Here is a 55,689-nt window from a genome sequence, read left to right on the forward strand (position 1 = left end):
CCTGCCGCTCTATATCGACGACACGCCGGGCCTGACGATCGCGGCGATGCGCACGCGTGCGCGCCGCCTGAAGCGCCAGAAGGGCATCGGCTTCGTCGTGGTCGATTACCTCCAGCTCCTGTCGGGCTCGGGGCGTAGCTCAGAAGCCAACCGCGTGCAGGAAATCTCGGAGATCTCGCGCGGGCTCAAGCAGCTCGCCAAGGAACTGGACGTGCCGGTGCTGGCGCTCTCACAGCTCAGCCGTGGTGTCGAGCAGCGCGAGAACAAGCGACCGCTGCTCTCCGACCTTCGTGAATCGGGCTCGATCGAGCAGGACGCGGATATGGTCTGGTTCGTTTTCCGTCCGGACTATTATCACGAGATGCTCAAGCCCGACGACGACCATCCCGATATCGGCATGTGGCGCGAGGAGATGGAGCGCATCTACGGCACCGCCGAGCTTATCGTGGCCAAGCAGCGTCACGGTGCGACGGGTGCGGTGAAGATGATGTTCGACCGCAAGTCGACGCGTTTTACCGACGCGCCGATGGACAATGCCTATACCGCCGAAATGCGCGGCTAGGCCGCCGCGCCCTAGTCTTCCAGCATCACCGGGTCTGCGAGGCCCTGGCCGATGGTGGCGCGGCACAGGTCGCTTTCCACGCTCGTGACCGGATAGGCGCAATAGTCGGCGGCATAGAAGGCGCTTGGGCGATGGTTGCCCGAGATGCCGATGCCGCCGAAGGGCGCCGTCGAGGGCGCGCCGTTGGTCGGCTTGTTCCAGTTGATGACACCGGCGCGGCCCTCGGCCCAGAAACGCTCATATTCTTCCGGATGCTTGGTGAGGATCGAGGCGGCCAGTCCGAAACGGGTGTTGTTCGCCTCGGCGATGGCGGCATCGAGATCGGGCACGCGCACCAGCTGCAGCACGGGGCCGAAGATTTCCTCGTCGAGCCGGTCGCGGGCCTTGGTCACATCGACGATGGCGGGGCCGAGCAGCGGCTTGTTCTCGTCGAGGCGCTTCAATTGGCGGATCGCCTTGCCGCCCTTGGCGAGAAGCGCGATATATTGCGCCTGGATGAAATCGGCGGCGTCATTGTCGATGACGGGGCCCATGAAGGGCTCGGGCTTGGCGAAAGGTTCATCGAGGATGATCCGGTCGACGAGCTTCAGCACTTTCTCGAGGAGTTTTTCCTCCTTGCCTTCCTGGACGATCAGGCGGCGCGCGCAGGTGCAGCGCTGGCCCGCCGAGAGGAAGGCCGACTGGACGATGATCGCGGCGGCGGCATCGAGGTCGGCGACGTCCCAGGCGATGAGCGGGTTGTTGCCGCCCGCCTCGATCGCGAGGATCTTCTGGGGCTTGTCGGCAAAGGCGCGATGCAGGAGGCGTCCGGCCTTGGCCGAACCGGTGAAGAGGAGGCCGTCGATATCGTCCGACGCGGCGATCGCCTTGCCCACATCGGGGCCGCCCTGCACGCAAGCAACGAGGCGCTCGTCGATGCCCGCGTCGTGAAAGCACTTGGCGAGCAGTTCGCCGACCGCGGGGGTCTTTTCCGACGGCTTGAAGACGACTGCATTTCCCGCCAGCAGCGCGGGCACGATGTGTCCGTTGGGCAGGTGCGCGGGGAAATTGTAGGGGCCGAGCACGGCAAGCACGCCATGCGGCTTGTGGCGCACGGCGATCTTGGTGTTCATCGCGCCTTCGGTCTTGCGCGTCGGCGTGCGCTCGTTGTGGGCGTTGATCGAGATGTCGACCTTGCCGACGACGGCGCCGACCTCGGTCTTGGCCTCCCAATGGGGCTTGCCGGTTTCCATCGAGATGAGCTTGGCCAGCTCGTCCTCGCGCTCGCGCACGATGTTGGCGAAGCGGCGCAGTGCCTCGGTTCGGTAGGCGAGCGGCTGGCGCGCCCATTCGGGCTGGGCCTCGCGGGCCTTTGCGATCGCCTCGGCGGGATCGCCTTCCTCGCCGGACCAGATTTCCTCGCCGCTGTGGGGCGCAAAGCTCTTCATGACCATGGCTCGCTGGCTCGCAGGGCAGGGCCGTGGGGTCAAGCCCCTGCTGTTTCGATCGGTGCCGACATGGCCTCGCCCATGCGACGGATGGCGGTGATCTTGGCCTCGAACGGCTTCCAGTCGTCGCGCGCGTCGATCGCCGACCACCGCGCCTCGACCTCCTCGATATGCATCGAGCAGGGGGCATCGTCGGACCAATAGGGGTGGGCGAGGGCGGCGTGGTTCTCGCGCCCTTCGAGGCGGTCCGCGAGGGTGCGGAATTCGGGGCTGTCGTAGCGCTCGTCGTCGCGCCGGCGCCCGCCGCGCCAGTCGAAGAAGACGCGGTCGATGGTCACGCTTTCGGTAGCCAGCGCGGCAACCAGCGCCTCGGCCAGCTTGCGGTCGTCATCGGCATGGCCGGGGCGAATACCGAGGCGGGCAAGGAGCAGGGCGACCAGCTGCTCGTCGAAGCGGCGACCCCAGTCGGACAGGATGGGGTTCAGCTTGCGCTCGGAGGTGACGAGGCCGAGGCAGCCGCCGAGCTGGGCCAGGTCCCACTGGATCGCCTCGGGCTGGCGCGCGAAACTGTAGAGCCCCTCGCCATCGAAATAGGCGGCGGTGAAGCGCGGGTTCCAATAAGGCGCGAAGCGCCACGGCCCATAGTCGAAGCTCTCGCCCGTGATCGCGATATTGTCGCTATTGAGCACGCCGTGGACGAAGCCCGACGACATGTAGGAGGCCGCAAGCCGCGCGGTCCTGTCGGCAACAAGGTCGAAGAGCCGGTTGGCAGCGTCCTTGTCATTCTCCGGCGGCTTCTCGCCATAGAGATGCTCGAGGCAATAGCGGGTGAGGGCAACGATCGCCGGCTTGTCGCGGTGGAAGGCGAAGCGCTGGAAGGTGCCGATGCGGATGTGGCCGTGCCCGAGGCGGGTGAGCACCGCGGAGCGGGTCGGGGAGGGCTCGTCCGAGCGCCATAGCGATTCGCCTGTCTCGAACAATGCGAAGCTCTTCGAGGTCTCGACCCCCAGCGCCTCGAGCATCTCGGTCGCGAACACTTCTCGCACGCCGCCTTTGAGGGTGAGCCGTCCGTCGCCCTGTCGACTGTAGGGGGTTTGGCCCGACCCCTTGGTGCCGAGATCGAGGAGGCGGCCTTTATCGTCGCGCAGTTGGGCGAAGAGGAAACCGCGCCCGTCGCCGAGGTCGGGATTGTAGGTGCGGAATTGGTGACCGTGATAGCGCAGCGCCAGCGGGGCCTCGAGATTGCCGGGCAGCGGCTCGAACCGCGCGAAATGCCTTTCCCATGCGGGCCGCATGTAGGCGCCGAGGCCGACGCGCTTGGCCCAGCCATGGTTGGCGAAGCGCAACTTGGCTTCGGGGAACATGGCGGGGGCGACTTCGTCGTAAAAGTCGGGGCCGAGCTCGAGGATGCGCGGATCGGGATTATAGGCTGGCGATTTGACCATGGCTCGGCGATAGAGAAGGCGACGAGAAGGGGAAAGCGTGTTGGCTCAAAAAGGTCCGAAATATCGGGATCGCTACTGGAACAGCCCCGAGGGCCTAAAACTCCATTATCGCGACTATGACGGTCCGCTCGAAGGGCCGCCTATCCTGTGCCTGCCGGGGCTCACGCGCAATGCGCGCGATTTCGAGCCGGTGGCGGAGGCCTTTGCGGGCAAGCACCGCGTGATCGCGGTCGATTTTCGCGGGCGCGGCCTGTCGGACCATGATCCCGACCCCACGCGCTATCAACCGGCCACCTATGTCGCCGACGTGCTCAAGCTGCTCGACCAGCTGGGGATCGCCGACGCGGTGTTCGTGGGGACATCGCTCGGCGGGATCGTCACCATGCTGCTCGCCAGCGAGGAGCCCGAGCGGATCGCCTCGGCACTGCTCAACGACATCGGTCCCGAGCTCGTCGAAAGCGGCCTCGACCGCATCCGCGACTATGTCGGCAAGGGCGTGGAGGCGCGCGACTGGGAGGAGGCGGCCGGGCTCTATGCCAAGGGGATGGGCGACATCTATCCGCGCTGGACAAGGGACGATTGGGAGCGCTTTGCCCGCCGCGTCATGCACGAGGGCGGCGCGAAAGGCCTCACCAGCAATTACGACCGGCGCGTGGCGGATAATGTGGTGGCAGGATCGACCTCGGCTCCAATGGACGCCTGGCACCTGCTCGACGATCTCAAGGACAAGCCGGTGACGATCCTGCGTGGCGAGAATAGCGACCTCTTCTCCGACGCGGTCGCGCAGCGGATGCTCGACCATCTGGGCGAGGCCGAGCTGGTGACCATCCCCGATGTCGGCCATGCGCCGAGTTTCGACGAGCCCGAATCGATCGCTGCGCTGGCGGCGCTGATCGAGCGCACGCCGGACTAATCGTTAGCGGGTGAGGCGCTCGAGCTTGGCGAGGGCGGCTTCGTCGCTTTCTTCGGGGCTGATGGTCGACTGGAAATTGCCGTCGCGGTCGATGAGGAAGACGTTGGCGGTGTGGTTGACGTCGTAATTTCCGTCTTCGCTATCCTCGCGGATGGCGGCAACGCCGAACTGCTCCATCACCTTGTCGAGTTGCGGCTGGCTGCCGGTCAGGCCGATCACGTCGGTCGCGAACAGGTCCGCATAGCGGCCGACCTCTTCCGGGCCGTCACGCTCTGGGTCGACACTGATGAAGATGATGGCAAAGGCGTCCTCGTCGCCCAGTTGCTTGCGGTAACGGACGAGGTCGGCGAGCGTTGCGGGACAAATGTCGGGGCAGCTGGTGAAGCCGAAGAAGATGGCCTGCGGGCGCCCGGCGAGCTGTTCGCTCGAAAAAGCCTCGCCGTCGCTGCCGACAAGGGTGAAGGGACCACCGATGGTGACGGTGGCGTCGGGATCGGGGCGGCTGGTCGGTTCGGGCAGGGCGTCACGCTGCGCGGTGAAGGCGATAACGGCGAAGACGATCACGCCGAGCGCGACCAGCACCCAGAGGATCTTGCGCAAGCCTCGCATCAGCGCGCTCCTGCTTCGACGACCGAGACGGCGATCACGCGCTCGCCGCTACGCTCGAAGCCGAGGGTGAGATCGAACTGTTCGCCCGCCACGAGCGGGGTCTCGAGGCCCATCAGCATCACATGGTCGCCCTGCGGCTGGAGAAGGGTGGTTTCGCCCGCGGGTATGGCGAGGCCGTCATCGAGCGATGTCATGCTCGCCATGCCGTCCTCGAAGGAGGTACGGTGAAGGCTGGCCATGCCGCGTTCGGTCGCAACCGAGACGAGCCGGTCGTCGCCCGTGCCGTTGTTGGCGATTTCCATATAGGCCGCGCCATTAGGCTGGCCCGCCGCGGTCGCGCGCGCCCAGGCATCGTCGATCGCGATGTCGGGGGCGGGGTTGGAGCAGGCGGCGAGGGCGAGGCCGGCAAGGGCGGACAACAGGAGCTTGTTCATCGAGGCGAGCCTCTAGCAGCGCATGCGGCGCCACTCAATCATCACCGTAGCGGACCTTTTGACGTCTCGCCCTAATCCTGCCCGCATGGCAACTTAAGTGGTCATCACCCATTCACCCGCCTTCGACCAATTTCGCCCGCCGATGCTCAAGCCTGCCCCGAGACCACCGCACCTGCACGAGGCCGACCGCGCCCTCATGCGAGCGATGATCATGCGCGCGCTGGGCTCGCTCAAGATCAACGTGGCCGCGCTGGCGCTGGCGGCGGCCGTGGCGATGTCGGTCCATTACGGTCCCACGCTCGGGCTTGCGATCGTGGCGAGAGTGGCCGCGCTGCTCACCATCTACCTGTTCGGCATCAAGCTACGGCAGGCCCTCGACGAAGATGCGGATTACGCCAAGCCGCTGGCACGCTGGTCGCGCAGTGCCGCGCTGGCAGGGTTCAGCTGGTCGCTCCTCTTGTGGGCAGTGCCGCCGTCCGAGGTCGGTTCGCTCGGCGCGCAGGGGCTGTTCTCGATCGTGCTGCTGGGCGTGGCGAGCGCGATCAACACGGTGATCGGCGAGCGCCGCGCTGTGCTCTATTTCACGATTCCCTTCGGTTTGAGCGCGGGGGCCTATTTCGTCTCGCTTGCGCCGGTGGCGGGCTGGCTTCCGCTGCTCATCGCCGCGCTGGGCTTCGTGATCATCCTCCTGTTCGCGCTCAACATCGACAAACAGCAGCAGCATCTCGCCTCGATCTTCGCGGAAAATGCGATGCTCGCCCATTCGCTGCACCGTGCCAATGTCGAACTGTCGGACGCTCTCGCCATTGCCGACCGGCTGGCGCACTACGATCAGTTGACGGGTCTCAGGAACCGGCGCTGCTTCGAACAGGAAGCGCGTCGGCTGTCGGGTGAGGAGGGGGCGCGCCGCGACATCCTCCTGCTCGATGTCGACCATTTCAAATCATTGAACGACCGCCACGGCCACGCCTGCGGCGACACGGTGCTGCGTCGTTTCGGGCAAGCGCTCGACCTCTATGCACGCGACCATGGCGATGCGCTGGTGGCGCGGATCGGCGGCGAGGAGTTCGTCGTCGTGCTGACCGGCGCGAAGGATGATCGCGAGGCGCTCGGCTGGGCCGAGGAACTGCGTGCGCGGATCGGGCACATGTCGCCGACCTGCGACGAAGGCACGTCGCTCAGGATCAGCGCGTCGATCGGGCTGACCCGTTGGCGCGAGGGCGAGAAGGTGCAGGTGGCAATGCGCCGCGCCGACAAGCTGCTCTATGCCGCCAAGGAAGCGGGACGGGCGCGGACTTGCGATGATTTCAGCCACGCGCGCGGTCGCGGCTGACACGAATCGAGACGACGGGCGTTCGGGCCTTGAGGAAAAGTGGAGGTCCGAGCCGGAATCGAACCGGCGTACACGGATTTGCAGTCCGCTGCGTCACCACTCCGCCATCGGACCTCTCGTGGTGTGGCGCTGCATTGGCGGAAGCGCCCTCCGCTTGTCAACGCTGATCTTTCGACGAAGGGCGGCGCGCGCGACTTGGCCTTTGCGCCCATTGCGACTAGAGAGCGGGAAGGCTATAGCTGTATTAGGAAGATGAGACAGTGAGTGCGACCGTGATCGACCGCGACGAGATGGACATTGCCCGCAAGGCAATGATCGACAGCCAGCTGCGCCCCAATGGCGTGACCGACAAGGCGCTGCTCGAGGCGATGGCGGATGTGCGCCGCGAACATTATCTGCCCGAGGGCAAGCGCTCGGTGGCCTATCGCGACCGCGCGATCGCGCTCGAGGACGGTCGCAATGCGATCGCGCCGACGCCGCTCGCGCTGATGATCGACCGCGCCGCGCCCCAGACGGGCGAAAAGGCACTCGTGGTCGGGCCGGTCGCGGCATATGCCGCCGCGCTGCTCACCGAGATGGGGCTGGACGCCGTCGCGCTCGAGAGCAAGCCGGGCGAGGAGCCCGCGGGCGACGGCGTGATCCTCAAGACCGGTACGCTGACCGACGGCGTGGCCGATCTGGCGCCCTATGACCTCATCCTCCTCGTGGGAGCGATCGAGGAGCTGGGCGAGGCGCTGACCGCGCAGCTCGCCGACAACGGCCGTGTGGCGGCTCCGGTGATCGATGGCGGCGTGAGCCGTCTCGCCATCGGGCGCAAGGTCGACGGCGCCGTGGCGTTCCGCAATTTCGCCGATGCACAGGTCGCGCCGCTTGCGCTATTTTCCAAGGCGCGCACGTTCGAATTCTGAGCTTTTTGACGAGCCGACGAGACAAAAGAGGGGGTAGCATGCGCATTTCGACTGGATGGCTGATCGGCGGGGCGCTGATCGCGCTTGCCGCACCGGCGGCGGCACAGGCGCAGGACCGCGAGACGCTGACCGAGGCGCTGGTCGATGCCTATCGCACAAACCCCACGCTGACCGCCCAGCGCGAGGCGCTTCGCGCCACCGACGCCGGTGTGGCGCTTGCGCGTTCGGGCGGGCGCCCGACACTGAGCGCAATCGCGGGTCTCGACCGCGAGCTGTCGCGCCGCGGTGCGCTCGGCTCGGAAGCGCAGGACTTCAACATCTCGGTCGGAGCCGACCTCAGCCTGCCGCTCTTCCAGGGCGGGCGCGTGAAGAACGACATTCGCGGCGCCAAGGCGCGGGTCGATGCCGGTCGGGCCACGCTGCGCGCGGTCGAAGGCGATGTCTTCACGCAGGCAGTGGCGGCCTATCTCGACGTCATCCGGACCCGTTCGGTGGTCCAGCTCAACCAGAACCAGGTCGAGGTGCTCACCACCAACCTCGAAGCCACGCAGGACCGGTTCGAGATCGGTGACCTTACCCGCACCGACGTGGCGCAGTCCGAAGCCCGCCAGCAGCTGGCGCAATCGCGCCTCGCGGGTGCGGAAGGGCAGCTCGCCGCGGCCGAGGAGACCTATCGGCAGGTGATCGGCGACGAGCCGGGCGTCCTGGCGCCACCCCCGCCGCTGCCGCCGCTGCCCGACACGCCCGAGGAGGCGGTGCAGATCGCGCTCGTCGCAAATGCCGATTTCGAGGCTGCACAGGCGCAGGCGCTCGCTGCCGGATTTGACGTGCGCGTGGCGCGTGCCTCGCGGCTGCCGACCGTTTCGGCGGTGGGCTCGGGCACTTATGTGAACGCGCTGGGCAATGCTGGCGAGGATGTGTTGGGCAACGCCTTTCCCAATGACGGGTCGGTGACCAGTGTCGGTCTGACCTCGCGCATCCCCATCTACCAGGGTGGTGCGCCGGCCGCGCGGGTGTCGCAGGCGCGCGCCTTCGAAGCGCAGCGCTACGAACAGCTTGTCGCGGTGGAACGCGCGGTGGTCGCGGAGACCCGCTCGGCCTTTGCGGCCTATGAAGCGGCGCAGCGTGCGATCGAGGCGAACAAGGTCGCGGTCGCGGCCAACGAGCTGGCGCTCGAGGGAGCGCGGCTGGAAAATTCGATCGGCACCCGTTCGGTGCTGTTCGTGCTCGATGCCGAACAGGAGCTGCTGAACGCGCAGGTCGATCTCGTGACCGCCGAGCGCGATGCCTATGTCGCAGGCTTCCGCCTCCTCAATGCGATGGGGCAGGCCGAAGCGGAGGATCTCGAGCTCGACGGCGGGGCGCTCTACGACCCCGTCGGCGCCTATCGCGAGGTCGCCGGCGAGTGGTTCGACTGGTCCGAACGGCGCTATGACGGGCCGGTCGCGACCAGCACGGTCACCGACGCCGAGCGCCCGCAAGGCGTGACAGACGGTCAATAATCGGTAAAGAGGGCGGTTATGGCAGGACCTAACGAGCCCTCGATGGAAGACATTCTCGCCTCGATCAAGAAAGTGATCGCGGAGGAGGAGCCGCCGCGCGAGCCGCAGGAGCGCGGGGCGCGCAAGGTGTCGCGCGCGCCCGAACCAGCGCCGATCGAAGACGAGGACGACGTTCTCGAGCTCGGTAGTGCGGTGGAGAGCGCCGGTACGGGGCACGAGCCCGAAGCCCTGCCCGCCGATGTCGCGAGCCTGATGGCCGAGGACGTCGCCGGCAGCACGCGCTCGCGGCTCGAGGAGCTGGCCAATGTGGCGGCGACCGCGCCGGCCGGTTCCAACGTCAATCCGCTCGAGGAGGTGGTGCGCGACATGCTCCGCCCGCTCCTCAAGCAGTGGCTCGACGAGCGGCTGCCGGGCATCGTCGATGAACATGTCCGCCGCGAGATCAGCCGGATTACCGGACGCAAGCTCTAGCGGCTTTCCCTTGCGCAAATGCGGCGCTGCGCTAGCTTCGCGCGCATGAAAACGACTCTCGCGCTGACCGCGCTCGCCACCGTCCTTGCCGCCCCCGCCATTGCCGAGGCGCGGCCGATGTCCGCCACCGACCTCGTCAAGCTGCATCGCGTCGGCGGCCCGTCGGTGTCGCCCGACGGGCGGATCGCGATCATTCCCGTGTCGGTCGCCAAGGATGATCTGTCGGGCCGCACGACGCATTATGCCTTTCACGGCATTGCCAGTGACGTCACCGTCCCGGCCTTCTGGCTGAGCCTTTCCGACTACAGGCCGCGCGGCGTGCGCTTCGGCGGTGACGGGATGCTGTGGTTCGTCTCGGCAAAGTCGGGGTCGGACCAGGTCTATCGCATGGCGTGGGACGAGACCGAGCCGATGGCGGTGACCGCGCTTGCCGGCGGTTCGATTGACGATTTCCTACTCTCGCCCGATGCCAGCAAGATGGTTCTGCTCGCCACGCGCGACCTCGAATGCGAGGATTTTGTCTGCGCCAATGTCGAGGCCGAAGAGCAGGTCGGCAATGCGCTCGAATATGACGAGATCTTCGTGCGCCATTGGGACACGTGGGGCACGCCCGGCCAGAAAGGGCAGCTCTATGGTTTCCAGCTGGTCGACGGGAAGGCCGTGGGGTCGGGCGCACCGATCAGCGCGGCGCTCACCGGCAACACGCCCTATCGCCCCTTCGGTGGCTCGGAACAGGTGTCTGTTTCGGATGAGGGCATCGTCTATTTCGCGCAGCGCGCGGGCGGCTCGGCCGAGCCGACCACGACCAATCTCGATATCTATGCCGCGCCGATCGATGCGAGTGCGGCGCCGGTCAACCTGACCGAGGCCAACAAGGCCTATGACGCGCAGCCGACGCTGTCGCCCGATGGCCGGTTCCTGGCCTATGTGGCGATGGAGCGACCCGACTATGAAAGCGACCGGCTGCGGCTGATGGTGCGCGACCTCGAGAATGGGGAAACCCGTGAAGTAACTCCCGGTTGGGACGTAAGTGTCGGGTCGATCGCCTGGGCGCCCGAAGGCGACAGTCTCTATGTCACCGTCGGCGAGGTGATGGAGCGTCCGATCTACCGCGTCGACCTTGCGAGCGGCGAGCGCGAGCGGCTGACGGGCGAGGGCAGCACCGGTGGCGTGACGCCACTGCCCGGCGGCGACGTCCTGTTCACGATGAACAGCCTTGCCGCGCCCAGCGAGGTCTATCTTCTCGACAGGGGCAGGATCGAACAGCGCACCCACTTCAACCGCGACATGCTGGCGCAGTTCGACACGGTATCATGGGAAAAGTTCAACTTCAGCGGGGCCGACGGCGATACCGTCTGGGGCTTCTCCCTCAAGCCCGACAATGTCGAGGGGGACCTGCCCATCGCCTTCGTGGTACATGGCGGGCCGCAGGGCAGCTTCGGCAACAGCTGGTCGACGCGCTGGAACCCGCGGGCGCTGTCGAACGGCAGATATGCGGTGGTCTCGATCGATTTCCACGGGTCGACCGGCTACGGACAGGACTTTGTCGATAGCATCAACAAGGACTGGGGCGGCAAGCCGCTTGAGGATCTCAAGCTCGGGCTCGACCATGCGCTCGAGCAGGACGACCAGCTGGCGGGCAACCGTATCTGCGCGCTCGGCGCGAGCTACGGCGGCTATATGATGAACTGGATCGAGGGCAATTGGAGCGACCGTTTCGACTGCCTGATCAATCACAACGGCCTGTTCGACATGCGCGGCTTCTATTATTCGACCGAGGAACTGTGGTTCCCGCGCTGGGACATGGGTGGCAGCTATGCCGAGGCGAGCGAGACCTACGAGCGTTGGAACCCCGTTAATTACGTCGACAACTGGAAGACGCCGATGATGGTCGTGCTCGGCCTTCAGGACTTCCGCGTGCCTTATGCGCAGGGCCTCGGCGCCTTCACCGCGCTGCAGGAACGCGATGTGCCGTCCAAGCTCATCGTCTTCCCCGACGAGAACCACTGGGTGCTCGACGGCAAGAATTCGATCCGCTGGCACGAGGAAGTGCATGACTGGATGGACCGCTGGACCGCGCCGGGGGTCGGGCAGGCGGAGTAACGCCTCGTCACTTGGCGCTTGATGGGGAGGGCGGCTGGCTTTAGTCGCTCTTCCCCATGACCGAGCTCGCCAAGACCTTCGAACCGGCCGCCATCGAGGCCAAGTGGTACCAGCATTGGGAAGAGGGCGGCCTGTTCCGTCCCGAGCGGCCCGAGGCCGAACCCTTTACGATCGTGATCCCGCCACCCAACGTGACGGGCGTGCTGCACATCGGCCATGCGCTCGATGACACGTTGCAGGACATCCTCGTGCGCAAGGCGCGCATGGAGGGCAAGGACGCACTGTGGGTGGTCGGCATGGACCATGCGGGCATCGCCACGCAGATGGTGGTCGAACGCCAGCTCGACGGCGAGGGCAAGAAGCGCACCGACATGGGGCGCGAGGCTTTCCTCGAGCGCGTCTGGCAGTGGAAGGAAGAAAGCGGCGGCCAGATCACGAAACAGCTTCGCCGCCTCGGCGCGAGCTGCGACTGGTCGAACGAGCGTTTTACCATGGACGAGGGCTTCTCGAAGGCGGTGACGCATGTCTTCGTCGAGCTGTTCAAGCGAAAGCTCCTTTATCGCGACAAGCGGCTGGTGAACTGGGATCCCAAGTTCGAGACGGCGATCTCGGACCTCGAGGTCGAGCAGAAGGAACAGGCAGGCCACTTCTGGCACCTCAGCTATCCGCTCGCCGACGGGTCGGGCTCGATCGAGGTCGCGACGACGCGTCCCGAGACGATGCTCGCCGACATGGCGGTGGCGGTGCATCCCGAGGATGCGCGCTACGAGGACATGGTCGGCAAGATGGTCAAGCTGCCGATCACCGGCCGCGAGATCCCCATCGTCACCGACGAGCATGCCGATCCGGAGCTCGGGTCGGGCGCGGTGAAGATCACCCCGGGTCACGACTTCAACGATTTCGAGGTGGGCAAGCGCGCGGGCATCGCGCCTGCCGACATGCTCAACATGCTGACGAGCAAGGCGGCGGTGTGCCAGACGGCCGACGGGCTGGTGCCCGAAACGCTCGTGGGTCTCGACCGCTTCGATGCGCGCAAGCGGGTCGTCGAGATGCTCGAGGCCGAAGGCGCGCTCATCCGCGTCGAGGATCGCACCATCCAGGCTCCCTATGGCGACCGCTCGGGGGTGATCATCGAGCCGTGGCTGACCGACCAGTGGTATGTCGATGCCGAGACGCTGTCGAAACCGGCGTTGGAAGCGGTGAAGAGCGGTGACATCGACGTCGTGCCGGAGACGTGGAAGAAAACCTGGTACAACTGGCTCGAGAATATCCAGCCGTGGTGCGTGTCGCGCCAGCTGTGGTGGGGGCACCGGATCCCCGCCTGGTATGACGATGCGGGCAATGCCTATGTCGCGCTGACCGAGGAAGAAGCGCAGGCCGAGGCGGGCGAGGGCGTCCAGCTGCGGCAGGACGAGGACGTGCTCGACACGTGGTTCTCCTCCGCGCTGTGGCCGTTCGCGACGCTCGGCTGGCCCGAGGATACGGAGACGCTCAAGCGGCACTATCCGAACGACGTGCTCATCTCCGGCTTCGACATCATCTTCTTCTGGGATGCCCGCATGGCGATGCAGGGCTTCGAGTTCATGGGCGAAAAGCCGTGGAAGCGGCTCTATCTTCATGGGCTGGTGCGCGACAAGCAGGGCGCCAAGATGTCCAAGTCGAAGGGCAATGTCGTCGACCCGCTGACCATCGTCGACAAATATGGCGCCGACGCGCTGCGCTTCACCCTGACCGCGATGGAAAGCCAGGGGCGCGACATCAAATTGGATGAGAAGCGCGTCGAGGGCTATCGCAACTTCGCGACCAAGCTGTGGAATGCCGCGCGCTTCCTGCAGGGCAATGGCATTGGCGCCTCGGACAGCATCGCCGCGCCCGCCGCGACCAAGCCGGTCAACCGCTGGATCATCGGTGAGGTCGTCGGCACGCTCGCCAAGCTCGAAAAGGCGTTCGACGAACTGCGCTTCGATGGCATGGCAGATGCCATCTATCACTTCGCCTGGGGCACCTTCTGCGACTGGTATGTCGAGCTCATCAAGGGCGAGATGGACGAGGAGACGAAGGCGGTCGCGGGCTGGGCCTTCGACCAGATCCTCGTGATGCTGCACCCGTTCATGCCCTTCATCACCGAAGAACTCTGGCATAGCATGGCTGATCCCGCCCACCCCCGTCCCTACGACCTCATCCTCGCCAAGTGGCCGCAGCCTGAGGCCGGGGTGGATGCCGAGGCGAAGCGCTCGATCGACTGGACGGTGGCGCTGATCACCGAGGTTCGCGCGCTGCGTGCCGAGCTCAATATTCCCTGGTCCTCGCGGCTGACGCTGCACCCGCTCGATGGCGGGGCGACCGAGGCGGGCGACGCGCTCGACCGGATGGGCAAGGCCGAATGGGGCGCCGAGATGAAGACCGCGCCCGAAGGGTCGGCACAGATCGTGGTGGCGGGGCATAGCTATGCCGTGCCGCTCGCCGATGCGATCGACTTGGACGCCGAGCGGGCACGTCTCGCCAAGGCGGCCGAAGCGGCGGAGAAGGAAGTGAAGAGCCTCGAGGGGCGTCTCAATAATCCGAATTTCGTCGAGCGGGCCAAGCCCGAGGCCGTGGCCAAGGCGCGCGAGGATCATGCCGCACGTGCCGAGGAAGCGAGCCGCCTGCGCGCCGCGTTGGAGCGGTTGGGGTGAGCTATCCCGCAACCCGGATGCGCCGTCGGCGGCAAGCCCCGTGGATGCGCGAGATGCTGCGCGAACATCGGTTGCACCCCTCGGACTTCATCTGGCCGCTGTTCGTCTGTGAGGGACAGGGCGAGGAGCAACCGATCGGCAGCCTTCGCGGTGTGGCGCGCTGGTCGATCGACCTGCTGGTCGAACGGGCCAAGGAAGCGGCGGATGCGGGCATTCCCGCCATCGCGCTCTTCCCGAATACCGCCGACAAGCTGCGCAGCGAGACGGCGGACGAGGCGCTCAATCCCGATAACCTGATCTGTCGTGCGACGCGGGCGATCCGCGAGGCGGGCGTGGAGATCGGGATCATGACCGACGTCGCGCTCGACCCTTATACGAGCCACGGGCATGACGGGCTCATCGACGGCGAGGGCCGCGTGTTGAACGACGCCACGGTCGAGATCCTCGCCCGTCAGGCGCTGGTGCAGGCGGACGCGGGAGCGGACATCGTCGCGCCTTCGGACATGATGGACGGGCGCGTGGGTGCGATCCGCGAGGCGCTCGAGGATGCAGGGCACCACGACACGGCAATCATGGCCTATGCCGCCAAATATGCGAGCGCACTCTACGGCCCGTTCCGTGAGGCGGTCGGCTCGGGCGGTCGGCTGAAGGGCGACAAGCGCGGCTACCAGATGGATCCGGCGAACGGTCGCGAGGCGCTCGACGAGATCGACCTCGACCTCGGCGAGGGCGCGGACTTCGTCATGGTGAAGCCCGGCATGCTCTACCTCGACGTGATCGCGCGGATCGCCGACCAATATGATGCCCCGCTGTTCGCCTATATGACGAGCGGCGAATATGCGATGATCGAGGAAGCCGCCGCCGCCGGCGCGGGAAATCGCGAGGCGATGCTGATGGAAGCGCTGACCGCCTTCAAGCGCGCGGGCTGTACCGGCATTTTGAGCTATCACGCGCTCGAGGTCGCGCGTAAGCTCTGAATATGACGGGGGACAAGTATAAGCGCGACATGGGGACGTTCGGCGTCCTCTTCATCGTCGTCAACGGACTGATCGGCGCGGGCATCTTTGGCCTGCCCGAGCTTCTGCACGAGGCAGTTGGCGCCTTCGCTCCATGGCTGCTGCTGATCGGCGGACTGCTCGTGATGAGCATCGTCCTGTGCTTTGCGGAACTGACTAAGCTGACCGACCGGTCGGGTGGGCCGCAGCGCTTCGTCACCGATGCTTTCGGGCGCTTCATCGGCTTCGAGGTCGGCTGGACCTTCTATGCCGCGCGCATGCTCAGCCAGGCCGCCAACAGCGCGGTGCTGATCGCTTATGCCGCCGCCATCTGGCCAGTGCTGGGCGAGGGGGTGCCGCGGGCGGTGGCGGTGCTGGCAGTGCTCGGCGGGCTCACTGTTATCAACATCGTCGGCATTCGGCGCGTGGTCGCAGTGCTCGGCGCGATGACGCTGCTCAAGCTGGCGCCGCTCATCCTGCTGACGCTGGTTGCGCTTGTGGCCGGTGCGGCGCCGGGCGAGGTGAGCCTGCCCGAGATCGGCGCGGTCGAAGGGATTGCGCTGGCGACCCTCTATGCCTTCGTCGGCTTCGAGAACGCCACGATCCCGGCGGGCGAGACGAAGGAGCCGCGCCGCGCGATGCCGCGGGCGCTGCTCGTCGGCCTGCCGGTGGTGACGCTGATCTACTTCGCGCTGCAATGGGCCTATAGCGCCTCGCCGATCGCGGGGACGGGGCCCGAGGCACCGGTGGTCGAGCTGGCGCGGCTGCATTGGGGCGATGTCGGCGCGCTGCTTATTGCCGCGACGGTCGTGATGAGCGTGCTGGCCAACATGACGGCGGGGCACACCTCGGCCAGCCGGATGACGCCGGCGATGGCCGATGACGGCCTGCTGCCCGGCTGGTTCGGGCGGGTGTCGCGCTGGGGCACGCCCGCCAATTCGATCGCCTTCTTCGGGCTGGGCTCGGCGGCCTTCGCGCTGACCGGCAGCTTCGCGGGGCTGGCGGCGATCTCGACGCTGGCGCGGCTGCTAGCCTATATCGGCTCGATCCTCGCGCTGCCGAGATTGCGGCGGGGCGAGGGCCTGGCCGCGCTCAATCCGGTCATCGTCCTGGCAGCGCCGGTCGCGCTGGCGCTCAGCCTCTGGGCGATTTTCCAGACCAACGCACTGATGTGGCAGACGCTGGCGGGCTTCGCGGTGGCAGGGGCGCTTCTTTACCTGCTGGCAGGACGACGCTGATGGCATTCCGACACGAGACAGAACGGCTCATCCTTCGCGACTGGGAGGAAGAGGATTGCCGTGCCTTTTACGATGTAATGAACACGCCCGCGGTCATGCGTTGGCTGGGCGGTCCGCAGCCCTATGAGGATTGGGAGGCGGGCTTCCGCCGCCTGCAGGGCTATGTCCGCGACTATGGTCATTGCTTCTGGCTTGTCGAGCGCAAGGAGGATGGCGAACTGCTCGGCTTTTGCGGGCTGAAACGCGTGAATTACGAGGGCGCGCCCAACCAGGGGATGCCCGAAGTGGGCTGGCGACTTCGCGAGAGCGCGTGGGGCAAGGGCTATGCAAAGGAGGCAGCGATTGCCTCGCTAAACCTCGCCTTCGATCATTTCGGCTATGAGGTGGTCACGGCGCTGACCATGACCGGCAACGAGCCGAGCTGGCGACTGATGGAGCGGCTCGGCATGACCGAAGATCCGGACCTTGCCTATCACGACGGCAAATATAGCGATCAATACGGCCCGGCGCGGCAGTGGCTCATCACTGCCGAAGAATGGCGCGAGAGGCGCGCTGAATTCTAGTCGAGGCGGGCCTCGAGCCCGGTGATGCGCGCGCCCTGTTCGCTGTCGAGCGCGATGGCTCGCGCCAACAGGGAGTTCACGGCATCGCGGTCACGCGGGCTAGCCCAATCGTCCTCGGCGATCTGTCCGGTGGAGAGTTCGGCGGCGTCACCGATGACGCGCGCGACCTGTTCGCGTGCGCGCACGAGCAGGCCCATTTCCTCCTGCGCGGCAACCCAGCTCTCGCTGCCCTCGGCACCCGCGGTCGAGACGGCGGCAGCAGCGATCGGATATTGCGCATCGAAGGCAGCGCGGCCTTCTTCGAGCCGGGCGGCGAGCATCGCGATCTCTCCGGCAACGGTCAGCGTGCCGGGGGCGGGATCGGGCGAGCCCACGGGGAGGCGCGGGTCGATCGCTTCTGCAGGACGCGGGTCGAGGGCGGGAATGTCGCCGTCGGCACGGCAGGCCGTCAGCAAAAAGAGAGCGAAAAGGGCGATGCGCATGACGTCGGACTAGCTAGCGCAACCAAGCGAGGCAATCTTTTCCGCTTTTTCTCGAAAAGGGCAAAAAAGGTGTTGAAAGGGTCGGTCTCCCTCTCTATTGCCCCCCTCAACCCAAGCGCCCGTAGCTCAGCTGGATAGAGTACCTGACTACGAATCAGGTGGTCGGAGGTTCGAATCCTTCCGGGCGCGCCACTTATAGAGAAGGCCGCTTTCCCCATCGGGAGAGCGGCCTTTTTCTTGTCCGGTCGATGGTCAAGAGGTCAGGCGAAATGGGCCTGCATCTGTTCGACACGGTCGTTGAAGCGTGCAGCGAGCATCTCGTGTCGCTCGCGCGCCGCATTGGTCACCGCACGGGCGGCCATGAGCCGCTCCTGTGCGGCGCGGCGCTGGTAAAAACGAAGATTTGATTCGGTCTGCAGCATATCGTCCCCCGCCATGTCCCCGTATCTCCCCTTGGTGATTGGCCCGGGAGATGGTGCGACAGAATGGTAAAGCGGAGGTGAATTGCAAGGCGCGGCGCCGTGGCGCCTGATTTAGATCAAGAAATCAGGCGGTTCTTCTGCATTTGTTCTCCATTTGCGTAAAAAACTCACGCGACCGGAGTTCGTTTCGATGGCGAATCAGTGCCGGTTGGCGGCAATCGGCGCTGCGACTCGGGCGCGGCGATCGGTCGCGCGGCGGCGATGGCGGCGGCGCAGCGCGGGGCTGCGGTGCAGGCGCGCGGGCGAGCGCCACGGGCCCTGCCGGATCGCGGGAGGGGCGGGGCGGACCGCATCGAACAGCTTGGCTCCCGCAAGGAAGACAACGCCGAGGCAGGCGAGGAAGAGGAAGGTACCGAGCGCGCCCGGGAACTGCTGCGCGTAGGCCTGTCCCCGCATCACGGCGCCAAGTGCGATCGCATAGGTGATCAGCGCCGCCTCGAAGCGGGTCTTGATGGTGAACAGGCGGGCGAGCTTCTTCAGCATGGGCATAGGTTAAGCAAACGCCGTGCCAACCCAGCCGTTCCGCCAAAAAGTTCTTAACCCTTATGCTTTCCTGTCAGTTAATCCGACAGGTCGCGCGACAGGTCGAGTAGGTCGAGCATGGCCGCGCGCGCCTGGCGCACGGTGTTGACGAGCGTCTCGCTCTGCAGTTCGCGCCCGTCGATGGTCTCGGGCCAGCGCGTGGCTACGACCTTGGCCATCGCATCGAGCTTGTCGTGATCGACGAGGAAGCGCGGGTCCACGGTGTCGGGATCGCAGGCGACGCGCAGGCGCAGGCAGGCGGGACCGCCGCCATTGGCCATCGACTGGCGCACATCGACCACCTCGACGCGGCGGATCGGGCCGTTGGAGGCGAGGTGCGCCTGGAGCCACTTCCACACGCTTGGCGTGTCGCGGCATTCGGTGGGGACGACCAGTGTCTGCTCGCCCGTGGGCAGCGTCAGGAGCTGGGCATTGAAGAGATAGGAGCTGATCGCGTCGGCGAGCGGCACGTCGGCGTCGGCGACCTCGACATATTCGAGACCCGCGAAGCGGTCGCGGATGCGCGACAGCGTATCGTCCTTGTCGGCGAATGCCTTCTCGTGAGCGAAGAGGGTGCGCTCGTTGGCGACCGCGACGACGTCATTGTGGAAGGCACCGGCGGCGATGGCTTTCTCGGACTGCTGGACGAACAGCGTGCGCTCGGGGTCCAGCTTGTGAAGGCGGGCGATTGCACGGCTCGCCTCGATATGCTGGCGCGCGGGGTAGGGGCCGCCCGAGACGCCGTAGACGAAGATCTCAAGGCCCGTGTCGGCATGGCTGTCGGCGAGGCGCATGAAATTGGCCGCGCCCTCGTCACCGAAGGCGGGCGGCACGGGATCGTGTACCGCGAAAGCGTCATGCGCGAAGGCAAGCCGCAGCTGCGCGAGCGTATCGGGCCATTCGTGGCTCCGGTGCGGCATGGTCTTGAGGTTGGCGACCGTGAGGTGACAGCGGCCGTCTTCGGTGTCGGGCGCGGGGCTGACCGTCGCGGCATTGGCGGCCCACATGGACGAAGCCGACATGGCGTTGGCGGCAAGTGCGTGTGTCGTCGTCATGAAGTCGGCGCCGAGGTCGGCGAGCCAGCCGCCATTGGGACGGGGCAGCGGCATGAAGACGCCCTGGACTAGGCCAAGCTCGAGATTGGCGCGCATCTTCTCGATGCCCTGGAGCGCGGCTTCGCGGGGGCGCGACACATGGCCCGCATTTTTCGTCGAAGCGAGATTGCCGAGGCTCAGGCCCGCATAATTGTGGCTAGGGCCGATGAGGCCGTCGAAGTTGATCTCGCGCATGGTCATCGGCGGCTTACCGCAAGTACGCGGTCTCCCGGTTCGACATCGAGGGCGGCCATCGCGTCGGTATCGAGGCGCAGTTCCTCGCCTTCGAAGGCGCCGCGTGCATGGCAGCAGCGGAACGACTTGAGGCGGCCGCAGGCGACCAGCATCTGCTCGCCATGATCCTCGAGCGGATTGCCTACGACATACCAGTCGCTCTCGCGGATCGACGTGACGTTGTCGGTCTGGCCGACCATGGTGGGGCCGCCGTCGAAAATGTCGACATAATGTTCGAAGGTGAGGCCTTCCTTCTCGAGCATGCGCATCGCGGCGCGGCCCGAGGGGTGGGGCTGGCCGATGACGGCCCGCGCGGGCTCGGGGAGGAGGTTCACGTAGATCGGCGTCTTGGGAAAGAGGTCGGCGATGAACTGGGTGCCGTGGATGGCGTTGAAGCCGTCGGCCTCTGGGAAGGACATGCCGAAGAAACGACCGCCGATCGCGTCCCAGAAGTGCGAGTGACCGCCTTCGTCGATCACGCCGCGAAGCTCGGCGAGGATCTTGTCGCCGAAGCGGGGGCGGTGCTGCTTGATGAAGAGGTAGCGCGAGCGGGCGAGGAGGAGGCCGAGGCCGCCGGCGCGTGCCGCGGGGTGGAGAAACAGTCCGCCGACTTCGCTGGCGCCTTCGAGATCGGTGCAGAGCGACAGGAGCTGGTTGCGGAAGATGCGATCCAGCTCGGTCGATTTCTGCGTGATGGTCGACAGGCGGTAGCTGTAGAAGGGCTGCTCGGTGCCGACCTTGCCGAAGACCTGGCAGGTGCCGCGGATGGCGCCGGTGCCGACTTCCTCGAGCATGAAGATGTATAGGTCATCGGACGGGCTCTCGCCCTCGCGCTCGAAGCTGGCGTCGGAGCGCTCGAGGCGCGAGCCCAGCGTGTCGCGATCGGCGGGTAGGTTGGTGAAGCCCCCGCCGGTCAGTTTCGACAGGTCGTAGAGCGCGTCGAGATCGTCGACGCTGGCAGCACGCAGGACGTAGGTCATGAGGTTATCAGTCTCGCAATCGAAAGGGCCGAGAGCGCGGCGCGTTCGCCGATACTCTCGACAATGAGGAATTCGTCGGGGCTGTGGATGGCGCCGCCGCGCACGCCCATCGTGTCTACCACGGGCACGCCGGTGGCAGCGATATTGTTGCCGTCGCACACGCCGCCGGTGGCCTTCCATCCGATCTCGAGGTCGAGGTCGGCGCCGGCCTTTTTGACGAGGCCGAACAGTTCTTCCATCGGCGGGGTCATCGGCTTGGGCGGGCGACCGAAGCCGCCGTGGACGTGGAAAGTGACCTCATGGGCCTGCGCGATCGCCTCGACATGGCGGGCGACGAGTTGCTCGGCGCGGGCCTGGTCCTCGAGGGTCGTGCAGCGGAAGTTGACGCGCAGGATGGCGAGGTCCGGAACGACATTGTTGGGACCGCCGCCGTCGATCTTGGCGGGGTTTACCGTCAGCGTGTCGTCCATCTCGGCCTTGAGGCGCAGCGCGAGGTCGGCGGCGGCGACGAGCGCGTTGCGGCCGTCGCGCGGGTTGCGGCCGGCGTGGGCCGACTTGCCGTGGAGGGTGATGGAATAGTTGCCCGAACCGGCGCGGGCGCCTGCGAGCGTGCCATCGGGCAGCGCGGAAGGTTCGTAGGTGAAAGCGGCGCGCTTGCCCGCGGCGGCTGCCCGCAAAAGCGGTTGCGAGGAGGGCGACCCGATTTCCTCGTCCGAATTGATGACGACCTCATAGCCGAAGCGCTCGGCGAGGGGGCTGGCCTCGAGCGCTTTCAGCGCGGCGAGCATGACGGCGATGCCGCCCTTCATGTCGGTGATGCCGGGGCCGTTGAGGATCTTGCCGTCCTCGAGCCATTTCAGCTCCTGGAAGGGGTGATCGACGGGGAAGACCGTGTCCATGTGGCCGGTAAAAAGCAGCTGGACGGGAGCATCGGGGCGGACCGTCAGGTGGAGGTGTTTGCCGTGATCGAGGGCGATTTCCCTACCGGAGGCGTCGACGGCGGTGACGGGGGCGGGCTCGACCATCTCGATGTCGCCGGGAAGGGCGGCGAAGGCGGTAGCCAGTTCGCCCGCGACCTTGGCCAGGCCTTCGAGATTGCGGCTGCCCGAATTGATCCGGCCCCACGTTTTCGTCTGCGCGAACGCCTCGTCATGGCCCGCGCGGGCGGCCTCGACGATGGCCAGTTCCTGTTTCGACATGCTCCCCATGGCGAGCCTCCTAGCGCGGGCCGATCCAACCCGCAAATCCCGCGAGGATGTCGCGGTACATGTCGCGCTTGAACGGCACGATGAGGTCGGGAAGAAGGTGTGGCTCGGCCCACTGCCAATGCGAGAATTCGGGGTGCTCGGTCTCGATGTTCACATGGGCATCTTCGCCGGTGAAGCGCATGAGATACCAGTGCTGGCGCTGGCCGATCCAGCGGCCGCCCCACAGCTTGCCGCGCAGCCCTTCGGGCAGGTCGTAACGCAGCTCGAGGCGGGGGCTGCCCTCGATACGGTGGACGAGGTCGGAGGATACGCCGGTCTCCTCCTCGAGCTCGCGCAGCGCGCCCTGCCAGCTGTCCTCGCCCGGATCCACGCCGCCCTGCGGCATCTGCCACGCCTCGTCGACATTATCGAGGCGGCGACCGATCCAGACATGGCCGTGTCCGTTGAGGAGCATGACACCCGCGCCGAAACGGTATCGGTCGTCGTCGTGGCTCATGCTATTCTCTCCCGTCAAAACACTGGATAAGCGGTGCCCGTATCCTTAAGGGCTGCCCTACAGGCAATGATGGACGAGTGACAATGGTATCAGCGACCCACGAACTGACCCCCGCCGAGGCAGCCGAAGCGGACAAGGCGGAAGCCGTCGTCGTGCGCTTCGCCGGCGACAGCGGCGACGGGATGCAGCTCACTGGCGGGCAGTTCACGCTGTCGACCGCGTTGGCGGGCAACGACCTTGCCACCTTCCCCGATTTTCCCGCCGAAATCCGCGCCCCGCAGGGCACGACCTTCGGCGTTTCGGCCTTCCAGATCAACTTCGGTTCGGCGGCGATCGAGACGGCGGGCGATGCGCCCGACGTGCTGGTCGCGATGAACCCGGCGGCATTGAAGGTAAATGTCGCGGCCTTGAAGGAGGGCGGGCTGATCATCGCCGATACGGGCGAGTTTTCGGCGCGCAACCTTGCCAAGGCAGGTTACGAGGAAAACCCGCTCGAGAATGACAGCCTGGCCAAATACAAGGTGCTGGCCTTCGACATTTCGGCGCGCACGCTGGAGTCGGTGAAGGAGTTCGGCCTCTCGAACAAGGAAGCGCTGCGTTCCAAGAACATGTGGACGCTCGGCCTTGCGCTGTGGATGTTCGACCGCGACCGCCAGCCGGTGATCGACTGGCTCAAGCAGAAGTTCGCCAAGAAGCCCGAGATCGCCGAGGCGAATATCGCCGCGCTCAACGCCGGCCACGTCTATGGCGAAACCGCCGAGATCGGCGGGCAGGTGCGCCAGCATCATGTCGATCCGGCACCCGCCGAGCCGGGGCTCTATCGCACCGTAACGGGCGCCGAGAGCCTGTCGGTCGGTCTCGTCGCGGGCGCGCAGCTTGCCGGACTGTCGATGTTTTTCGGCTCCTATCCGATTACGCCGGCCTCGCCGATCCTGCACCACCTGTCGCGCCTGAAGCAGTTCGGGATCACGACCTTCCAGGCCGAAGACGAGATCGCGGCCATCTGTTCGGCCATCGGCGCGAGCTATGCGGGTAGCCTCGGGGTGACCTCCTCGTCGGGGCCCGGCATCGCATTGAAGGGCGAGGCGATCGGCCTTGCGGTCATTACCGAGCTGCCGCTGGTCATCGTCAATTCACAGCGCGGCGGTCCTTCGACCGGCCTGCCGACCAAGACCGAGCAGTCGGACCTCTATCAGGCGGTCTATGGCCGCAACGGCGATGCGCCGATCCCCGTGGTCGCCGCGCGCTCGCCCGCCGATGCCTATGAATGCGCCATCGAGGCGGTGCGGATCGCGGTGCAGTACATGACCCCCGTGATGCTACTGACCGACGGCTATATCGCCAATGCCGCCGAGCCGTGGAAGGTGCCGGACGCGAGCGAACACGAGTCGTTCGCGGTCTCCTTCGCCAAGGAAGGCGCGCAGCCCTACGAGCGCGACGAGAAGGGCGCGCGTCCGTGGATCAAGCCGGGAACGCCGGGGCTCGAGCATCGCATCGGCGGGATCGAGAAGGCGCCGGTGACGGGGCACATCTCTTACGCGCCCGAGCACCATGCGCAGATGACCGAAGAGCGTTTCGCCAAGGTGCGCAATGTCGCCGAGACGATCCCCGAGCAGGACGTCTGCCTCGGCGAGACGTCGGGCAAGCTGGCGATCGTCGGCTGGGGCTCGACCTTCGGGCCGATCCACCAAGCGGTGCGCAGGTCGCGCAAGAAGGGCATGGATGTGAGCCATATCCACATCCGCCACATCGCGCCCTTCCCGAAGAACCTCGGCGAGCTCCTCAAGGGCTATGACAAGATCATCGTGCCCGAGATGAATGCAGGGCAGTTGAAGACCATGCTGCGCGACCAGTTCCTCGTCGACGCGCGGCCGATGAACAAGATCGCGGGCCAACCTTTCATGATCGCCGAGATCGAGGCCGCGATTGCCGAGGCGCTGGCATGACACAGCCCGAGGACATGAAGCCGATGAACGCCTGGCCGCTCATCATCATGCTTCTTGTGGTGGGTTATATCGTGGGCGCCGTGAACGGCTGGTGGTAAGAACGGAAATCAAGATGAACGAACAGACCAAACTCACCGCCAAGGACTGGGCGTCCGAACAGGAAGTGCGCTGGTGCCCGGGTTGTGGCGACTATGCGATCCTGAAAGCCGTGCAGCGCACGCTGCCCGAACTCGGCTCGGACCCCGCCAACACCGTCTTCGTCTCGGGCATCGGCTGCTCCAGCCGCTTTCCCTATTATATGGCGAGCTACGGCTTCCACACGATCCACGGGCGCGCCTGTGCGGTGGCAACGGGCGTGAAGCTCGCCAACCCCGAGCTCGATGTGTGGATCATCACGGGTGACGGCGATGCGCTGAGCATCGGCGGCAATCACACGATGCACCTGTTGCGTCGCAACCTCGATTGCCAGCTGCTCCTCTTCAACAACGAAATCTATGGCCTCACCAAGGGGCAATATTCGCCGACCAGCCGGATCGGCACGCGCAGCCCCTCGACGCCTTTCGGCTCGGTCGACCGGCCCGCGCTGCCCGCCAGCTTCGCGCTCGGCGCCGGCGCGCGCTTCGTGGCGCGCGGCATCGACGTGAACAAGAAGCTGCCCGACGTCCTCAAGGCCGCGCACGCGCACAAGGGCGCCGCGTTTGTCGAGATCTACCAGAATTGCATCGTCTATAACGATGACGTCTTCGCCCCCTTCACCGACCGCAAGGTCGCAGGTGAGAAGCAGCTGTGGCTCGAGAAGGGCGAGAAGATGCTGTTCGCGGGCGGCGAGAAGGGCATTGCCTTCGATGCCGACACCAAGACGCTCAAGGTGGTCGCGGGCGACAGCGAGGAGGTGCTGGTCCACGATCCGGCCAATCGTGCGCTGGCGCTGCTGCTCGCCGAGATGCCCGCCGATATCTTCCCCGTCGCGCTCGGCGTGCTCTACGAGGACCCTGCGCCGACCTATGAAAGCGCGGTCGTCGAGCAGAACAAAGCAGTCGCCGAAGGGAAGACCGCGGACCTGCAGGCGCTGCTCAACCAGGGCCAGACGTGGCAGGTGACGAAGGAACCCCGCGTCGAATAGCCCCGTTGCGCTAGGCAATGGACAATATCACGCACAGCCTCGCTGGCGCGCTGCTCGGCCAGATGGGGCTGAAGCGGCTGACCCCGCGCGCCATGCCGACGCTGATCATCGCGGCGAACCTGCCAGATATCGACGCGGTGGCGGTGCTGATGGGCCCCGAGCATCTCGCCATCAGGCGCGGGATCACGCACGGGCCGATCGCCATGCTCGTGCTGCCCCTGCTGCTGACGCTGGCGGTATGGGCGTGGGATCGTTGGCGACCGGGCAAGGAGCGGGTGAAGCCCTTCTGGCTGTTCGTCTGCGCGCTGGCGGGGACATTGTCGCATCCCGCCCTCGACTGGCTCAATGTCTACGGGATCCGTTGGCTGGAGCCCTTTTCAGAGCGCTGGTTCTATGGCGATACGCTCTTCATCATCGACCTGTGGGTCTGGGCGATCCTCGCTTTCGGTGTCTGGGTGTCGCGCTCTATCGAGAAGCGCGGCGGGCAGCTGTTTCATCGCCCTGCCTGGCTGATGTTCATCCTCGTATCGCTCTATGTCGCCGGAAACGGCTGGATCACGGGGCAGGCCGAACGGCAGGGGCGCGAGCTTGTCGGCAAGCAGTGGCGGATCGAGCCCGGCAGTGCGGTGGCCGCGCCGGTGCCGATCAAGTTCTGGAGGCGCGAGATCATCTGGCGAGGCGGCGGGCTCTACGGCTTTGGCGACTATCGCTGGCCGACGGGCGTGCTCTTGTCGGGGCGGCCGCAATTCGTCGGTCTCGATCATCCGCTGCTCGAAGCCGCGCGCGGGCGTAGCGATGTCGAAGCCTATCTCTTCTGGTCGCGCATGCCGGTGGTGATCGAGCGCGACGGGCGCGTCCTGCTCGCCGACCAGCGTTTCCTCGACCCCCGCGTGTCCGACAGTTTCACCATCGACCTCGGAGCCGCAGAATGAGCAAGGCACCTGTCATCCTGTGGTTTCGTCGCGACCTCCGCCTGTCCGACCAGGCGGCGCTCGCCGCAGCCGCAGACGAAGGGCCGGTCGTGCCGGTCTTCGTGCTCGATGACGAGACGCCGGGAGACCGCAAGCTGGGGGGCGCCTCGCGCTGGTGGCTTCATCGCAGCCTCGAGGCGCTGGCGAGGAGCCTCGAGGAGAAAGGCTCTCGGATGGTCCTCCAGCGCGGGCGGGTCGACCATGTCATCCCGCAGCTGTGCGAGGAGGTGGGGGCGGCGCGCGTCCATGCCATCCGACATTACGAACCGTGGTGGAAGGAGGCCGAGGACCGTATCGCCGACCAGGTAGAATTGTGCCTTCATGATGGAAACTATCTCGAGCCGCCGGGGGCGGTGACGACGGGGTCGGGCGATCCCTACAAGATTTTCACGCCCTTCTGGCGCGCCTTGAAGGAGCGCATGCCGCCTGACGAGCCGAGCCCGCGGCCGCGCAACATCGACGCGCCGGACAGGTGGCCGGAGAGCGAGGCGCTTGGCGACTGGGGCCTGCTGCCGTCAAATCCCAACTGGGCGACTGCGATGGAGGAGGAATGGGAGCCCGGCGAGGAAGGCGCGCTGAAGCGGCTGCGCGCCTTCGAGGATGCGGCCTCCCACTACGAGGGGCAACGCAACTGTCCGTCGGTGGAGGGCACCTCGAAGCTCAGCCCGCACCTCCATTGGGGCGAAATCTCGCCGGCGCGTGTCTATGACCGGGTCAAGGACGCTGGCGGGTCGGTCGGCACGTTCCTGTCGGAGCTCGGCTGGCGCGATTTCTCGCAGAATGTCATTCACCAGTTCCCCGATTATCCCGAGAAGAGCTATCGGGATTACGACGATTTCGAATGGCGCGATTTCCGCTCATCGACCGCGCGCAATGACTTCGAGGCGTGGAAAGAAGGGCGTACCGGCTATCCGATCGTCGATGCAGGAATGCGGCAATTGTGGGCAATCGGATGGATCCACAACCGCGTGCGCATGATCGTCGCGAGTTTCCTCGTCAAACACCTGCTGATCGACTGGCGCGAGGGCGAGCGCTGGTTCTGGGACACGCTGGTCGACGCCGACTACGGCTCGAACGGGACCAACTGGCAGTGGATCTCGGGCTCGGGCGTCGACAGCAACATGTTCGTGCGCATCATGGCGCCGCTGTCGCAGTCGGAGAAATTCGATGCTGGCGACTTTATCCGCCAGTGGGTGCCCGAGCTCGGCGATGTGCCCGACAAGGCGATCCACGACCCGCATGAGGCGGGATGTGCGCCTTCGGACTATGCGGACAAGCTGATCGGGCATAAGGAGGCTCGCGAGCGGGCCCTTGCGGCCTACAGGGAAATGAAGTCGGGATAGGATATGGCGAGCCGGGGCGACCATCTTTTCAAGGGCGACAAGGCCTTTGCGACGGGCGATGGGTGGCTGGCGCGGCTGGTGGCACCTGCCTTCAAGCCGGTGATCGACAAGCTGGACGCGCGGCTCGAGCGCGGCGGTATCCACGGTATCCTGCCCGACGGGACGCGGCGCGAGGTCGGCTTCAATGCGCCTGGCCATGTCGCGACGGTCCACCTCCAGAGTTACATGGCGCTGGTGCGGCTCGCGCTGGCGGGCTCGGTCGGTTGGTACAAGGCGTGGGAAAAGCGCGAGTGGACCTCGCCTGACCCTGTGCCGCTTTGCGCGCTCTTCATGGACAATGCGCTGAGCCTCGGCGACACGGCGCGCGCGAAGGGCCCGCTTCGCTGGGTCAACGCGCTGGCGCATCGCCTCCGCGACAATGGCCTCGTCAAGGCGCGCGAGAATATCGCGGCGCATTACGACCTCGGCAACGACTTCTACAGCCCGTGGCTCGACCCGACGATGAGCTACTCGTCAGCGATTTTCGAGGAGGGCGACGATCTCGAAACGGCGCAGCGGCGCAAGGTCGACGCGCTGCTCGACCGGCTCGACCTGAAGGAAGGCGACCGGTTGCTCGAGATCGGCTGCGGCTGGGGCAGCCTCGCCATCGCGGCGGCGCAGCGCGGCGCGAGCGTTGTCGGCCTGACCCTGTCGATCGAGCAGAAGGCGTGGGCCGAGGAGAAGATTGCCGAGGCCGGGCTGTCGGACCGGATCGAGATCCGACTGCAGGACTATCGCGAGTGCGACGAGCGCTTCGATGCGATCGCGTCGGTCGAGATGGTCGAGGCGGTGGGCGAGCGCTGGTGGCCGGCCTATCTCGACTGTATCCACCGCAACCTCGCTCCCGGCGGCAAGGCGGCGCTGCAATTCATCTCGATCGATCACCGGCTATTTCCCGCCTATCGCGAGAGCGCGGACTTCATCCAAGCCTATATCTTCCCGGGGGGCATGCTGCTTGACGAGCCGGCCTTCAAAACGCTGGCGGCGGAACGCGGGATGCGCTGGGAGGATCGCCACGGCTTCGGGGTCGATTATGCCGAGACGCTCAAGATCTGGCGCGAACGCTATGATGCGGCGGTGGCGAAGGGGCAGCTCGAGGGCTTTTCGCCGCGCTTCCACGACCTGTGGCGGTTTTACCTGATGTATTGCGAGGGCGGTTTTCGCGGGCGCGGCATCGATGTCGCGCAAGTGACACTTCGTCGCGAGGGATGAGCGGGGCCGACCATGGGCGGCGTCTCATGGTCGAGCAGTTGCGCGCGCGGAAAATCCGCGACGAGCGGGTCCTCGACGCAATGGCTGCGGTGCGCCGCGAGGACTTTTTCGAAGGCGCCGATCCCTATGCCGATGCCGCGCGGGCCATCGGCGAGGGACAGACGATCTCCCAGCCCTATGTCGTCGCCCTGATGCTCGAGGCGCTTTCGCTGCGCCCCTCAGACCGGTTGCTCGAAGTCGGCGCGGGGTCGGGATATGCGGCCGCGGTGGCCAGCGAACTGGTCGCGCGGGTCGATGCGATCGAACGGATCGGAACACTCGCGGACAGAGCGCGAAAGCGGCTCGAAGGCCGGCGCCATGTCCATGTCCATCATACCGATGGCAGCGAGGGCTGGCCGCAGGCAGCGCCTTATGACGCCATCCTCGTGTCGGCGGCGGGTGCGCGCGTGCCTCCAGCGCTGCTCGAGCAGCTGGCGGACGGGGGGCGCCTCGTCATGCCGGTAGGGCCCGCCGCGGTCCAACAGCTCACGCTCGTCACCCGCGATGGCGACAAGCTTCGCGAACAGGGCCTTGGCGGGGTGCGGTTCGTGCCGCTGATCAGCGGTTAGTCGACGCGGAAGGTCTCGCCGGTGGGGGCATCCGACTTGAGGCGCTCGACGAGGGCGTCGGCGACGACCTGCGGGTCCTTCACCTCTTCGGGGTTTTCGCCTGGGAAGGCGCGGGCGCGCATAGTGGTGCGGGTGGCGCCGGGATCCATGACATGGACGCGGATCTTGCCCGGATTTTCATTCTCGTCCGCATAGGATTTCAAGAGCGTGTCGAAGGCGGCCTTGCTGGCTCCGTAGGCACCCCAATAAGCGCGGGGTTGCGCGCCGACCGAGGAAGTGATGCCGACGACCTCGGCTTTGTCGGCCTTCACCAGCATGGCGTGGAAGGCGGCGATCAGCGCCTGGTTTGCGAGCGTGTTGAGGCTCATCACGCGGACGAATTCGTTGCCGTCGATCGCCTGCACGCTCGTCAGGGTGCCGAGCGTCGCGGCGTTGAGGACGAGGATGTCGAGCGCGTCCCAGCGGCTGGCGATGGCCTGGCCGAGCTTGCCGATATTGCCGTTTTCAAGGAGGTCCATCGGGGCGATGGTGGCGCTGCCGCCGGCGGCGTGGATGCGCTCCTCGACCTTTTCCAGTGCCTCGGCGTCGCGGGCGACGAGGATGACATGGGCGCCGTGGGCGGCGAGGGTCTCGGCAATGGCCGCGCCGATGCCGCGGCTCGCGCCGGTGACGAGCGCGGTCTTGTTTTCGAAAATCTTGTTCATGATGTCCTAGTCGGCGTCGACGAGATCGAGCTGCTCGGGCTCCTCGCGGTCGCGGTCGGTGAGGGTGGTGGGATAATCGCCCGAGAAGCAGGCGTCGCAGCGCTGCGGGTGGGCGGCGTCGCGATGGTCGCCGAGGGCGTTGTAGAGCCCCTCGAGGCTGATGAAGGCGAGGCTGTCGGCGTGGATGTGCCCGGCCATCGCCTCGACGTCCATCTGCGCGGCGAGAAGCTTCTCGCGGCGCGGCGTGTCGACGCCGTAGAAACAGCTGAAGCGGGTCGGCGGGGAGGCGATACGCATGTGCACCTCGGCAGCGCCCGCATCGCGCATCATCTGCACGATCTTGAGGCTGGTCGTGCCGCGAACGATGCTGTCGTCGATAAGGACGACACGCTTGCCCTCGATGAGCGCGCTGTTGGCATTGTGCTTCAGCTTGACGCCGAGATGCCGGACGCCGTCGGAGGGCTGGATGAAGGTGCGGCCGACATAATGCGAGCGGATGATGCCGAGCTCGAAGGGGATGTCGGCGGCTTGGCTGTAACCGATGGCGGCAGGGACGCCGCTGTCGGGCACGGGAACGACGAGATCGGCCTCGACGGGGGCCTCGCGCGCCAGTTCGGCACCGATCGCCTTGCGGGTGTGATAGACGCTGGTGCCCTCGATGATGCTGTCGGGGCGCGAGAAATAGACATGTTCGAAGATGCAGGGGCGGGGCTTCTGCTCTTCGAAAGGACGAAAGCTCTGGAGGCCATCGTCATTGACGACGATGAGCTCGCCCGGTTCGACATCACGGATATATCGGGCGCCAATGACGTCGAAGGCGACGCTTTCGGAAGCGAAGACGTAAGCGTCGTTATACTTGCCCATGACGAGCGGGCGCACGCCAAGCGGGTCGCGGCAGGCAATCAGGCCGTCGGGCAGGAGGCAGACGAGGCTGTAGGCGCCTTCGACCTTCTTGAGCGCCTTCTTGAGACGCTTGACCGCGGTCGGCTTGGTCGAGGTGGCGACGAGGTGGATGATGACCTCGGTGTCGCTGGTCGACTGGAAGATCGAGCCGCGCTGGATGAGATGATCGCGCAGCGTCATCGCATTCGACAGGTTGCCGTTATGGGCAACCGCGAAGCCGCCGGTGGCGAGGTCGGCGAACAGAGGCTGGACGTTGCGCAGCGCGGTCTCGCCGGTGGTCGAATAGCGGACATGACCGATGGCGGCATTACCCGAGAGTTTGCGGATGATGTCGTCACGGTCGAAATTGCCGGCGACATGGCCCATTGCGCGGTGGGCATGGAAATTGTGGCCGTCATGGCTGACGATGCCGGCGGCTTCCTGGCCGCGATGCTGGAGGGCGTGGAGCCCGAGCGCTACGACCGACGAGGCGCCGTCCGCCCCCCAGACGCCAAATACGCCGCACTCTTCCCGAAGCTTGTCGTCGTCAAATGGATGCGTCGTCAGCATGTCTTGCGAATCCTCTCCCGCCCCTCGGACCCCGCATATAGAAAGGTGGAATGCGTTTGTCTCCCTCCCGTCATGACGGAGCCAGGGACTGTGCCCGGGCATTGATGCGCAAAGCCGACGGAGGACGATGATGGCGAAGGATCACGGCGACAGCGTGAAGGATGACGAACTCTACGAGGAACTGCGCGAGGAGGGCTATTCCAAGTCGAAGGCGGCGGCGATCGCCAATGCGCAGGCCAAGGGCGATATCGACCATGATTCGCGTCCCTATGAGGAGCGGACCAAGGAGGAGCTTTACGATCTCGCGCAGGAGCGCGATATCGAAGGGCGGTCGGACATGACCAAGGACGAACTGATCGAGGCGCTGCGCGAGCAATGAAATATTGGGCATGGGTGATGGCCGGACTGGCCCTGGCGGGCTGCTCGAGTGGAGAGCCGGCGAAAGAGGCGGCGCCTTTGCCGCTGGAAGCCGGTCTCTATGCTGACGATGGCGGGCGCTCGGGGCTGTGCGTTGGCGACGGCGGCGAGGCCACCTTCATCCTCTACGCAGCGCAGGGCACCGCCAATTGCATGGCGCAGGGACAGGTCAGCGCGGGCGAAGGCGGGATCGTCTTCACCCCACGGGGCGATGACAGCTGCCGCTTTCCGCTCAACGTCGAAGGCGGTGCGGTGCGCTTCGGTGAGCCTCCTGCGACATGCGCTTATTATTGTGGCGGGGAGGCTAAAATCGACGGCCGCTTGCTGGAAGCCGGGCGCGACACGACGGCCGATCCGACCGACCCTGCGGGCGATCCGATCTGTTGACCGACGCTATTCGGTGGTTCGCCGCAACTGGATTGACCTTTACGGAAGCGTCAACTAGCTTACCTTCATGTCAACAAGCCATAGCGATTCCGAAGCGCAATATTCGATTGGCCAGATGTGCGAGGAGTTCGGGGTTACCGCCCGGGCCTTGCGCTTCTACGAGGACGAGCAGCTGATCCGCCCCAAGCGGGTCGGCACCCAGCGGCTCTATTCGGAACGTGATCGCGCCCGCGTGGCGTGGATCCTGCGCGGCAAGCGCGTCGGCTTCAGCCTCGCCGAGATCGGCGAGCTTCTCGACCTGTACGACCTTGGCGACCAGCGCCGGACCCAGCGGCAGGTCACGCTCGACCGCTGCCGCGAGCGGATCGACGCGCTGTCCCGTCAGAAAGCCGATATCGACGAAACCATCGAGGAACTGGAAGGCTTCGTTCGCCTTCTCGAAGACAATAGCGAGGACTGATAATGCCCGTTTACGACGCCCCCGTCACCGACACCAAATATGTGCTCGATCACCTGATCGGGCTGCAGAATTACACCAACCTTCCGGGCTTCCAGAATGCCGACGCCGATGTTGTCGAGGCAATCCTGACCGAGGGCGGCAAGTTCGCCGCCGAGGTGCTGGCGCCGCTCAACCGTTCGGGCGACGAGGAAGGTTGTACGCGTCATGACGATGGCAGCGTGACCACGCCCGAGGGCTTCAAGGAAGCGTTCGACCAGTTCCGCGAGGGCGGTTGGGGCACGCTGGCGTTCCCCGAGGAGTTTGGCGGGCAGGACCTGCCGCACGTGCTGTCGACGGCGTTCAGCGAATATGTCGTTGCCGCGAACCAGGCGTTCGAGATGTACAATGGCCTGACGCAGGGCGCGATCGCCGCGCTGCTCGCGGTTGGCTCGGACGAGCAGAAGGCGACCTATGCGCCCAAGATGGTGTCGCTCGAGTGGACCGGCACGATGAACCTCACCGAGCCGCATTGCGGGACCGACCTCGGGCTGATCAAGACCAAGGCAGTGCCGCAGGACGACGGCACCTACAAGGTGAGCGGGACCAAGATCTTCATCTCGGCCGGCGAACACGACATGAGCGAGAACATCATCCACATGGTGCTCGCCAAGATGCCGGACAGCCCCGACAACGTGAAGGGCATCTCGATGTTCATCGTGCCCAAGTATCTCGTCAACGAGGACGGGTCGCTGGGCGAGCGCAACAGCGTCACCTGTGGCTCGATCGAGCACAAGATGGGGATCCACGGCAACTCGACCTGCGTCATGAACTATGACGAGGCGACGGGCTATCTCATCGGCGAGAAGGAAAAGGGCCTCGCCGCCATGTTCATCATGATGAACGCGGCGCGTCTTGGCGTTGGCCTGCAGGGCCTCGCGCAGGGCGATGCTGCCTATCAGAACGCGGTTGCCTATGCGAAGGATCGCCGGCAGGGCCGCGCGCTGAAGCCGGAGGGCCGCGACCAGGATGCCAAGGCCGACAGCATTATGGTCCACCCCGACGTGCGCCGCATGCTGATGGACACCAAGAGCTTCACCGAGGCGGCGCGCGCGCTTGTCCTCTGGGGCGCGCTGCAGGTCGACCTTACGCACAAGGCGCAGACCGAGGAAGAGCGCGAGCAGGCCAATGACCTGATCAGCCTGCTGACCCCGGTCATCAAGGGCTATCTCACCGACAAGGGCTTCGAGGCGGCGGTGCAGTCGCAGCAGGTCTTCGGCGGCCACGGCTACATCCGCGAATGGGGCGTCGAACAATATGTCCGCGATGCGCGCATCGCGCAGATCTACGAAGGTACCAACGGCGTGCAGGCGATGGACCTCGTCGGGCGCAAGCTGGGGCAGAATGGCGGGCGCGCCGTGCGGGCCTATTTCGAGCTGCTGGCCGAAGACATCGCGGCGGCCAAGGCGGCCGGCGATCCGGCAGGCGTGGCCGAACCGCTCGAGAAGGCGGTCGGGCACCTGCAGGGCGCGACCATGTGGCTGGCGCAGAACGGCATGGCGGATCCCAACAACGCCGGCGCCGGTGCCTATGCCTATATGGAGCTGATGGGTCTCGTCACGCTCGGCTGGATGTGGCTGAAGATGGCGGGCAAGAGCGCCGAGCTGAAGGAACAGGCGGGCGAGGACAAGGCGTTCCACGAAGCCAAGCTCTTGACCGCACGCTATTATGGCGAGCGCCACCTGCCCGAGGCGAGCGGCCTGCGCCGCAAGGTCGAGGCCGGTGCGGAAACGCTGATGAAGATGCCGGTCGAGGCCTTCTAGGCCGGCGGACCGATCCCCGTCAGGAGGGGCTGGAGGGCGGTCGCGCGATGCGGCCGCCCTTTTTCGTGCGCTCAGCCGTGGCGGCGGTCGACGAAGAAGGGCGGGGTCGCTTTTTCGATCCCCGTCGGCTTGCGGCTCGGCGGGGCGAGGCGCGTGAGGTTGAAGTTCTCGTGGAACTGGATGCCGAAGCGTCCCGCCTGGGCCCAGCGCACGGTACCGATGACGGGGCCGGTGCCGATGATGTCGATGGTCAGCTCGGTGCCGGGGCTCACGGGGACCGAACATTCGATCAGCGCACCCATTGCCGAGATATTGCGCAGGCGGATCTCGACCGTCTGGCCGTTGAGCATGACGAGCCCGCGGCGCATCAGGCGGTGGCGCGGTTCGCGGCTGTTCTGATGGCCTTCGGGTGACACGGAGGCGCGTTTGACCATTTCGAGGGCGCGATCGGCATCGCAGGGTTTGCCGAAGATGTAGCCCTGGACCTGGCTGCAGCCGAGTTCGCGGATGAGGTTGAGGTCGTCATGCGTTTCGACGCCCTCGGCGGTGGTGTCCATCGACAGGCTTTCGGCGAGCGCGACGATAGCGCGGATGATGGCGCTATTGCGGCTCTGCGGGTTGGAGGCACCGCGCACGAAGCTCTGGTCGATCTTGATCTTGTCGAACGGCGCGGTCTTCAGATAGCCGAGCGAAGAGTAGCCGGTGCCGAAATCGTCGAGCGCGAGGCGCACACCGATATTCTTGAGGCGCTGGAAGGTCTCGTCGGTGGCCTGCCCCTCGGCGAGAAACACCCCTTCGGTGATTTCCAGTTCGAGACGTTCGGCACGCATGCCGTGCGTGGTGAGCAGGGTGGCGATCTTCTCGCAGATCTTGGGATCGTTGAACTGGATCGGCGACAGGTTGACCGCGATGCGGATATTCTCGGGCCAGCCCGACGCGGTGGCGATGGCGGTCTCGAGGACGAAGTCGCCGAGCCGCCCGATGAGGCCGCATTCCTCGGCGATCGAGATGAACAGGTCGGGCGAGATCGGGCCGCGGACGGGGTGGATCCAGCGAACCAGCGCCTCGAAGCCGATGAGGTCCTCGCAGGAGGCGCGGACGATCGGCTGGTAATGGACTTCGAGCTCGCTGCGTTCGAGCGCACCGCGCAGGTCATTTTCGAGCCGCTGGCGGTCGGTCGCCTCCGAGTGCATCGAGGGTTCGAAGAAGCAATGCTTGCCGCGGCCGGCGGCCTTGGCGGCGTAGAGCGCGAGGTCGGCGTTGCGCGTCAGGCTGTCGGCGCAGGCGCGGCCCGGATCGCCGATGGCGATGCCGATGGAAGCGCCGATGGTCACGCGGTGACCCTCGATCTGGTAGGGCTGCGAGACCTGTTCGATCATCAGGTTTGCAAGGCGCTCGAGGAGGCCGGTCTCCACCGCACCGGGCAGCACGGCCTTGAACTCGTCGCCGCCGAGACGACCGACCTGCCCATGGTTGCCGAGCACGCGGGTCAGGCGCTTTGCAACCTGGCGCAGGAGCTGGTCGCCCACGGGGTGGCCGAGTGTATCGTTGACGTTCTTGAAGCGGTCGAGATCGATAAGGAAGAGCGCGCAGCCCTTCTGGCGGCGGGCCGCATTGCGGAGTGCCTCGTCGAGGGTCTGGCGCATCATCGCGCGATTGGGCAGGCCGGTGAGGCTGTCGAAACGGGCAAGGCGGCTGATTTCCTGCTCGTTGCGGCGCTGTTCGGTCAGGTCGGCACCGATGCCGCGGAAACCGATGAACTTGCCATTCTCGTTGAAGATGGGGTTGCCCGACAGCGACCAGAGCACGTCTTCGTCGCGCGCGGCGCGGACGACGACGTCGGCGAAGGGGAAGCGCGCGGACAGATGGAAGCCGAGGGTGCGTTCCTCGCGCAGCGCGTCCTCGTCGCCCGCCGTGTCGATCGACAGGAGGTCGGTGAACCGGCGGCCGAGCAGGTCTGCGGGGTCGCAATCGAAGTCCTCGGCGAGCTGGCGACTGACGTAGGAGAGGGTTCCGGTGGCATCGGTCTCCCAGAACCAGCCGCGGCCCGAACTTTCGAATTCGGTGACGAAGCGCAGGGCCTGGTGCGCCTCGCGATCGAGGATGAGGCGGCGGCGCGCTGTGGCGATCATCGTGCGCGCCGAGAAGGTCGCATAGGCGGTGACGACGATGATGGTGAGTGACAGGCCGAGAATGACGATGTCATCAACCTTGAAGACGGCGGCGGTGATGGTCGCCGACAGCCCCATGAAGATGGCGAGCGCGGGCGCACCGATGGCGGCGATCGCCATCGCGACGACACCGCCGCCGATCATGATCGCGGCGACGAGTGGGCTGGTGCCCTGGAGGTCGCTGAACACGCAGGTGGCGAGATAGGCCCAGCCGCCCGCACAGAAGGCCGAATAGGCGCCGAGGAGCTGGATCGCGCGCGACGGGGAGAGACCGATGCGGCGCTGCAAGAACAGGACCGCGACGGCGAGGAGGTCGGCGGCGATCAGCGCCACTAGCATGAGGAGGTGTGCGTGATTGCCGCTGCCGACACCCTCGATGAAATAGTGGACGAAGCCGAACATGTGGGTGAGACCGAGAAGCAGCGGGATGTGCCCGAGTTGCTGGACACGCTGTTCGGCGATCATCGCCTCGCCGTCGTCATGCGGCGGCAGGACGTCGAACGACAGCGCCTCGCGCATTGTCGCGCTGGCGGTGATGTCCTTCGGCTGCTGCAACGCCAAACGCTGGCTACGCATGAACTGCCCCCTTCTGCAGGGCTATATATAATGACGATCGTTAATGAGCCGCTCTACGATCAGGGTTGCCGGCGCGTTAACGGTGGTGCGCCTTCTGGAGCCGCAGTCGGAAATCGCGCGCTTTCAGGCGCCTCGCCGGGGGAGTCGTTGATTATCCGGCATGGTAAAGATTCTGTCAGGCAACCCGAAATGTTGATGTTTATCAATCCCTAGCGGGTGGCTCGAAAGTTTTCGCGCGGCGGAGTTCGGGGAAGATGATCGCCCATGCGCCGACGACGATGATCGCACCAAGGCCGCCAAGGAAGGCGGCGGTGGTCGGACCGAACAGGCTGGCCATCAGGCCGGATTCAGCGTCGCCAAGTTCGTTCGAGGCGGAAATCGACAGGGTGGACACGGCACCGACGCGGCCGCGCATCTCGTCGGGCGTGTAGAGCTGGATCAGCGAGGAGCGCACATAGACGCTGAGCATGTCGGACGCGCCGATGGCGACAAGCAAGAGGAAGGTCAGGACGATCGAGCGCGAGAAGGCAAAGCCGATGGTGGCAAGACCGAAGATGCCGACGGCGACGAGCATCTTCACGCCGACGTCATTCTTGAGCGGGCGGATAGCGAAATAGAGCGCCGCGGCCACCGCGCCGACGGCAGGGGCGGCGCGCAGGTGACCGAACAGGTCGGGGCCGCCATTAAAGATGTCGGTGGCGAAGATGGGCAGAAGCGCGACCGCGCTGCCAAGCAGGACGGCGAAAAGGTCGAGGCTGATCGCTCCGAGGACAAGGCGGTTCTCGCGGACGTAGCGGATGCCCGCGACGACCTGCGCGATCGGGCCGTTGCGACGGTCGGACCTTGCCTGGTCGATATGGCTGATCAGGAACAGCGCGACGATGGCGGCAATAAAGAGCGCGACGGCGAAGAAATAGGCGGTCTCGATCGAGACGGCGAGGAGGTAGCCCGCGATGGCGGGGCCGGCGATGGTCGCGCCTTTCCAGGCGATGGATGACAGGGCGATGGCCGAGGGCAGGAGGTCGCGCGGCACGATGTTGGAGGCGAGCGCGCCCATCGATGGTCCCATGAGGACGCGGCTGATGCCGACGAAGATGGCGACGACATAGATGACGGGCAGGCTGATCCAGCCTTGCGCGGTGGCAAGGCCAAGGATGAAGGCGCTGCCGATCTCGATGAGGATGGCGAGCCGCGCGATGACGCGGCGGTCCATCGTGTCGGCGGCCCAGCCCGAGAAGGGGGTGAGGAAGAAAAGCGGCACGAACTGGATGAAGCCGATGAAACCGAGGCGCAGCGCGGCAGCCTCGATGCTCATGGTTTCGCGGGCTAGCGTGTAGACCTGATATTCGATCGCGGTGACCATCGCGAGCTGGGCCAGTGTCGCCAGCAGGCGGGCCGACCAGAAGGCACGGAAATTGGCGATGCGGAAGGGGTCGGGAAGCCAGCTCATGGGCTTGGCGTTAAGGGGCATCTAGGCGCTCGACAAGGGGGGCGGAGGGTCGCTAGCGTCGCTGCGATGGCCAAACCGAAAAAGAGATATGTCTGCCAGGCCTGCGGGTCGGTGACCTCGCGCTGGCAGGGGCAATGCGCCGACTGCGCCGAGTGGAACACGCTGGTCGAGGATGCCGACGTCGTCACGACGACCTTTGCCAAGAAGCACAACCTGCAGGGCGGCGGTCGTCGGATCGAGCTTGTCGGGCTCGATGCCGAGGTCAAGATCCCCGAGCGGATGAAGACGGGCATTGCCGAGTTCGACCGGGCATTGGGCGGCGGGCTGGTGCCGGGCTCGGCGACGCTGATCGGCGGCGACCCGGGGATCGGCAAGTCGACGCTCTTGCTGCAGGTGGCGGCGCGGCTGGCGCGCTCGGGCGCGGAGACGATCTATGTGTCGGGAGAGGAAGCGTCGGACCAGGTGCGCCGGCGCGCCTTGCGGCTGGGCCTGGGGGATGCGCCGGTGCGGCTGGCGGCAGCGACCTCGGTGCGCGACATCCTGACAACGCTGGGCGAGGGAAGCCCGCCTGCTCTCCTCGTGATCGATTCGATCCAGACCATGCATTCGGACATGATCGAGGGGGCACCGGGGACGGTGAGCCAAGTCCGCGCCTCGGCGCACGAACTGGTGCGCTTTGCCAAGGAGAAAGGCTGCGCGCTCATCCTCGTCGGCCATGTCACCAAGGACGGCAATATCGCGGGGCCGCGTGTGCTCGAGCATATGGTCGATACGGTGCTCGGCTTCGAAGGCGAGCGCAGTCACCAGTATCGCATCCTTCGCGCGATCAAGAACCGCTTCGGCGGGACCGACGAGATCGGCGTGTTCGCGATGGAGGCGGAAGGGCTCGAGGAAGTGGGCAATCCGTCCTCGCTGTTCCTGACCGAACGCGGCGAGGAAGTGTCGGGGACGACGGTATTCCCTGCGCTCGAGGGGACACGGCCGGTGCTGGTCGAACTCCAGGCGCTGACCGTGCGGCTGGCGAGCGGGGCGACGCCGCGGCGCTCGGCGGTCGGCTGGGATAGTGCGCGGCTCGCCATGCTGCTGGCAGTGCTCGAGGCGCGGTGCGGGATCAGTTTTGCCAATGTCGAGGTCTATCTCAATGTCGCGGGCGGTTATCGGCTGAGCGATCCGGCGGCCGATCTGGCGGTCGCGGCGGCGCTGGTGTCGGCGCTGTCGGAACGTCCCTTGCCGTCGGCGACGATCTGCTTTGGCGAGGTGGCGCTGTCGGGCGAGCTCCGGCCGGTGGCCCATTCGGCGCTGCGCCTGAAGGAAGCGGGCAAGCTGGGCTTCGAGCAGGCGTGGGTACCCAAGGGGGTCGAGCCGGCGGGCGGCATGTCCTGCGAGGGTTTCGCGCGCCTCGGGGCGCTGACCGACAAGCTTCTCGGGCGTTAGGGCTGGCGCGAGCGGAAATGAACCGCTAGCCGAGGCGCGATGACAGCACTCGATATCCTTGTCCTGATCCTGCTTGGCGGCGGCGCGCTGCTCGGTTTCGTGCGCGGGTTCGTGCAGGAAGTGTTTTCGCTCGGCGCGTGGATCGCGGCCATCCTCGCGGTGAAGATGGGGCATGCGCCGATGAGCGCGTTCCTTTCCAATCACATGGAGAGCGAGAGCGGGATCGTGGCGGCGGCCTTCGCGCTCCTGTTCCTGCCGACCTATTTCGTGGTGCGGTTGCTTGCGCAGAAGATCGGGGGGCGGACGCGGCGCTCGCTGATCGGGCCGGTGGATCGGCTGCTCGGCGGGCTGTTCGGGCTGCTGAAGGGGCTGGTGACCGCGACGGTGCTGTTCCTCATCGCCAATTTCGCTACCGATTTCATCTATGGCGTGGAGGCGCCGCGTCCCGACTGGATGCGCGAGGCGCGGACCCATACGCTCTTGAATGCCAGCGCGCGGGCGACGGTCGATTTCGTCGAGACGCAGCGCGAGGAAGGACTGTTGTGACCATTCGCCTGCATGACACGATGGCGCGCGAGAAGCGCGATTTCGTCCCCGCCGATCCCGGCCGCGTGACCATGTATGTGTGCGGTCCCACCGTCTATGGCCGCGCGCACATCGGCAATATGCGCCCGCCGGTGGTGTTCGACACGCTGGCCCGGCTCATCCGGCACGAATTTGGCGCCGACAGTCTCGTCTACGCGCGCAATGTCACCGACATCGATGACAAGATCATCCAGAAGGCGGCGGACGAGGGCGTGGAGCCAGCGGTCATCTCGCAGCGCTTCGAGGACTTCTACCTTGAGGACACGGGCGCGCTGGGCGTCACGCCGCCCGATATCGCACCACATGCGACGCACGAGGTGCCTGCGATGGTGGCGATGATCGAGCAGTTGATCGCCAGCAGCAACGCCTATGAGGCCGAGGGCCATGTGCTCTTCTCGGTGCCGAGCGATCCCGATTATGGCGCGCTGTCGAAGCGCGACCGCGAGGCGATGATCGCGGGGGCTCGCGTGGAAGTGGCGCCCTACAAGCGCGATCCCGCCGATTTCGTGCTGTGGAAGCCATCGGACGAGGACGTGATCGGGTTTGACAGCCCGTGGGGGCGGGGGCGTCCCGGCTGGCATATCGAATGCTCGGCGATGATCGCCGCGCATCTGGGCCAGACGATCGACATCCATGGTGGTGGCCTCGACCTCACCTTCCCGCACCACGAGAACGAGATCGCGCAGAGCCGATGCGCACATGGCGGTGCGCCGCTGGCGCGCTACTGGGTGCATAACGGCTTCGTCGACATGGGCGCGGAGAAGATGTCAAAGTCGCTCGGCAACGTGATCACGCCCGAGCAACTGCTGAAGAAACACGATGGCGAGACGCTGCGCATGGCGCTCCTGTCGGCGCATTATCGCCAGCCGCTGCCATGGAGCGAGAAGCTGGTCGAGCAGGCCAAGGCGACGCTCGACGGGCTCTATCGCCGCGTCGGTGATGCGCAGGCGGGCGAGGTCGATGCGGGCGTGCTCGAAGCGCTGAAGGACGATCTCAATACGCCGCTTGCACTGTCGCGACTGGGGCAGGTCGAGGACGAGGCGAGCCTGAAGGCGTCGGCAGCGTTGCTGGGCTTGCTCGAACGCTCCGCGGACGACTGGTTTCGCGGTGGGGACGAGGATGACGCCGCCGCGATCGAGGCGAAGATCGCCGAGCGGACGGCCGCCAAGAAGGCGCGCGATTTCGCCACGGCCGACCGGATCCGCGACGAACTGGCTGCTGACGGCATCCTGCTCGAGGATGGCCCGGGCGGCACCAGTTGGCGGCGCGGGTGAGGGCGCCGGCCTACACGAAGGATATTCTCCGGCTTGCTGCCGGACTACCCGACGCGAGCCTGCTTGACGCGGCCGATGCGTCGGTCGATCTGCGCTCGCCGACGTGCGGGGCGACCATTTCGCTGACGATTGCATGTGCCGACGGGCGCGTCACCGATATCGCCGCGCGGGTGGCGGCCTGTGCCTACGGACAGGCGGCGACCGCGTTGATGCTCAGCCACGCAAGGGGCGTGGACCGCGCGCGCGCCGAGGGCGTACTGATCGCGCTCGAGGACTGGCTCAACGGGTCGGACGCGATCCTGCCCGACTGGCCCGGGATCGAGGCGCTCGAGCCGGCGCGGGAGCGGCCCGGGCGGCATGGAGCGATCCTTTTGCCCTTCAAGGCGTTGGCGAGAGCGATGGAGGAAGCGTAAATGGCGGGACCGACGAGCGGCGGTGAAGAGGGCGGTGCCCATGCCCTGACAGGCGAACTGATCGTCGACGGAGCGATCATGCTTGGTGCCGCGCTCGTTTTCGTGACCCTGTTCCGCCGCCTCGGGCTTGGCGCCACGCTCGGTTATATCGTCGGCGGGGCGATGATCGGCCCGTTCGTGCTCGGTCTAGTCGGCAATGCCGAGAATATCATGTCGATCTCCGAGTTCGGGATCGCGCTCCTCCTGTTCATCGTCGGGCTCGAACTCAATCCAAGCAGGCTATGGCGGCTCCGCCACGATATTTTCGGCCTCGGGGTGGTACAGGTCGTCAGTACCGGCCTCGCGCTGTCGGCGCTGGCGCATTTCGTCCTTGGTTTTACCTGGGAAGCGGGGCTGGCGATCGGGATGAGCCTGTCGCTGTCCTCGACCGCCCAGGTGCTGCCGATGCTGCGTTCGACCGGCGAACTGCACAAGCCGCATGGCGAGCGCGCCTTCTCGGTCCTGCTCCTCCAGGACATCTCGATCGTACCGCTTCTGACGTTGATCGCGGTGCTGAGCCGCGCACCGGCGGATCCCAACGCGCCCGGCGGCATGACATTGGCGCTCTATACAGTCGCTGCGATCATCGGGCTGATCGTCGCCGGGCGGTTCGTCATCAATCCCTTTTTCCGCATCATCGGGCGGCTAGGCGAGCGCGAATTGTTCGTGGTCGCGGCGCTGTTCACGGTGGTGGGCGCGGCGGCGCTGATGAGCTGGCTCGGACTGTCGACCGCGCTCGGGGCCTTTGTCGCTGGCGTGATGCTGGCGGAGAGCCCCTACCGGCACGAGCTTGAAAGCGATGTCGAGCCGTTCCGCTCGATCCTGCTCGGTTTCTTCTTCCTGTCGGTCGGCATGATGCTCGACCTAGGCGTGATCGCGGCGCGGCCGTGGACGGTCGTCCTCTGTGCCGTCGGGATCGTCGTGGTGAAGGGCGCGATGATCACGGGGCTGGGAAGGCTCTTCGGTCTCGACATGTTCGGCGCTTTGCGGCTCGGACTGCTGCTGAGCCAGGCAGGCGAATTCGGTTTCGTGCTCCTGACGCAGGCGATGCAGGCGCGGCTCGTGGCCCCCGAGGGCGTGTCGCTATTCGGGGCGGTGATCACGGTGACGATGGCCAGCACGCCATTCCTGATGATGCTGATCGACCGTCTCGAGGCGCGCCACGGCGGCGGGGGCGGCGAGCGAGAGGGGCCCGAGAAGGCGCCCGACGGCGCAGTCATCGTGGTCGGTTACGGACGCTTCGGGCAGACGGTGTCGCAGATGCTGATGGCCAAGAAGATCGGCGTCACGCTGGTCGACAAGAATGCCGAGCTGATCGATCTCGCCGAGGAATTCGGGTTCAAGGTCTATTATGGCGACGGCATGCGCCTCGACCTCCTGCGCACGGCGGGTGCCGAGACGGCGCGGGCGATCCTCTTCTGCAACGACGAGGATGTCGAGAAGGACAGGCTGGAGGCGGTCGCGGAAGCATTCCCGCAGGCGGCGTTGATGGTGCGCAGCTACGACCGGCGGCACAGCATGGCGCTCGACGGCCTCGACCTCGCCTTCTGCGTGCGCGAACTGTTCGAGAGCGCGGTGCTGATGGGCAAGGCGGCGCTGACCGAGATGGGCTTCAGCCAGGATGAGGCCGAGCGGGTTGAAAGCGAGTATCGCAAGCTCGATACCGAGCGGCTCGAGCGGCAGAGCGAGACGGGCGACCTGCATGCCGCCAAGGACCGGATGTTCAAGGAAGGCCAGCCGATGGGCGATGACGGCAAGCTAGAGACCGGACAGGAAGGCCGATAAGGCCTCTTCCTCGATGTCGCGCGCGAAAAAGGCCTTGCCGATGTCGCGCAGGAGGATGAGCGACAGGCGCCCCTCTTCATTTTTCTTGTCGTGGCGCATGGGGTCGAGGAGGTCGGCGCCGCGGCCTTCCAGCCCTGCATCGGACAAGCGTGTCGGAAGGCCCATCGCGGCGAGGTCGTCCCCGATTTGTCGCGCGGTCGCGGAATCGAGATGCCCCTGCTGCGCGCTGAAACGGGCGGCGAGAACCATCCCGATGGCGACCGCTTCGCCGTGGAGCACCTTGCCGAGACCGGCGATGGCCTCGATCGCATGGCCGAAGCTGTGGCCGAGGTTGAGGAGGGCGCGGCGGCCAGAGCGGTCCTCGAGATCACCCTCGACAAGGTCGGCCTTCATCGAGATGCCGGTAGCGATGGCGTGAGTGGCCGCATCGGGGTCAAGGTCGGCGAGACGCCTCGCACCCCCTGCGACGAGCCAGTCGTACAATTCCCGATTGCCGATCAGACCATATTTGATCGTCTCGGCGAGGCCCGCGCGAAACTGGCGCGGATCGAGCGTTGCCAGCAAGGCGGGGTCGATGACGACGCTGGCCGGCGGATGAAAGGCGCCGACGATATTCTTCTGGCCCTCGGCGTCGATCGCGGTCTTGCCGCCAACGCTGCTGTCGACCTGCGCGAGAAGGGTGGTCGGGACCTGTATGACGGGCACGCCGCGACGATAGAGGGCGGCGGCAAGACCGGTGAGGTCGCCCACCGCGCCGCCGCCGAAGGCGATGACCGGATCGGAGCGTTGGTGGTTGCGCGCAGCGAGGAAGGCAATGGCGGATTGCAGCTCCTGCCAGGTCTTGCCCGCTTCGCCCTCGGCGATCAGGTGCGGGTCGAGATCGAGCGCGGCGGCGAGGCGCTCGCCGTGAAGGCCCCAGACCTTCGGTTCGCTGATGCAGGCGAGGGGGCGGCGGCGCGGCACCGATGCGGCGGACAAGGCGTCTTCCAACCGGCCGATGAACACCGGGTAGGTTTCAGCAGCGGTGCCCGGGACGGTGAGCGTCTTCATTGGAGGAATTCCTCGAGTGCCTTGATAATGGCTTCGACGATCTCGGCATGGGCGCCATGCCGGCTTTCGACACGGACATGGGCCTCGGCATAGGCTGCGCGCCGTTGCTCCATGAGTTCGGCCAGCTTCTCCGCGCGATCAACGCCCTGAAGCAGCGGGCGATTGTCGCGCCGTCCGGTGCGTTCTGCAAGGATGTCGATCGGCGCATCGAGCCAGATGGTGATGCACTTTTCGTTGAGGAGCTTGCGCGTCTCGGCGACGGTGAAGGCACCGCCGCCGGTGGCGATGACCTGCAACGGTTCTTCGGCGAGACGGGCGACGAGCCGGCGTTCGCCATCGCGAAAGTCCTTTTCCCCGAAGCGCTCGAAGATTTCAGCGGTCGAGAAGCCCGAGGCGTCCTCGATGGCGACATCGCTGTCGACAAAGGGCAGGCCGAGCCGGCGCGCGAGGCGTCGACCCACGGTCGACTTGCCCGCGCCCATGAGGCCGACAAGGACAATCGAACGGTCTAGACGGGAAGTGAGGCGGTGCGACATCGGATAGGGGCTATACTGTGTCGCCGCGCTAAGGCAAAAGCCGTTCTCATGATCGGAACCCAACCCAAAAAACGCCGCCCCAAGGGGCCGTTCGTCCTCGTCATCCTGATCGCGCTGGTTGTCGGCGCGCTCTTCTTCTTCTCGAGCCAGGCCTCCGAGCAGCCGGTCGGGACCATCGAGGAAGAGGTGAAGCTCGAGGCTGATGCGCAATAGTCGTGCCCTGATGGGCGGGATCGGGGTGATGGCGGCCGTGACGGCGGCCGTCGCTGCTCCCGATCGACCGGAATCGCTCCTTCCTCCCGGTTTCGAGACCGCGCCGCCGACGGCAGCTCCCGAGCCTGCGCCTGCGCCCGCGCAGCGCCCGGCGCCCGAGCCGCGCGATATTTCGGTCGCCGACCCGGTCGCCGAGGAGCAGGTTGCCGAGCAGCGGGACGTGGAGGCCGACGAAGAGACCGAGGTCGATGTCGACGCCAGCGGCGAGATCGAGACCGCGGGCGTGTTCGCAGCATCGCGCGGTGGTTTTGCCTTTGTCGGCGATGCGCCGTGGGGCGCGATCGACGGGAATTTCCACAAGACGCTGATGCGACGGCTCGACGTGCCGCTCGCTTCGCGCTGGGGCCATATTGCCCTCCGGCAGGCGCTGCTTGCCGATGCACCGCCGCCGGGCGAGCTCGAAGAGCAGGACTGGCTGGCCGAGCGGGCATGGCTGCTCCTGCGCATGGGGGAGGCCGACGCGGCGCGATTGCTACTCGCGGGCACCGACCCTGACGATTATTCGGCCAAGCTCGCGCAGGTTGCATTGCAGATCGCGCTGGCGACTTCGGACCCGGCGGCGGCCTGTCCGGTCGCGCGGCGTCTCAATGATGCCGAGCCCGACGCAGAACCGCTGATCCGCGCGGTCTGCGCGGCGCTGTCAGCGCAGCCGGAAATCGCTTCCGATGCCATCTCGCAGGCTCGCCGCCGCGGTAATGTCGATGCGATCGACCTCGCGCTGGTCGACAAGCTGGTCGGTGCCGGCGCGGGGACCGGACGTGCGGTGACGCTCGAATGGGAGACCGTATCGCATCTCAATAGCTGGCGGTTCGGCCTGGCCGGCGCCACGGGGCTGTTGCCGCCCGAAAATCTGATGACGGAGGCACGTCCGCGAGTGGCCGCCTGGGCTGCCCGCGCGCCGCTGCTTACACCGGAACAGCGGCTTCCACATGCGCGCACGGCCACGGGGCTCGGCGTGTTTTCGGGGCAGGCGCTCGTCGACCTCTATGCGGTGCATTACGACAAGCTTCCGCCCGAGGATCTCGGCGATAGCGAGGCGTTCCAGCTGCGGCGGACCTTTGTTGCGGAGACCGACGCCGAGCGGATCGCGGCAATGCGTGACTTCTGGGCGATCGGCGATGGCGTTTACGAACGGCTGGCCTCGCGCGCGGCGACCGCGCTTGCAGCGGCGCAGATCACACCTGCGGGGCGCCACGAGGCCGCCGCCGCGGATCTGATTGCCGCCATGTTGACCGCCGGCTTCGTCGAGCAGGCGGAAGCCTGGGCACCGCTGATTGCCGCGATGGACGAGGGCGATGCCGATGCCGGATGGGCGCAGCTGGTGCTGGCCGCGCCGCGCGCCGACCGGCTCGGGCTCAGTGCGGACCGGTTGCGCGACTATGTCTCGCGTGACGAAAGCGCGGGCAAGAAACGAAGCGCAGTGCTCGTTGCCGGCCTTGCCGGACTGGGGCGGATCGACGGCGACCTTGCCGCGCGGATCAGCGAGGACGAGGAATTCGAGCTCGAGGGATCGACCCGGCTGACACGGATGATCGATGCCGCCGCCTCGCGCGGCGAGGGGGCGACGGTGATGCTGCTTGCCGCGACCGCGCTGCAGGCACCCGACGTGGACGGCATCCCGCCCCGATACCTGCGGCACATCATCGCCGCGCTGGTGGCGGTGGAGCAGGATTTCCTCGCGCGGATGATCGCAGCCGAGGCGATCGCCCGGCTGTGACGCCCGAAGATCGCGCGCTGGTCGATCGTTTCTGCGACATGCTCGCGGCGGAGACGGGCGCGTCGCGCAACACGCTGCTTGCCTATCGCGGCGACTTGTCCGCGGCGGCCGCGGTGCTGGGCTCGGTCGGCGATGCCGATGCTGAGGCGCTGAAAGCGCTCGGCAGCGCATGGCAGCCGCTTGCAGCCTCGACTGTCGCGCGCCGTGCCAGTGCCCTCCGGCGCTTCTATGGATTCCTTCTGGAAGAAGGGCTGCGCGGGGACGATCCCTCAGATGTGCTGCCGCGGCCTAAGGTGAAGCGACCGCTGCCGCGGCTGCTCTCGGCGGAGGAAGTCGAGCTGATGCTGGCCGATGCCGCAGACCGGGCCGCGAGCGGGGAGCGACTGGCAGTGCGCGACCATGCACTTCTCGAGCTGCTCTATGGGTCGGGCCTGCGTGCGAGCGAACTGGTGGCGTTGCCGCGCCGCGCGATGCGTCCGAGCGAGCCGTTCCTGATCCTGAGCGGGAAAGGCGAGAAGGAGCGCTTGGTGCCCGTGTCCGATGCCGCCCATCGCGCGGTGGCGCGCTGGATAGCGGCATCGGACGATAGCCGTTGGCTGTTTCCTGGAGGAAAAGCGCATCTTTCGCGTGTGCGGCTGTTCCAGATCGTGAGGGCGATGGCGGGCCGCGTGGGGATCGCGCCCGAGCGGGTCAGTCCGCACGTCCTGCGCCATGCTTTCGCGACCCACCTGCTCGAAGGGGGCGCGGACCTCCGGACGCTGCAGGCGCTGCTCGGCCATGCCGATATCGCGACAACGCAAATCTACACCCATGTCGACAGCCGCCGGCTCGTCGAACTGGTCAACCAGAGGCACCCGCTGGCCCGCCGCGGCAGCGCGCTCCGCGATTGACGAGGGCCGTAGAGGAACGCTAGGCGCGAAGACGATTATGAGCAGCTATCTCGATTTCGAACGGCCGATTGCCGAACTGGAAGCCCGGGTCGCCGAACTGCGCGACACCGCCGCGAAGAGCGACGTCGACCTGACGAGCGACATCGAACGTCTCGAAGGCAAGGCGGCACGGCTGCTGCGCGAGACCTATTCGAAGCTGTCGCCGTGGCAGAAGGCGCAGGTCGCCCGCCATCCCGAGCGCCCGCATTTCAAGGATTATGTCGCCGGTATCGCCGACGATTTCATGCCGCTGGCCGGTGACCGCGCGTTCGCCGAGGATGCTGCGATCGTGGGCGGGCTGGCGCGTATCGATGGTCGACGCGTCATGCTGATCGGCCACGAGAAGGGCGCCGACACGGCAAGCCGCCTCAAGCATAATTTCGGGATGGCGAAGCCCGAGGGCTATCGCAAGGCGATCCGCATGATGCAGCTGGCCGAGCGTTTCGGCCTGCCGGTCGTGACGCTCGTCGACACGCCGGGCGCCTTTCCGGGCGTCCAGGCCGAAGAGCGCGGCCAGGCCGAGGCCATTGCGCGGGCGACCGAGCAGTGCCTCGAGCTCAAGGTGCCGATGGTCGCGACGATCGTCGGCGAAGGCGGGTCGGGCGGGGCCATCGCCATTGCCGCTGCCAATCGTGTGCTGATGTACGAGCATGCGGTCTATTCGGTTATCTCGCCCGAGGGTTGCGCCTCGATCCTGTGGCGCACGGCCGACAAGGCGGCCGATGCGGCCGAGGCGATGCGGATCACCGCACTGGACCTTGAAAAGCTCGGCGTGATCGACCGCATCGTGCCGGAACCCGATGGTGGTGCGCATCGTGATCCCGCCAAGGCGATGAAAACGCTGCGGCTCGCAATCGGCGACGAGCTCGAGAAGCTCGAAGGGATGAGCGGGGACGAACTGAAGCGCCAGCGCAGGCTTAAATTCCTCAGCATGAGCTAGGGCCCGAGAGCGTCAAAGGCGCTCTTGGAACCAAGGCTTTCCCGTCATTGTTCTTGAGGCGGAACCGTCTTCCCCGCGGGGTGGCGGATGTCGTTCAAGAGTTGGAGAGCCTTACCATGCGCACAGCCGCAATGATCCTGACCAGCGCGAGCAGCCTGATGCTCGCTTCCTGCGCCACCCCCGTGGCCGATCCGGCGATTTCGCCGCAGGAAGCACAGGTTGCGGAAAGCCAGCACGAAGCCGTCGTCGCCGAATTCGGCGGCGCGCTGGGGGGATCGCTTGGCGCTTATGTCGAACAGATCGGGGACGCGGTGGCGGTCCGGTCGGCAACCCCCAATGCGGCTGCGGCCTATCGCTTCACGACGCTCAATGCACCGGTGGAGAACGCCTTCGCGGTGCCGGGCGGACGCATCTATGTGACGCGCGAGCTACTCGGACTGATGGAAGACGAGGCCGAACTGGCCTTCGTGCTCGGTCATGAGGTCGGGCATATCGCGGCCGATCACAGCCAGGCCCGGCAAGCGCGGGCCCAACGCAACTCGATCCTCGGTGTGTTGGGGGCGATTGCCGGCAGCGTCATCGGTGGCGATGCCGGCCTCGGCAACCTGCTCGCACAGGGCGCCCAGCAATATGCGACGCTCAACACGCTGAGTTACAGCCGCGACCAGGAATATGAATCGGACACGCTTGGCGTGGGCTATATGACGGCGGCGGGTTACGACCCGTTGGCGGCAGCCTCGATGTTGAGTTCGCTGGGGCGTTCCTCGGCGCTCGAGGCGCGAATCCAGGGCAATAGCGGACGTTCGACGCCGGAGTGGGCGCGGACGCATCCGCTCAGCGAGAACCGGACGGCGCGGGCTATCGAACTGGCCCAGCAGACGGGGCGTGCCGGCACGGGCACACGTGACCGCGACGAATTCCTGAGCCGGATCGAAGGCCTCTATGTCGATGATGATCCCAAGCAGGGGATCGTCGACGGCCGCACCTTCACCCATCCGGACCTGAGGCTGCAGTTCCAGGTCCCGACCGGTTTCCAGATGCAGAATGGTACGCGGGCGGTAACGATCTCGGGGCAGTCGGGGCAGGCGCTGTTCAGCACCGCGCAGTTCAACGGAAACCTCGACACCTATATCGGCAATGTCATCCGCGGCATCGTGGGCCAGCAGGCACAGGTGTCGATCCCGCAGCCGCGCTCGACGACAATCAACGGGCTGCCGGCGGCCTATACGACCACGCGCGTGAATACCCAGAATGGCGCGGTCGATCTATCGGTGATGGCCTACCGCTTCGCCAATGATCGCGCCTATCACTTCGCGACCCTGACCCCCGCGGGGCAGGGGCTCGGGCCCTTCTCCAGCATGGTCGGCTCGCTACGCCCGATCAGCGCGCAGGAAGCCTCGGCAATCCGACCTCGCGTGATCGACGTGGTCACCGTGCAGAGCGGTGACAGCATCCAGTCGCTGGCGAGCCGGATGGCCTATCGCGATTATCAGGTGGAGCGGTTTCTCGTACTCAACTCAATGGACAGCAATAGCCGCCTTACCCCTGGCCAGAAGGTCAAGTTGGTCGTCTACGGCCAGCGATAGGCGCTGGCCATTCGGCACGATCGATAGCGACGGTCGCCCGTCAGCCTACGAGGTGGGTGTTGGCGACCGTCTGCAACTTGCCCCACATCCCGCCAGAGCCGCCGCCAAGGGCCTTCATGCCGCTGATGACGGCGACGGCGATAAGGGCCACGATTAGGCCATATTCGATCGCTGTCGCTCCTCGCTCGTCCGAGCGGAGTGCGCGAAAAAACTTCCGGATAGCCACCGCCATCCTCCTTCTGGTCTGGTCCACGGGACGAGAATTAACGCCAAAGGGTTAAGGAAGTGTCGGACGGGGCTGGTTAATGCAGCCTAGAGCATGGACGGGTCGGACGGTGTCCAGCCAAGGAAATGCAGGAGTTCGAAGGTTTCTATCGAGCGGCCGCGATCGTCGGCGGCGCTGGTAAACGCCTGCGCCGCCGCGGCCAGCGCGGCGCGTCCCAGCGGACGCTTGTCCCGCTCGGCGAGGACGTTGGTCGCACCGAGAGCGCGAAGGTCGGCAACGAGGCTCGAGAGGTCGCGGTAGGACAGCCGGACGCGGTCGATGTCCACTACCGGCATCTGCAGCCCCGCTTCTGCCAACAGGCCCGCAAGCGCGGCAGGCTGGATGCGCGGGTGGAGATGGGGGCTGTGCCGTCCGCTCGCATTGTCGGCGGCGTGCATTGCCTGACGCAGGAGAGGCAGGGTCTCCCCGCCGGACATGACGCCGATCAGGGGGCTGTCGGGCTTGAGTAAGAGGCGGAACCGCATCAACGCTTCGGGCAGCGCCTCGACCGTATCGAGCGTGCCCAGCGCAATCACGAGGTCATAGGCACCGACATCGTCGAGGCTGTCTTCGGATCGCGGCTCGGCACCGGTCGCTCCTGCGACCAGTGCGGAGGGATCGACGCGGTCGAGGCGTTCGGCGAATGGCTTAAAGCGGTCGATGGCCGGGCCCGCGAGCGTGCCGACGACGAGGGCGCGGTCGAAGCGTCGATTCATCGCGCCCAGCCGGTCCACCATGTCCTCGATGATACGCTCGGCCAGAAAGGCCGGCGGGCCCATGCGCCAGCTGCGGTCACGGCGCTTGAGGCGCAGGTCGGAATCGAAGAGCATCGGCATGGCGCGGCTTGTGCAGGACGGGCGCGCGCGCGACAAGGGATGGATGACGGTACTCGGCCTGCCACGCATTCTGCTCGACCTCGCGCTGCCGCCGCGATGTGCCGGTTGCGGCGAGATCGTCGGCAATGTCGGAGAATTTTGCGCCGACTGCTTCATGACGCTCGAGTGGATTGGCGATCGGAGTTGCAGGCGTTGCGCGCTGCCGCTCGAGCCGACCGACGAGCCCGAATGCGCGGCGTGCCTGTCGGCCCCTGGCCCGATCGAGGCGCTGGGCGCCGCGACGGTCTACAATGACCTTTCCAAGGCGCTCGTCATGAAATTCAAATATGGGCGCCGTGTGGCGCTCGCGGACACGATGGCAAATGCGATGGCCCGCAAGCTTGTCGGCGCGCGCGTAGAGGCTGCGCTGCTGGTGCCGGTCCCGCTACATCGCTGGCGGATATGGTCCCGTGGCTACAACCAGGCCGGACTGCTTGCTGCGGCGCTGTCACGGCGGACGGGGATGGCCTGGTCTTCGCGTGCGCTCGACCGAATCAGGTCGACGAGGCCGCTGCGCGACATGACCGCGCGCCAGCGGGGGCTGCAGGTACGGGGGGCTTTTCGCGCCGACAGCGCGGTGGTCGAGGGACGCACGATCATCCTAGTCGACGATGTCCGGACCACGGGCGGGACGTTGAATGCCTGCGCCAAGGCGCTACATCGCGCCGGAGCAGGGCGGATCGAGGCGATCGTCTGGTCACGCGTGGTGCGTTAAGCCGCCATCGCGCGTTGGGAGTGAAAGTGAAGAGGATTGCATGCCGAAAGTTGAGATTTACACCAAGTCCACCTGCCCCTTCTGCATTCGTGCCAAGCGTCTGCTCGACATGAAGGGCATCGATTATGCGGAATATGAGATTTCGCGCGACGAGGCCAAGCGCGCCGAGATGATCGAGCGATCGGGTGGCGGGCGGACCGTCCCGCAGATTTTCATCGACGGCGAGCCCATCGGCGGGTGTGACGACATGTTCGCGCTCGAGCGCAAGGGCGAACTCGACGCACGGCTTGCCGCCTGACCGATGGTGCGGATCGCACTGTTCCAGGCTAACAGCGGGATCGATCCGCACGATAATGCCGGGCAATTGCTAGAGGCGGTCGCCGAGGCAAAGGCGCAAGGCGCGCAGATGCTGTTCACGCCCGAGATGACGGGCCTGCTCGATCGCAATCGGGACCGGGCCGCGCAGGCGATCCGGACCGAAGAGGAGGATTCGGTACTCGCCGCGGCGCGGCAAGCGGCGCGCGAACAGGGCATCTGGTTGCAGCTGGGATCGCTGGCGCTCGACCGCGGCGACGGGCGCTGGGTCAACCGCGCTTTCGTCATCGATGACCATGGGGTCGTGCAGGGGCGCTATGACAAGATTCACCTGTTCGACGTCGACCTCGACAGCGGCGAAAGCTGGCGCGAAAGTGCGGTCTATGCCGCGGGCGAGCAGGCGGTGCGGGTCAAGGGGACGCCTGTCGGCTCGCTCGGTCTTTCGATCTGTTACGACCTTCGTTTTCCCGCCCTATACGAGCGGCTGGCGGAAGCGGGGGCGGACTGTTTTTCTGTGCCGGCCGCCTTCACCGTGCCGACCGGCAAGGCACATTGGGAGACGCTGCTCAGGGCGCGTGCCATCGAAAGCGGGCTGTTCGTGATCGCGGCAGCGCAATGCGGCAAGCACGCCGACGGGCGCGAGACCTATGGTCATTCGATGGTGTGCAGCCCGTGGGGTGAGATCCTGCTCGACATGGGCGCCGAAAGCGGGGTCGCGAACTGCGAGATCGACCTTTGCGAGATCGACCGGGTCCGGCGCGCCGTCCCGGCGTTGCACCATCGCCGCGCGATCGATGCGATCGACGATTGAAACCTGTTCCGCGCCTGCCTAAGGGGAGGGCGGGGCTCCGTAGCTCAGCAGGATAGAGCAACAGTTTCCTAAACTGCAGGTCGCAGGTTCGAATCCTGCCGGGGCCACCACTTCCTTCTTGTCGCACTGGTCCAACGCCCACTGGCGGACGGCGCGTAGAGCCGTTAAGGACCCGGCATGAGCGACAACACCCCGACCGCTGGCGACCTGGTTCGACCGACGCCGAAAATCGACGTTCCCGACGATGTCCAGGAGGCGGTTCGCACGCTCCTGCGCTGGGCAGGGGAGGATCCCGAGCGCGAGGGCCTGCTCGATACGCCGAAGCGGGTGGCGCGCGCCTGGGCCGAATATGCCCGCGGGTATAACGAGGACCCCGCCGTGCACCTGTCGCGCACCTTCGAGGAAGTGGGCGGCTATGACGAGATCGTCTTGCTGCGCGACATCCCCTTCCAGTCGCATTGCGAACATCACATGGCGCCGATCATCGGCAAGGCCTCGATCGCCTATCTGCCCGGGGACCGCGTCGTCGGCATTTCAAAGCTTGCCCGCGTGCTGCACGGCTTTGCGCGGCGACTTCAGGTGCAAGAGCGGCTGACCGCGCAGGTGGCCGACTGCATCTGGGAGCATCTCCAGCCCAAAGGCGTCGCAGTGGTCATCGAGGCCAGTCATGCCTGCATGACGGCGCGCGGGGTCAACACGCCCGGCGTGATGATGACGACGAGCCGGATGATGGGCACGTTCCGCGCCGACGAGCGCAGCCGGAAGGAAGTGCTCGCCCTCATGGGCTATTGACGATTTTCCTTTTGTTTCAGC

General features: G+C 66.2%; 54 protein-coding genes and 3 tRNA genes (1 of these 57 running past the window's edge). 37 read left to right on the forward strand and 20 right to left on the reverse strand.

Annotated elements, in window-relative coordinates:
* Positions 1-562 carry the 3' end of a replicative DNA helicase gene (locus NUW81_RS10640; RefSeq protein ID WP_245113095.1) on the forward strand. Its footprint begins 938 nt before the window's first position, so only the last 562 of its 1,500 coding nucleotides appear in the window; its start codon lies beyond the left edge, outside the window; its stop codon occupies positions 560-562.
* A gap of 11 nt (positions 563-573) precedes the next feature.
* Here NUW81_RS10640 and astD read toward each other — a convergent pair whose 3' ends face one another.
* Together astD and NUW81_RS10650 are read right to left on the reverse strand one after the other, a co-directional pair.
* A complete protein-coding gene (gene astD / locus NUW81_RS10645) occupies positions 574-1,995 on the reverse strand; it encodes a succinylglutamate-semialdehyde dehydrogenase (RefSeq protein WP_245113097.1) in 1,422 nt (473 codons plus the stop codon).
* Positions 1,996-2,027: 32 nt separating this feature from the next.
* Positions 2,028-3,434 (reverse strand): protein adenylyltransferase SelO family protein, encoded by a 1,407-nt coding sequence (locus NUW81_RS10650; RefSeq protein WP_245113101.1) that lies wholly within the window; start codon positions 3,432-3,434, stop codon positions 2,028-2,030.
* A gap of 40 nt (positions 3,435-3,474) precedes the next feature.
* Between NUW81_RS10650 and NUW81_RS10655 the strand changes: the two genes are divergently transcribed.
* Entirely contained in the window at positions 3,475-4,347 is an 873-nt protein-coding gene (locus tag NUW81_RS10655) for an alpha/beta fold hydrolase (RefSeq protein WP_245113104.1), read from the forward strand.
* A gap of 3 nt (positions 4,348-4,350) precedes the next feature.
* Here the strand turns inward: NUW81_RS10655 and NUW81_RS10660 are convergent, their stop codons facing one another.
* Together NUW81_RS10660 and NUW81_RS10665 are read right to left on the reverse strand one after the other, a co-directional pair.
* On the reverse strand, positions 4,351-4,956 hold the full coding sequence (locus NUW81_RS10660; RefSeq protein ID WP_245113107.1) for an SCO family protein: 606 nt from the start codon (positions 4,954-4,956) through the stop codon (positions 4,351-4,353).
* On the reverse strand, positions 4,956-5,390 hold the full coding sequence (locus tag NUW81_RS10665; protein WP_245113109.1) for a copper chaperone PCu(A)C: 435 nt from the start codon (positions 5,388-5,390) through the stop codon (positions 4,956-4,958). The genes NUW81_RS10660 and NUW81_RS10665 overlap by 1 nt, the downstream gene beginning before the upstream one ends.
* 142 nt (positions 5,391-5,532) lie before the next feature.
* On the opposite strand from NUW81_RS10665, the gene NUW81_RS10670 reads away from it, so the two are divergent.
* Positions 5,533-6,723, forward strand: coding sequence for a GGDEF domain-containing protein (locus NUW81_RS10670; RefSeq protein ID WP_245113112.1), 1,191 nt, complete (start codon positions 5,533-5,535; stop codon positions 6,721-6,723).
* A 40-nt stretch (positions 6,724-6,763) separates the two neighbouring features.
* Here NUW81_RS10670 and NUW81_RS10675 read toward each other — a convergent pair.
* Positions 6,764-6,837 (reverse strand) — tRNA-Cys (locus tag NUW81_RS10675).
* Between the two features lie 146 nt (positions 6,838-6,983).
* Between NUW81_RS10675 and NUW81_RS10680 the strand changes: the two genes are divergently transcribed.
* Genes NUW81_RS10680 through NUW81_RS10715 form a run of 8 tightly spaced genes read left to right on the forward strand, consistent with a single transcriptional unit; the run spans position 6,984 to position 17,178 of the window.
* Positions 6,984-7,631: a protein-L-isoaspartate O-methyltransferase family protein gene (locus NUW81_RS10680; RefSeq protein ID WP_245113114.1), complete on the forward strand. Its 648-nt coding sequence runs from the start codon at positions 6,984-6,986 to the stop codon at positions 7,629-7,631.
* Between the two features lie 38 nt (positions 7,632-7,669).
* Positions 7,670-9,133: a TolC family outer membrane protein gene (locus tag NUW81_RS10685; RefSeq protein WP_245113117.1), complete on the forward strand. Its 1,464-nt coding sequence runs from the start codon at positions 7,670-7,672 to the stop codon at positions 9,131-9,133.
* Between the two features lie 18 nt (positions 9,134-9,151).
* Positions 9,152-9,604 (forward strand): DUF2497 domain-containing protein, encoded by a 453-nt coding sequence (locus tag NUW81_RS10690; protein ID WP_245113120.1) that lies wholly within the window; start codon positions 9,152-9,154, stop codon positions 9,602-9,604.
* Between the two features lie 45 nt (positions 9,605-9,649).
* Entirely contained in the window at positions 9,650-11,707 is a 2,058-nt protein-coding gene (locus tag NUW81_RS10695; RefSeq protein WP_245113122.1) for a dipeptidyl-peptidase 5, read from the forward strand.
* Between the two features lie 56 nt (positions 11,708-11,763).
* Complete coding sequence (locus NUW81_RS10700) at positions 11,764-14,382, forward strand: valine--tRNA ligase (protein WP_245113124.1); 2,619 nt, start codon at positions 11,764-11,766, stop codon at positions 14,380-14,382.
* Positions 14,383-14,399: 17 nt separating this feature from the next.
* Positions 14,400-15,359: a porphobilinogen synthase gene (gene hemB, locus NUW81_RS10705; RefSeq protein ID WP_245113787.1), complete on the forward strand. Its 960-nt coding sequence runs from the start codon at positions 14,400-14,402 to the stop codon at positions 15,357-15,359.
* A gap of 2 nt (positions 15,360-15,361) precedes the next feature.
* Entirely contained in the window at positions 15,362-16,615 is a 1,254-nt protein-coding gene (locus NUW81_RS10710; RefSeq protein WP_245113125.1) for an APC family permease, read from the forward strand.
* The gene (locus tag NUW81_RS10715) at positions 16,615-17,178 is read left to right on the forward strand and encodes a GNAT family N-acetyltransferase (protein ID WP_245113126.1); all 564 of its coding nucleotides are present in this window, start codon (positions 16,615-16,617) and stop codon (positions 17,176-17,178) included. Before NUW81_RS10710 ends, NUW81_RS10715 begins: the two co-directional genes overlap by 1 nt.
* Here NUW81_RS10715 and NUW81_RS10720 read toward each other — a convergent pair.
* A complete protein-coding gene (locus NUW81_RS10720) occupies positions 17,175-17,660 on the reverse strand; it encodes a hypothetical protein (protein WP_245113127.1) in 486 nt (161 codons plus the stop codon). The genes NUW81_RS10715 and NUW81_RS10720 overlap by 4 nt on opposite strands.
* A gap of 115 nt (positions 17,661-17,775) precedes the next feature.
* Here NUW81_RS10720 and NUW81_RS10725 point away from each other — a divergent pair.
* Positions 17,776-17,852, forward strand: a tRNA-Arg gene (locus tag NUW81_RS10725).
* A gap of 68 nt (positions 17,853-17,920) precedes the next feature.
* Here NUW81_RS10725 and NUW81_RS10730 read toward each other — a convergent pair.
* The 6 genes from NUW81_RS10730 to NUW81_RS10755 all read right to left on the reverse strand — a co-directional run bounded on the left by NUW81_RS10730 (position 17,921) and on the right by NUW81_RS10755 (position 22,676).
* On the reverse strand, positions 17,921-18,097 hold the full coding sequence (locus NUW81_RS10730) for a hypothetical protein (RefSeq protein ID WP_245113129.1): 177 nt from the start codon (positions 18,095-18,097) through the stop codon (positions 17,921-17,923).
* A 183-nt stretch (positions 18,098-18,280) separates the two neighbouring features.
* Positions 18,281-18,625, reverse strand: coding sequence for a hypothetical protein (locus NUW81_RS12040; RefSeq protein ID WP_312025032.1), 345 nt, complete (start codon positions 18,623-18,625; stop codon positions 18,281-18,283).
* Positions 18,626-18,702: 77 nt separating this feature from the next.
* Complete coding sequence (locus tag NUW81_RS10740; protein ID WP_245113133.1) at positions 18,703-19,959, reverse strand: N-succinylarginine dihydrolase; 1,257 nt, start codon at positions 19,957-19,959, stop codon at positions 18,703-18,705.
* Entirely contained in the window at positions 19,956-20,972 is a 1,017-nt protein-coding gene (gene astA / locus NUW81_RS10745; protein ID WP_245113135.1) for an arginine N-succinyltransferase, read from the reverse strand. Before astA ends, NUW81_RS10740 begins: the two co-directional genes overlap by 4 nt.
* A complete protein-coding gene (locus NUW81_RS10750) occupies positions 20,969-22,171 on the reverse strand; it encodes a hydrolase (RefSeq protein WP_245113788.1) in 1,203 nt (400 codons plus the stop codon). The genes astA and NUW81_RS10750 overlap by 4 nt, the downstream gene beginning before the upstream one ends.
* Before the next feature lie 19 nt (positions 22,172-22,190).
* On the reverse strand, positions 22,191-22,676 hold the full coding sequence (locus tag NUW81_RS10755; RefSeq protein ID WP_245113137.1) for an RNA pyrophosphohydrolase: 486 nt from the start codon (positions 22,674-22,676) through the stop codon (positions 22,191-22,193).
* 83 nt (positions 22,677-22,759) lie between these two features.
* Between NUW81_RS10755 and NUW81_RS10760 the strand changes: the two genes are divergently transcribed.
* The 6 genes from NUW81_RS10760 (at position 22,760) to NUW81_RS10785 (ending at position 29,918) form a co-directional block, all read left to right on the forward strand.
* Positions 22,760-24,622 carry a 2-oxoacid:acceptor oxidoreductase subunit alpha gene (locus NUW81_RS10760; RefSeq protein ID WP_245113140.1) on the forward strand — a complete coding sequence of 621 codons (1,863 nt, stop codon included), beginning with the start codon at positions 22,760-22,762 and terminating at the stop codon, positions 24,620-24,622.
* A 112-nt stretch (positions 24,623-24,734) separates the two neighbouring features.
* Positions 24,735-25,745, forward strand: coding sequence for a 2-oxoacid:ferredoxin oxidoreductase subunit beta (locus tag NUW81_RS10765; protein WP_245113142.1), 1,011 nt, complete (start codon positions 24,735-24,737; stop codon positions 25,743-25,745).
* A 17-nt stretch (positions 25,746-25,762) separates the two neighbouring features.
* On the forward strand, positions 25,763-26,677 hold the full coding sequence (locus tag NUW81_RS10770; RefSeq protein WP_245113145.1) for a metal-dependent hydrolase: 915 nt from the start codon (positions 25,763-25,765) through the stop codon (positions 26,675-26,677).
* Positions 26,674-28,059 (forward strand): cryptochrome/photolyase family protein, encoded by a 1,386-nt coding sequence (locus NUW81_RS10775; RefSeq protein ID WP_245113149.1) that lies wholly within the window; start codon positions 26,674-26,676, stop codon positions 28,057-28,059. The genes NUW81_RS10770 and NUW81_RS10775 overlap by 4 nt, the downstream gene beginning before the upstream one ends.
* A 3-nt stretch (positions 28,060-28,062) precedes the next feature.
* Entirely contained in the window at positions 28,063-29,310 is a 1,248-nt protein-coding gene (locus NUW81_RS10780; RefSeq protein ID WP_245113151.1) for an SAM-dependent methyltransferase, read from the forward strand.
* Positions 29,307-29,918: a protein-L-isoaspartate(D-aspartate) O-methyltransferase gene (locus NUW81_RS10785; protein WP_245113154.1), complete on the forward strand. Its 612-nt coding sequence runs from the start codon at positions 29,307-29,309 to the stop codon at positions 29,916-29,918. The genes NUW81_RS10780 and NUW81_RS10785 overlap by 4 nt, the downstream gene beginning before the upstream one ends.
* Here the strand turns inward: NUW81_RS10785 and NUW81_RS10790 are convergent.
* Positions 29,915-30,622 (reverse strand): SDR family NAD(P)-dependent oxidoreductase, encoded by a 708-nt coding sequence (locus NUW81_RS10790; RefSeq protein WP_245113159.1) that lies wholly within the window; start codon positions 30,620-30,622, stop codon positions 29,915-29,917. The genes NUW81_RS10785 and NUW81_RS10790 overlap by 4 nt on opposite strands.
* Positions 30,623-30,628: 6 nt before the next feature.
* Positions 30,629-32,074, reverse strand: a complete 1,446-nt coding sequence (gene purF / locus NUW81_RS10795) for an amidophosphoribosyltransferase (protein ID WP_245113161.1) — start codon at positions 32,072-32,074, stop codon at positions 30,629-30,631.
* A 127-nt stretch (positions 32,075-32,201) separates the two neighbouring features.
* Between purF and NUW81_RS10800 the strand changes: the two genes are divergently transcribed.
* From NUW81_RS10800 to NUW81_RS10815, 4 genes are all read left to right on the forward strand, one after another.
* Positions 32,202-32,453 (forward strand): DUF7218 family protein, encoded by a 252-nt coding sequence (locus NUW81_RS10800; protein WP_312025033.1) that lies wholly within the window; start codon positions 32,202-32,204, stop codon positions 32,451-32,453.
* 17 nt (positions 32,454-32,470) lie between these two features.
* Positions 32,471-32,878, forward strand: a complete 408-nt coding sequence (locus tag NUW81_RS10805; RefSeq protein ID WP_245113166.1) for a hypothetical protein — start codon at positions 32,471-32,473, stop codon at positions 32,876-32,878.
* Between the two features lie 67 nt (positions 32,879-32,945).
* The gene (locus tag NUW81_RS10810; RefSeq protein WP_245113167.1) at positions 32,946-33,338 is read left to right on the forward strand and encodes a MerR family transcriptional regulator; all 393 of its coding nucleotides are present in this window, start codon (positions 32,946-32,948) and stop codon (positions 33,336-33,338) included.
* A gap of 2 nt (positions 33,339-33,340) precedes the next feature.
* A complete protein-coding gene (locus NUW81_RS10815) occupies positions 33,341-35,137 on the forward strand; it encodes an acyl-CoA dehydrogenase C-terminal domain-containing protein (RefSeq protein WP_245113168.1) in 1,797 nt (598 codons plus the stop codon).
* Positions 35,138-35,208: 71 nt separating this feature from the next.
* Here NUW81_RS10815 and NUW81_RS10820 read toward each other — a convergent pair whose 3' ends face one another.
* Complete coding sequence (locus NUW81_RS10820) at positions 35,209-37,884, reverse strand: EAL domain-containing protein (protein ID WP_245113169.1); 2,676 nt, start codon at positions 37,882-37,884, stop codon at positions 35,209-35,211.
* Between the two features lie 202 nt (positions 37,885-38,086).
* Positions 38,087-39,334, reverse strand: coding sequence for an MFS transporter (locus NUW81_RS10825; protein WP_245113170.1), 1,248 nt, complete (start codon positions 39,332-39,334; stop codon positions 38,087-38,089).
* A 66-nt stretch (positions 39,335-39,400) separates the two neighbouring features.
* On the opposite strand from NUW81_RS10825, the gene radA reads away from it, so the two are divergent.
* The 5 genes from radA to NUW81_RS10850 are packed head-to-tail and all read left to right on the forward strand — an operon-like array spanning position 39,401 to position 44,864.
* A complete protein-coding gene (radA, locus tag NUW81_RS10830; protein ID WP_245113171.1) occupies positions 39,401-40,768 on the forward strand; it encodes a DNA repair protein RadA in 1,368 nt (455 codons plus the stop codon).
* 39 nt (positions 40,769-40,807) lie between these two features.
* A complete protein-coding gene (locus tag NUW81_RS10835; protein WP_245113172.1) occupies positions 40,808-41,314 on the forward strand; it encodes a CvpA family protein in 507 nt (168 codons plus the stop codon).
* Positions 41,311-42,627: a cysteine--tRNA ligase gene (cysS, locus tag NUW81_RS10840; protein ID WP_245113173.1), complete on the forward strand. Its 1,317-nt coding sequence runs from the start codon at positions 41,311-41,313 to the stop codon at positions 42,625-42,627. The genes NUW81_RS10835 and cysS overlap by 4 nt, the downstream gene beginning before the upstream one ends.
* On the forward strand, positions 42,624-43,040 hold the full coding sequence (locus NUW81_RS10845) for an iron-sulfur cluster assembly scaffold protein (protein WP_245113176.1): 417 nt from the start codon (positions 42,624-42,626) through the stop codon (positions 43,038-43,040). The genes cysS and NUW81_RS10845 overlap by 4 nt, the downstream gene beginning before the upstream one ends.
* Positions 43,041-44,864, forward strand: coding sequence for a monovalent cation:proton antiporter-2 (CPA2) family protein (locus NUW81_RS10850; protein ID WP_245113179.1), 1,824 nt, complete (start codon positions 43,041-43,043; stop codon positions 44,862-44,864). It abuts the gene before it with no gap.
* On the opposite strand, the gene aroB is transcribed toward NUW81_RS10850, so the two are convergent.
* Positions 44,838-45,914 carry a 3-dehydroquinate synthase gene (gene aroB / locus NUW81_RS10855; RefSeq protein ID WP_245113181.1) on the reverse strand — a complete coding sequence of 359 codons (1,077 nt, stop codon included), beginning with the start codon at positions 45,912-45,914 and terminating at the stop codon, positions 44,838-44,840. The genes NUW81_RS10850 and aroB overlap by 27 nt on opposite strands.
* A complete protein-coding gene (locus NUW81_RS10860) occupies positions 45,911-46,450 on the reverse strand; it encodes a shikimate kinase (protein WP_245113183.1) in 540 nt (179 codons plus the stop codon). Before NUW81_RS10860 ends, aroB begins: the two co-directional genes overlap by 4 nt.
* A gap of 48 nt (positions 46,451-46,498) precedes the next feature.
* Between NUW81_RS10860 and NUW81_RS10865 the strand changes: the two genes are divergently transcribed.
* From NUW81_RS10865 to NUW81_RS10885, 5 genes are all read left to right on the forward strand, one after another.
* On the forward strand, positions 46,499-46,663 hold the full coding sequence (locus NUW81_RS10865; RefSeq protein WP_245113185.1) for a hypothetical protein: 165 nt from the start codon (positions 46,499-46,501) through the stop codon (positions 46,661-46,663).
* Positions 46,653-48,440, forward strand: a complete 1,788-nt coding sequence (locus tag NUW81_RS10870) for a hypothetical protein (RefSeq protein WP_245113186.1) — start codon at positions 46,653-46,655, stop codon at positions 48,438-48,440. The genes NUW81_RS10865 and NUW81_RS10870 overlap by 11 nt, the downstream gene beginning before the upstream one ends.
* Positions 48,441-48,478: 38 nt before the next feature.
* The gene (locus tag NUW81_RS10875; RefSeq protein ID WP_245113789.1) at positions 48,479-49,330 is read left to right on the forward strand and encodes a tyrosine recombinase; all 852 of its coding nucleotides are present in this window, start codon (positions 48,479-48,481) and stop codon (positions 49,328-49,330) included.
* Positions 49,331-49,367: 37 nt separating this feature from the next.
* Entirely contained in the window at positions 49,368-50,309 is a 942-nt protein-coding gene (locus NUW81_RS10880) for an acetyl-CoA carboxylase carboxyltransferase subunit alpha (RefSeq protein ID WP_245113187.1), read from the forward strand.
* Positions 50,310-50,440: 131 nt separating this feature from the next.
* Entirely contained in the window at positions 50,441-51,895 is a 1,455-nt protein-coding gene (locus NUW81_RS10885; protein WP_260508501.1) for a M48 family metalloprotease, read from the forward strand.
* 40 nt (positions 51,896-51,935) lie between these two features.
* Here NUW81_RS10885 and NUW81_RS10890 read toward each other — a convergent pair whose 3' ends face one another.
* Together NUW81_RS10890 and NUW81_RS10895 are read right to left on the reverse strand one after the other, a co-directional pair.
* A complete protein-coding gene (locus NUW81_RS10890) occupies positions 51,936-52,127 on the reverse strand; it encodes a Flp family type IVb pilin (protein WP_245113189.1) in 192 nt (63 codons plus the stop codon).
* 80 nt (positions 52,128-52,207) lie between these two features.
* Entirely contained in the window at positions 52,208-52,996 is a 789-nt protein-coding gene (locus tag NUW81_RS10895; protein ID WP_245113190.1) for a methyltransferase domain-containing protein, read from the reverse strand.
* Here NUW81_RS10895 and NUW81_RS10900 point away from each other — a divergent pair.
* The 5 genes from NUW81_RS10900 to folE all read left to right on the forward strand — a co-directional run bounded on the left by NUW81_RS10900 (position 52,995) and on the right by folE (position 55,668).
* A complete protein-coding gene (locus NUW81_RS10900; protein ID WP_245113191.1) occupies positions 52,995-53,750 on the forward strand; it encodes a ComF family protein in 756 nt (251 codons plus the stop codon). The two genes, NUW81_RS10895 and NUW81_RS10900, sit on opposite strands and share 2 nt — an antisense overlap.
* Before the next feature lie 40 nt (positions 53,751-53,790).
* On the forward strand, positions 53,791-54,048 hold the full coding sequence (gene grxC / locus NUW81_RS10905) for a glutaredoxin 3 (RefSeq protein ID WP_245113192.1): 258 nt from the start codon (positions 53,791-53,793) through the stop codon (positions 54,046-54,048).
* Positions 54,049-54,051: 3 nt separating this feature from the next.
* Positions 54,052-54,876 carry a carbon-nitrogen hydrolase family protein gene (locus NUW81_RS10910; RefSeq protein WP_245113195.1) on the forward strand — a complete coding sequence of 275 codons (825 nt, stop codon included), beginning with the start codon at positions 54,052-54,054 and terminating at the stop codon, positions 54,874-54,876.
* 33 nt (positions 54,877-54,909) lie between these two features.
* Positions 54,910-54,986 (forward strand) — tRNA-Arg (locus NUW81_RS10915).
* A gap of 67 nt (positions 54,987-55,053) precedes the next feature.
* Complete coding sequence (folE, locus tag NUW81_RS10920; RefSeq protein ID WP_245113197.1) at positions 55,054-55,668, forward strand: GTP cyclohydrolase I FolE; 615 nt, start codon at positions 55,054-55,056, stop codon at positions 55,666-55,668.
* Positions 55,669-55,689: the final 21 nt, after the last annotated feature.

The sequence above is a fragment of the Sphingomicrobium aestuariivivum genome (assembly GCF_024721585.1).
GTDB lineage: Bacteria > Pseudomonadota > Alphaproteobacteria > Sphingomonadales > Sphingomonadaceae > Sphingomicrobium > Sphingomicrobium aestuariivivum.

Bases quoted from the DNA above. Each gene is read 5' to 3' on its own strand.
- NUW81_RS10875 (WP_245113789.1), top strand. From the start codon at position 48,479: ATGCTCGCGGCGGAGACGGGCGCGTCGCGCAACACGCTGCTTGCCTAT.
- NUW81_RS10740 (WP_245113133.1), bottom strand. From the start codon at position 19,959: ATGACCATGCGCGAGATCAACTTCGACGGCCTCATCGGCCCTAGCCAC.
- NUW81_RS10770 (WP_245113145.1), top strand. From the start codon at position 25,763: ATGGACAATATCACGCACAGCCTCGCTGGCGCGCTGCTCGGCCAGATG.
- NUW81_RS10900 (WP_245113191.1), top strand. From the start codon at position 52,995: ATGGCGCGGCTTGTGCAGGACGGGCGCGCGCGCGACAAGGGATGGATG.
- folE (WP_245113197.1), top strand. From the start codon at position 55,054: ATGAGCGACAACACCCCGACCGCTGGCGACCTGGTTCGACCGACGCCG.
- NUW81_RS12040 (WP_312025032.1), bottom strand. From the start codon at position 18,625: ATGCTGAAGAAGCTCGCCCGCCTGTTCACCATCAAGACCCGCTTCGAG.
- NUW81_RS10720 (WP_245113127.1), bottom strand. From the start codon at position 17,660: ATGCGCATCGCCCTTTTCGCTCTCTTTTTGCTGACGGCCTGCCGTGCC.
- NUW81_RS10885 (WP_260508501.1), top strand. From the start codon at position 50,441: ATGATCCTGACCAGCGCGAGCAGCCTGATGCTCGCTTCCTGCGCCACC.
- radA (WP_245113171.1), top strand. From the start codon at position 39,401: ATGGCCAAACCGAAAAAGAGATATGTCTGCCAGGCCTGCGGGTCGGTG.
- NUW81_RS10850 (WP_245113179.1), top strand. From the start codon at position 43,041: ATGGCGGGACCGACGAGCGGCGGTGAAGAGGGCGGTGCCCATGCCCTG.
- NUW81_RS10775 (WP_245113149.1), top strand. From the start codon at position 26,674: ATGAGCAAGGCACCTGTCATCCTGTGGTTTCGTCGCGACCTCCGCCTG.
- hemB (WP_245113787.1), top strand. From the start codon at position 14,400: ATGCGCCGTCGGCGGCAAGCCCCGTGGATGCGCGAGATGCTGCGCGAA.
- NUW81_RS10825 (WP_245113170.1), bottom strand. From the start codon at position 39,334: ATGAGCTGGCTTCCCGACCCCTTCCGCATCGCCAATTTCCGTGCCTTC.
- NUW81_RS10650 (WP_245113101.1), bottom strand. From the start codon at position 3,434: ATGGTCAAATCGCCAGCCTATAATCCCGATCCGCGCATCCTCGAGCTC.
- NUW81_RS10710 (WP_245113125.1), top strand. From the start codon at position 15,362: ATGACGGGGGACAAGTATAAGCGCGACATGGGGACGTTCGGCGTCCTC.
- NUW81_RS10780 (WP_245113151.1), top strand. From the start codon at position 28,063: ATGGCGAGCCGGGGCGACCATCTTTTCAAGGGCGACAAGGCCTTTGCG.
- NUW81_RS10760 (WP_245113140.1), top strand. From the start codon at position 22,760: ATGGTATCAGCGACCCACGAACTGACCCCCGCCGAGGCAGCCGAAGCG.
- NUW81_RS10790 (WP_245113159.1), bottom strand. From the start codon at position 30,622: ATGAACAAGATTTTCGAAAACAAGACCGCGCTCGTCACCGGCGCGAGC.
- NUW81_RS10890 (WP_245113189.1), bottom strand. From the start codon at position 52,127: ATGGCGGTGGCTATCCGGAAGTTTTTTCGCGCACTCCGCTCGGACGAG.
- NUW81_RS10690 (WP_245113120.1), top strand. From the start codon at position 9,152: ATGGCAGGACCTAACGAGCCCTCGATGGAAGACATTCTCGCCTCGATC.
- NUW81_RS10870 (WP_245113186.1), top strand. From the start codon at position 46,653: ATGCGCAATAGTCGTGCCCTGATGGGCGGGATCGGGGTGATGGCGGCC.
- NUW81_RS10805 (WP_245113166.1), top strand. From the start codon at position 32,471: ATGGCCGGACTGGCCCTGGCGGGCTGCTCGAGTGGAGAGCCGGCGAAA.
- aroB (WP_245113181.1), bottom strand. From the start codon at position 45,914: ATGAAGACGCTCACCGTCCCGGGCACCGCTGCTGAAACCTACCCGGTG.
- NUW81_RS10685 (WP_245113117.1), top strand. From the start codon at position 7,670: ATGCGCATTTCGACTGGATGGCTGATCGGCGGGGCGCTGATCGCGCTT.
- NUW81_RS10865 (WP_245113185.1), top strand. From the start codon at position 46,499: ATGATCGGAACCCAACCCAAAAAACGCCGCCCCAAGGGGCCGTTCGTC.
- NUW81_RS10670 (WP_245113112.1), top strand. From the start codon at position 5,533: ATGCTCAAGCCTGCCCCGAGACCACCGCACCTGCACGAGGCCGACCGC.
- NUW81_RS10765 (WP_245113142.1), top strand. From the start codon at position 24,735: ATGAACGAACAGACCAAACTCACCGCCAAGGACTGGGCGTCCGAACAG.
- NUW81_RS10700 (WP_245113124.1), top strand. From the start codon at position 11,764: ATGACCGAGCTCGCCAAGACCTTCGAACCGGCCGCCATCGAGGCCAAG.
- NUW81_RS10730 (WP_245113129.1), bottom strand. From the start codon at position 18,097: ATGGCGGGGGACGATATGCTGCAGACCGAATCAAATCTTCGTTTTTAC.
- NUW81_RS10880 (WP_245113187.1), top strand. From the start codon at position 49,368: ATGAGCAGCTATCTCGATTTCGAACGGCCGATTGCCGAACTGGAAGCC.
- NUW81_RS10815 (WP_245113168.1), top strand. From the start codon at position 33,341: ATGCCCGTTTACGACGCCCCCGTCACCGACACCAAATATGTGCTCGAT.
- NUW81_RS10660 (WP_245113107.1), bottom strand. From the start codon at position 4,956: ATGCGAGGCTTGCGCAAGATCCTCTGGGTGCTGGTCGCGCTCGGCGTG.
- NUW81_RS10835 (WP_245113172.1), top strand. From the start codon at position 40,808: ATGACAGCACTCGATATCCTTGTCCTGATCCTGCTTGGCGGCGGCGCG.
- NUW81_RS10785 (WP_245113154.1), top strand. From the start codon at position 29,307: ATGAGCGGGGCCGACCATGGGCGGCGTCTCATGGTCGAGCAGTTGCGC.
- NUW81_RS10800 (WP_312025033.1), top strand. From the start codon at position 32,202: ATGATGGCGAAGGATCACGGCGACAGCGTGAAGGATGACGAACTCTAC.
- purF (WP_245113161.1), bottom strand. From the start codon at position 32,074: ATGCTGACGACGCATCCATTTGACGACGACAAGCTTCGGGAAGAGTGC.
- astA (WP_245113135.1), bottom strand. From the start codon at position 20,972: ATGACCTACGTCCTGCGTGCTGCCAGCGTCGACGATCTCGACGCGCTC.
- NUW81_RS10895 (WP_245113190.1), bottom strand. From the start codon at position 52,996: ATGCCGATGCTCTTCGATTCCGACCTGCGCCTCAAGCGCCGTGACCGC.
- grxC (WP_245113192.1), top strand. From the start codon at position 53,791: ATGCCGAAAGTTGAGATTTACACCAAGTCCACCTGCCCCTTCTGCATT.
- NUW81_RS10810 (WP_245113167.1), top strand. From the start codon at position 32,946: ATGTCAACAAGCCATAGCGATTCCGAAGCGCAATATTCGATTGGCCAG.
- NUW81_RS10715 (WP_245113126.1), top strand. From the start codon at position 16,615: ATGGCATTCCGACACGAGACAGAACGGCTCATCCTTCGCGACTGGGAG.
- NUW81_RS10910 (WP_245113195.1), top strand. From the start codon at position 54,052: ATGGTGCGGATCGCACTGTTCCAGGCTAACAGCGGGATCGATCCGCAC.
- NUW81_RS10695 (WP_245113122.1), top strand. From the start codon at position 9,650: ATGAAAACGACTCTCGCGCTGACCGCGCTCGCCACCGTCCTTGCCGCC.
- NUW81_RS10755 (WP_245113137.1), bottom strand. From the start codon at position 22,676: ATGAGCCACGACGACGACCGATACCGTTTCGGCGCGGGTGTCATGCTC.
- NUW81_RS10820 (WP_245113169.1), bottom strand. From the start codon at position 37,884: ATGCGTAGCCAGCGTTTGGCGTTGCAGCAGCCGAAGGACATCACCGCC.
- NUW81_RS10860 (WP_245113183.1), bottom strand. From the start codon at position 46,450: ATGTCGCACCGCCTCACTTCCCGTCTAGACCGTTCGATTGTCCTTGTC.
- astD (WP_245113097.1), bottom strand. From the start codon at position 1,995: ATGGTCATGAAGAGCTTTGCGCCCCACAGCGGCGAGGAAATCTGGTCC.
- NUW81_RS10665 (WP_245113109.1), bottom strand. From the start codon at position 5,390: ATGAACAAGCTCCTGTTGTCCGCCCTTGCCGGCCTCGCCCTCGCCGCC.
- NUW81_RS10750 (WP_245113788.1), bottom strand. From the start codon at position 22,171: ATGTCGAAACAGGAACTGGCCATCGTCGAGGCCGCCCGCGCGGGCCAT.